This window comes from Bradyrhizobium sp. WBAH42 (assembly GCF_024585265.1).
Classification (GTDB): domain Bacteria; phylum Pseudomonadota; class Alphaproteobacteria; order Rhizobiales; family Xanthobacteraceae; genus Bradyrhizobium.
In genome coordinates this window covers 5322468-5377813 of the sequence record NZ_CP036533.1, presented here as the reverse complement: position 1 = coordinate 5377813, position 55346 = coordinate 5322468, and the positions used below count along the sequence as shown (strand labels likewise).

Here is a 55346-nt window from a genome sequence, read left to right as displayed (position 1 = left end):
GGCTCCGGTCGCGGCCGCACCGGTGGCCGGAACGCTCCAGCCCGTCGCGGCAGCTCCGGCGCCCACGACCAAAATGGCCACTGCCGCCGCGCCCGTGCAGAGCGCGCGTCTCGCCCAGGCCACGAGCAATGTCGAAGAGAAGCCCGCTGAGACGCCGGCGAAGGCTGCGGAGGCCACCGGCGCGCTGCCGACCTTCCGCTGGCCCGTCCGCGGCAAGGTGGTCACGACCTATGGCGCCAAGACCAATGGCAAATCCAATGACGGCATCAATCTCGCGGTGCCCGAGGGGACGCCGGTCAAGGCAGCCGAAGACGGCGTCGTCGCCTATTCCGGCAACGAGCTGAAGGGTTACGGCAATCTGGTTCTGGTTCGGCACTCCAACGGCTACGTCACCGCATATGCCCATGCGAGTGAGCTGTTGGTGAAGCGCGGCGATACCATCAAGCGCGGCCAGGTCATTGCCAAGTCGGGTCAATCCGGGGAAGTGGCGTCGCCGCAGCTCCACTTCGAGATCCGCAAGGGGTCGAGCCCGGTTGACCCGCTTCAATTCCTGAACGGGGCGTGAGGCGCGGGCCCGGAGCAGGGCACGCGATCACCAGAAGCACACTGTCGTCGCCCGGCTTGACCGGGCGATCCAGTATTCCAGAGACAGCTATTGTTGAGCCGATTAGCTGCGGCGTACTGGATTCCCCGCCTGCGCGGGGAATGACAGTTGGGGTGAGGGCGACACTGTTCGCTACTGCGCCGTCAGCTTCACACCGAGCCGTCCCGCCAGCTCCTGCACGAACTGCCAGGCGACGCGACCCGAGCGGGAGCCGCGCGTCGTCGACCATTCCAGCGCTTCGCGCTCCAGCGCCTCGTCGTCGATCTTGATGCCGAAATGGCTGCAATAGCCGCGCACCATGGCGAGATATTCGTCCTGGCTGCAGCGGTGAAAGCCGAGCCAGAGGCCGAAACGATCCGACAGCGACACCTTCTCCTCGACCGCTTCGCCCGGATTGATCGCGGTCGAGCGCTCGTTCTCGATCATGTCGCGTGCCAGCAGATGGCGGCGGTTGGAGGTGGCATAGAGGATGACGTTCTCGGGCCGGCCTTCGATCCCCCCTTCGAGCACCGCCTTGAGCGACTTGTAGGAGGCATCGTTGCCGTCGAAGGAGAGGTCGTCGCAGAACACGATGAAGCGGAAGGCGGAGGCGCGCAGCTGCTCCATCAGGGCCGGCAGGGTCTCGATGTCCTCACGGTGGATCTCGATCAGCTTGAGCTTGTCGACCGGTTTGCGCTCCGCGTTGATGCTGGCATGCGTCGCCTTCACCAGCGACGACTTGCCCATGCCGCGTGCGCCCCAGAGCAGGGCGTTGTTGGCCGGCAGGCCGTTGGCGAAGCGCTCGGTGTTCTCCATCAGGATGTCGCGCATCCGGTCGACGCCCTTGAGCAGGAACAGCTCGACGCGACTGACTCGCGGCACCGCCGAGAGGCGTCCGTCAGGGTGCCAGACATAGGCATCGGCCCGCTTGAACGACTCGGGCTCGACGGCCGGCGTGCCCCGGGCGGAAAGGTGCGCCGCAATGGTCTCCAGGGCGCGGACGATGCGCTCCTGGGCAAGGTTGGGGCCTGTCTCGGCGATCGCCGCCGTGGGGCGTTTTGCCGCGACGCGGGCGGGCTTGTTGGCAGGGGTGCGGGGGCCTTTGCCGGCCGGGCTTTTGTCTGGTTTCTTGGGCATGTCCGAAGTTCCTGAGAACGCAGCCTTATCGGGCCTCAGGGGCCGCCGCAAGGTGGCCCAAAAGGGCGGTCTGCCAGCGTTGCAATTGGGGCAATGGCCGCTATAGTCCGCGCGAATTTGACCGAACCGGTCGCCCTTGAGGGCCCGACCGGCTTTCCCCCGTTCTCACGAGGATCGTCCGAATGCTGATTACCCCTGCGTATGCCCAGGCCGCGGGCGCCGGCGACACCAACAGCATGTTGATGTCGCTGCTGCCGTTCGCCCTGATCTTCGTGATCATGTACTTCCTGATTCTGCGCCCGCAGCAGAAGAAGGTCCGCGACCACGCCGAGCTCGTGAAGAACATCCGCCGCGGCGACACCGTCGTGACCTCGGGCGGCCTCGTCGGCAAGGTCACCAAGGTGGTCGACGACGACCAGATCGAGTTCGAGATTTCCGACGGCGTGCGCGTGCGGCAGATGCGCCAGATGATCTCGGGCGTTCGCGCCAAGGGCGAGCCGGCCAAGGAAAGCAAGGAAACCGCCAAGGACGACGCCGCGTCGAAGTGAGCGCTTCCGCGAGCATCTCAAGTCTCCTGATCTGACAGGTCCAGTCGATGTTGTATTTCACGCGGTGGAAGGCGCTCGGGATCATCCTGACGGCGCTGATCGTGTGCCTCTGCGCGGTCCCGAACTTCTTCCCCGAGGCGCAGGTCAAGACGTGGCCGGCCTGGGCGCAGCGCCGGCTCGTGCTCGGCCTCGACCTCCAGGGCGGCTCTTATCTCCTGCTCGAGGTCGATTCCAACTACGTGAAGAAGGAGCGGCTGGACCAGATCCGCGACGACGTTCGCCGGACGCTGCGCGACGCCAAGATCGGCTTTACCGGCGGCGTCACGGTGCGCAACGACGCGGTTGAGGTTCGCATCACCAAGGAAACCGACGTGCAGCCGGCACTCGCCAAGCTGCGCGAGCTGTCCCAGCCGCTGGGCGGCCTCATGGGATCCAGCGGTCAACGTGACCTCGAGGTGGCTGATGCCGGCGGCGGTGTGATCCGCCTCAGCGTCCCGCAGGCCGCGATGCTCGACCGCATGCGCAAGACCATCGAGCAGTCGATCCAGATCGTCGAACGCCGCGTCAACGAGCTCGGCACCGTCGAGCCAGTGATCCAGCGCCAGGGCAACGACCGCATCCTGGTGCAGGTCCCCGGTCTCCAGGATCCCACCCGCCTGAAAGAGCTGCTGGGCAAGACCGCAAAGATGGAATTCCGCATGGTCGACACCTCCGTGCCGCCGGATCAGGCGCAAGCGGGCAGGTTGCCGCCGGAATCCGAGCTGCTGACGAGCGCATCGCCGCCGCCCACGCCCTACGTGGTCAAGAAGCAGGTGCTGGTCGCCGGCGGCGACCTGACCGACGCCCAGGCGAGCTTCGACCAGCGCACGGGCGAACCGGTCGTCAGCTTCAAGTTCAACACCTCGGGCGCCCGCAAGTTCTCGCAGGCTACCACCGAGAACGTCGGACTGCCGTTTGCGATCGTGCTCGACAACAAGGTGATCTCGGCGCCGGTCATTCGCGAGCCCATCACCGGCGGCCAGGGCCAGATCTCCGGCAATTTCACCGTGCAATCGGCCAACGATCTCGCGATTCTCCTGCGCGCCGGCGCGCTACCGGCGCCGCTCACGGTCGTCGAGGAGCGCACCGTCGGCCCGGGCCTCGGCCAGGACTCGATCGAGAAGGGCGAGCTCGCCGCCTATGTCGGCTCGATCCTCGTTATCATCTTCATGCTCGTGACCTACCGGCTGTTCGGCGTGTTCGCCAACATCGCGGTGGCCATCAACGTCGCCATGATCTTCGGCCTGCTGTCGCTGCTCAATGCCACGCTGACGCTGCCCGGCATCGCCGGCATCGTGCTCACCGTCGGCATCGCGGTCGACTCCAACGTGCTGATCTACGAGCGCATCCGCGAGGAGCTGCGCGGCGGCCGCAACGCGATCTCGGCGATCGATGCCGGGTTCAAGCGGGCGCTCGCGACCATCCTCGATTCCAACATCACCACCTTCATTGCCGCCGCGGTGCTGTTCTACATCGGCACCGGCCCGGTGCGCGGCTTCGCCGTGACGCTCGGCATCGGCATCATCACCACGGTGTTCACCGCCTTTACCCTGACCCGACTGATCGTGGCATGGTGGGTGCGGTGGAAGCGGCCGCAGAGCGTGCCGATCTAGGAGCCTGATCGTGACTTACACCGTTCTCATCGGGCTCGGCGTCCTCATTGCCATCCTCACCGTGGTCGCGGCCCTCGGCCTGTTGCCGTCGCTGCGCATCGTTCCGGACGAGACGCATTTCGACTTCACGCGCTTCCGCCGCATCAGTTTCCCGATCTCGGCCGCGCTGTCGATCGTCGCGATCACGCTGTTCTTCACCCACGGCCTGAACCTCGGTATCGACTTCAAGGGCGGCACGCTGCTGGAGGTGAAGGCGAAGTCCGGCACCGCCGACATCGCGGCGATGCGCACCTCGCTCGACGCCCTGGGCCTTGGCGAGGTCCAGCTGCAGCAGTTCGGCGGTCCCGAGAACGTGCTGATCCGGGTTGCGGAGCAGCCGGGCGGCGACGCCGCCCAGCAGGCAGCCTTGCAGAAGCTTCGCGGCGCGCTCGGCAACAGCGTCGACATTCAGCGCACCGAGGTGCTCGGTCCTCGCGTCGCCGGCGAGCTCCTGGCCTACGGCATGCTCGGCCTGATGCTCGCGATCATCGCGATCCTGATCTATCTCTGGTTCCGCTTCGAATGGCAGTTCGCGCTGGGCGCCATGATCGCCAACGTGCACGACATCGTGCTGACGATCGGCTTCATGTCGATCAGCCAGGTCGATTTCGACCTGACCAGCATCGCGGCGCTGCTGACGATTCTCGGCTATTCGCTCAACGATACCGTCGTCATCTACGACCGCATCCGTGAAATGCTGCGGCGCTACAAGAAGATGCCGATGCCGCAGCTGCTCAACGAGTCCATCAACTCGACGCTGTCGCGCTCGATCATCACCCACGTCACCGTGACGCTGGCACTGCTCGCGCTGCTGCTGTTCGGCGGCCATGCCATCCACAGCTTCACCGCGGTGATGATGTTCGGCGTGGTGCTGGTCGGCACCTACACATCGATCTTCATTGCGGCGCCGATCCTGATCTATCTCGGCGTCGGCGAGCATCGCGAAGATGCGCCCGATACGGCGACGCCGGCGAAGAAAAGCAAGGCATGATCCGAACCTCATGCCCTCGCTGGCGTTTGCGAGGGCAGTAAGCCCATTCGGACGAAGCTCATGGCCGGCGATCCCAACGCTCCGCATTTCCCGCGCTCGGCGCCGATCGATGCCTACGGCAAGGGCGGCTTCGCCTTTGCCGGCATGTCGCATCGGGGCTCGCTGCTCTGCCTCCCCGACGCGATCTGGGCCTGGGACGTGACCGACCCCGCGAAGATCGACCGCTATTCGCTGGATCGGGTGTTCGTGGCGGCCAACAGCATCGACACGCTGCTGGTCGGCACCGGAACCGGGCTGTGGCTGCCGCCGCCCGAGCTGCGTCAGGCGCTCAAGGCGGTGAGGGTGGTGCTGGACACGATGCAGACCGGCCCGGCCGTGCGCACCTACAACATCATGATCGGTGAACGGCGGCGGGTTGCCGCCGCGCTGATCGCCGTGCCATGAGCACCCCCCCGCCGCCGCCCGACTCAGTTGTCTTTTGCGCCGATCTCGTGCGCAGCCATGACTTTCCGCGCTACGCTGCAACCCTGTTCGCGCCAGCCGCCGAGCGCCGCGCGTTGCTGGCACTCTACGCCTTCAACGTCGAGATCGTCCGCGTTCGCGACCAGGTGAGCCAGCCCTTGCCCGGCGAGATCCGCCTGCAGTGGTGGACCGACATGCTGTCGGGCCAGGTCCACGGCAGCGCCGAGGGCAATCCGGTGGCGGCCGAGCTGCTCCGCGCGATCCGCGATTTCGACCTGCCGGTCGAGCCGCTGTCGCTGCTTGCGGAGGAACACCAGTTCGATCTCTACAACGACCCGATGCCGACCATGGCCGCGCTGGAAGGTTACCTGGCGGCGACCTCATCGGCGCTGTTCGCCCTCGCAGCGCAGGTGTTGGGACCGCCGTCGGAGGCGGCCGAGCATCTCGCCCGCCATGCCGGGCTGGCGCAGGGGATCGTGCAGGTCATCGCCAATCTGCCGCGCGATGCCGCGCACCGGCAATTGTTCGTGCCGCAGCAGGTGCTGGAGAAGCACAATTGCAGCATGGAGGATGTGTTCGCCGGCAAGGAGACACCCAATCTCCATGCGGTGCTGGAGCAACTAGCGGGTGAAGCCCGGCAGCATATGACCGCGGCTTCATCGCTGCTGGCGCAGCTGGCGCCGCCGGTGCGGCCGGCATTTCTGCTGCTGCGGCAGGCGCAGGCCGATCTCGCGCGCCTGTCGCGCCCGGGACGCAATCCGTTTACATTGCAGCCGACCTCGCGGTTGCGCACGCTCTGGACGCTGTGGCGCGCCTCGCGATCGCGTGAATTTACCAAATAAGCGCCGGCTTATCGCCTGGCCCGGCCAAATGCTCTATGCTGTCCTATGGGTGACATGTCCCAAAGCACGTCCGATCTCAGCGGCCTTCCGGTCGCACCGGAAGACATTCACGCCGCCGCCAAGACCATCCAAGGCGCCGTCGTCGAGACGCCCTGCAGCTACAGCCGCACGCTGAGCAGCATCTGCGGCTGCGACATCTGGCTGAAATTCGAGAACCTCCAGTTCACCTCCTCGTTCAAGGAGCGCGGCGCGCTCAACCGGCTCACCGCGCTGACGCCGGAAGAGCGCGTGCGGGGCGTGATCGCGATGTCCGCGGGCAACCACGCGCAAGGCGTTGCCTACCACGCCAAGCGGCTCGGCATTCCCGCCACCATCGTGATGCCGATCGGCACGCCCATGGTGAAGATCGAGAACACCAGGCATCACGGCGCCGAGGTGGTGGTCACGGGCGCGACGCTGGAAGAGGCGGCCGCTTTTGCGCGAAGCCACGGTGAAGCGCACGGCATGGTCTTCGTCCATCCTTACGACGATCCGCTCGTCATCGCCGGGCAGGGCACGATCGGACTGGAAGTGCTGAAGGCGGTCCCGGAGCTCGACACGCTCGTCGTCCCGATCGGCGGCGGCGGTCTGATCAGCGGGATTGCCATTGCCGCGAAGTCGATCAAGCCGTCGCTGCGGATATTGGGCGTCGAGGCCTGGCTGTATCCCTCGATGTACAACGCCATCCATGACGGCAATCTGCCGGCGCGCGGCGATACGCTCGCCGAGGGCATTGCGGTGAAATCACCGGGCAGGATCACCACCGAAATCGTCCGCCGCCTCGTCGACGACATTGCCCTCGTCAACGAAGCCGAGCTGGAGCGTGCGGTCGCGACCCTGATCTCGATCGAGAAGACCGTGGTCGAGGGCGCCGGCGCCGCCGGCCTCGCCGCCCTGATGTCCGATCCGTCTCGCTTTGCCGGCGAGAAGGTCGGCCTCGTGCTGAGCGGAGGCAATATCGACACGCGGCTGATCGCTTCCGTACTCACCCGCGAGCTGGCGCGCGAGGGGCGGCTGACGCAATTGTCGCTCGATATCCCCGACAGGCCGGGGCAGCTCGCCGCGGTGGCGGGGCTGCTGGCCGAGGCCGGTGCCAACATCATCGAGGTCTCGCACCAGCGGACCTTCTCCGATCTGCCGGCCAAGGCGACGCTGCTGCAGCTCGTCATCGAGACCCGCGATGCCGCGCATCTCGACGAGGTCATGGCCAGGCTCAGCGCATCCGGGCTGAGCGCGCGCTGCACGTGAGCGCCACGCGAGGCCGAGCCGAGCGCTACTCGGGAAGGCCTGCAGCGCGGAGGGCGTCGCCCAGCGAAGAGGCCAGCGCCGGCGCGCAGTTGACGCCCTGAAATTGACGGCCATAGCGGAAGGTCGGGTGTAGCTCCAGCACCCGCGCGGCCGCGGCTTTCGCCTCCTGCAATCGTCCCAGCTTTGCCAGCGCTGCGGCCAATTGCACGTAGGTGATGCTGTGGCGAGGGTTGGCCTGAACCGAGCGGTAAGCGGCGCGGCACGCCTCCTCATATCGGCCGCGATGGAAGTGCCCAAGCGCCTGGGCGTCGAATGCGGCGAAAGCCCAGGAATCGAACGGGCTGAGCCGCAGGCCTTGCTCGCTCCACGCGATGGCGCGGTCGGAATCTCCGCCCCAGCCGAGCACGACACTGCCGAGAATGTAGGTCAGCGCCGATGATGGGCTGATGGCGAGCGCGGCCTCGAACGCGGTGAAGGCCGCGGAGCGATCGTGCCCGTCCATGCCGATCGAAAAACCCGCGAGCGTGAGCGCAAGCGCGTCATCCTGGCCCTGGGCGATGGCCGAGCGCGCGTGGTGGATCGAAGCCTCGCGATTGGCTTCCTGCAAGCCGGCCCGGAGAAACAAGCAATGATGGCACATCGCCGCATTGCCATGCGCGAGCGCATACGCAGGTTCGAGCGCGATCGCACGTTCGAGCAGCACGAGCGCCTGGGTCACCTGGGCGGGCATGCCGGAATCGACGTCCGGCTGGGCGCGCAGGACGAGATCATAGGCATCCAGGCTGTGCGGCCGCTTTCGCTTGACCCTGTTGATCTCGGCACGCCGCAGGCTGGGTGCGATGGCACCGACGGTCGACAAAGCGATGTCATCTTGGAGCGCGAAGACGTCTTCGGACCGGCGGTCAAATCGCTCGGCCCATACGTGCATTCCGCTCGCCGCATCGATCAACTGGCCGGTGATGCGGACCAGCGTGCCTGTTCTGCGGACGCTGCCTTCCAGGACGTAGCGTACACCAAGCTCGCGGCCGACCTGCTTCACGTCCACCGCGCGGCCCTTGTAGGCGAACGTGGAATTCCGCGCGATCACGAACAGCCAGTTGATGCGTGAGAGCCCGGTGATGATGTCATCGACCATCCCATCGGCAAAATAGTCCTCGTCCGCATCACCGCTCAAGTTCGTGAAAGGCAACACTGCGATCGACGGCCTGTCGGGCAATGCCAGCGGCGGCGCTTGCGGCGTCGCCTGAGCGTGATCCGGATCGGACGGCGTCACGGTGGGGCCGACATAGCGATAGCCGCGGCGCGGCAGCGTTTCGATCCAATGCGTCTCGCCGGAAATGTCTGCCAGCGTGCGCCGCACCGCCGCGATCTGGACGGTCAGATTGCTGTCCTCAACGGCCTGGGCGGGCCAGGCCGCCTCGATCAAGGCATCTTTCGAAACCGGCGCTCCAGCTTTCCGGACGAGAAGGGCGAGGAGCAGCACGGCGCGCCGGCCGAGTCCGGTCGGCTCGGCACCGTGGAACAGGATCCCCGCCTCGTCATCGAGCCGAAAGGGACCAAATTCAAGGATCGCGGCCATGCCGAAGAAGGGCACATTTCGCAGGTTTTTTGCAACGTTTTCCGAACGGCTTCACCACTTTCGGGCTCGCCTGGATCACTATCGCTCCAGCCGTGAGGAGCGCTGCAACAAGCGATGGAGGGATACATGACCGCGAAACACGTGATCCGCAGGCCCGGCGAGACCGAAGGGGCCGTGCTGCGCGGCCAACCGATGGGCTTCCTGGTGACCGGCGAGGACACCAGGCACACGAGCATGTTCGACTGGACAATTCCGGCAGGATTCGCCACGGGCCGGCACGTGCATCGTGTTCAGGAAGAGACGTTCTACATGCTCGAAGGCGAGTGTGAATGGCACGTTGGGGATGAGGTCGTCCGCGCAACCCCCGGGACCTTTCTCTTCATTCCTCCGGGCGTAGCTCACAACATCACAAATGTGAGCGAGAAGCCCGCGCGCGTGCTCATGACCGTCTCCCCACCGGGACACGAGCATTATTTCGAGGAGCTGGCCAAGCTGACGGCGAGTGGGCCGCCGGATGCGAAAGCCATCAGCGCCTTACGCGCCCGCTTCGATACCGACCAACTCTCGGCATTGACGACAAGAGCTTGATGTCAGGCCGGTGCGATGGTGGAGCGACCTCACGGTCGGCCCGGTCGCGCCGCCTCCTCTTGCTATCGTGTCAGGTCCGCCAGATGCGCGAGCAGCCGATCGACCTCGGCTTCCGTGTTGTAGTAATGCGGTGACGCCCGCACGAGATGCGGCAGCGAGCGAAGCTCGGCATCGATGCGCGTGCTCGATGGGTCCGAAGCACCGATCGTGATGCCGGCTGCAGCGGCGCTGGCGACAATGTCGTCCGCCTCGTGCCCGTCCATCGTGAAGCTGACGATCGCACCCGGCGCACGCCCGAGGTCGCGAATGGTGATGCCAGGAAGGGCGGCGAGGCCGCCGCGCAGGCGGCCGGCGAGCGGGCGGCAGCGCTGCTCGATCCGATCGATGCCGATCTCGAGGGCATAATCGACAGCCGCGCCCAGCCCAAGCCGGGCCGCGTAATTATTCTCCCATGTCTCGAAACGGCGGGCATCGTCGCGGAGCCGATATTCATCGCGCGAGACCCAGGGCGCTGCAAAATGGTCGATCATCGGCGGCTCGAGCTGCTGCAGCAGCGCGCGGCGGATGTAGAGAAAGCCAGTGCCGCGGGGGCCGCGCAGGAATTTGCGGCCCGTGGCCGACAACATGTCGCAGCCGATGGCTTCGACATCAACTGTCATCTGCCCGACCGCCTGGCAGGCGTCGAGCAGATAGGGAATGCCATGCGCCCGCGCGATCCTGCCGACTGCCTCTGCCGGATTGACCAGCCCGCCATTGGTCGGAACCCAGGTGATGGCGATCAGTTTCACCCGCTTTTCGATCATCCGTTCGAGCGCGTGGAGGTCGAGCTCACCGCTGGCATCGCTCGGCACCACGTCGATGACCGCGCCGGTTCGCTTGGCGACCTGAAGGAAGGCGACATAATTCGCCGCGTATTCCGCTTCGGCGGTCAGGATCCGGTCGCCCTTCCGAAACGGAAGCGAATAGAACGCCATCTGCCACGCAACCGTCGCATTCTCCACGAGCGCGATCTCGTCGGGCGCGGCATTCAGCAGGCGCGCGACCGAGCCGTAGACCGCATCTAACCGCGGGGCTTCGCGGTCAGCGGCGGCATAGCCTCCGATCTCGCTTTCGAGGTCGAGATGCTGCTTCATTGCGGCGACAACGGGGGTCGGCATGAGCGCCGCGCCGGCGTTGTGGAGATAGGCGAGCCGGCTGGTGGCTGGGGTATCGGCACGTATTCGGTCGAGGTCGATCACTCACGCCCTCCGCTTCTTGCGATCCCATGAATTAGGCGCGTTGCCGCGCGCGAGCAAGATGGGCTGGCGCGCCTCAGATGCAGAGGCCGAGCAGCTTGACGTGACAATTGCTGGGCTTTGGCTTGCTGGCCGGAGCGACCTCGCGCTTCACGGCAACGACGGGCTCCTTGTCCTTTTTCTTGCCTTTGCCCTTCGGCTCGTAATCGCCGGCGATGACCATGGCCCAATAGATGCGCTTGCCACTCGCATTCTTGGCGCTGGCAATGCCGACGCGGGAGGCGTTGTGCAGCAACAGGTTCTTGCGGTGCCCGGACGAGTCGATCCACTGGCCCAGCGTCTTCTCGAAATTGTCGTAGCCGTAGGCGATGTTCTCGGCGGCGCGGCCCGCACCGGCCGGTGCGACCCGGCGATTGAACGGGCCGAGCGCGTCGTGGCTGAGGTCGTCCTTCGCTGCCATCGCGCGGGCCTGATCCATGGCGATGCGATCGAGGGTGGCGTCGCGGACGACGCGGGCCTCACCATGCTTGAGACGGAAGCTGGAGATCAGCTCGGCCGGAGAGTCCGCCAGCGCGGGCGCGCCCGCCAGCAGCACAAGACCAGCGATGATCCCGCCAACCACACGATGCATCATCGTCCCCCGACCGCCCATGATCTCTGCGAGCCCTGCGTGATCCAAGCGCTTCTCAGTCGCCATTGTGGAGGCTTCAAGGCGCAGATTCCGCTTAGCTCGTTGGGAGCTTCGCTTCGAAATTGAAGCGGTCGCGCAGGTTCTTGCGCTGCTCCAGGATGTCCTTGAGGAAGGCGCGGTCCTGCTCGTTCTTCATCATCGGCTCGATCAGGTCGAGCTGGTTCATGGCGACCAGCTGCAAGACCTCGGTGCGCGGCTTGCCGCTGCTGTTGCGTGGCAGGGCGTGCACGACCTGGATGTGCTCGGGCGGCTTCGGCCCCTTGGCGGCGGCAAGCTCGCTGCGGAGCTGGCCTTCGAGCGCGGCGTGATCGGCCTCGACGAAGGCGTAAAGTCCGACGCCGGAGCGGCGGTCGGCAAAGGCGACGATGGCGGCGTCGCGCACGGCGGGATTGCGGCGGATCAGCTCGGCCAGCACCGGCGCGTCGTTGACGAGCCGGCGGCCGCCGCCCTCGCGGTCAGTGAAATTGAACAGGCCGCGGGTGATGGCGCGATAGACCTTCTTGCCGGTGGCGAGCCACAGGCTCGCGGCGAACGACTTCCTCGCCAGGATCTTTCGCTCGCGCGGCGTCAGCGCCTCCGGCGCGTAGGAGCGCTTGTGCTTGAGCAGATGCCGGAGGTCTTCATAGGCGAGGATGCGATAGAGCCGGCCGCGGCGCTTGAAGCACGCGGCGAGCTGGAAGTCGGTCACATAGGCGCGGCCGTCGCGGCCGACCAGCCAGTTCTGCTCCTTGGCGAGATCGTTGTGGCAGATGCCGGCGCGGCGCAGCCGGCGCAGTGCGGCCTTGGCCGAGCGGAAATAGGCGAGATCGCCATGGGGCTTTGCCAGATGCAGCGCGACGCCGTCGACGAAGCCGCGCACCAGAGCGCGGCGCCCGGCCCATAGCAGCTCGGGACCGACGTCGAGGCCTTTGGCGCGCACCAGGGCATGCTTCTCGCGGGCGAACAGGTGGCGTGCCAGCAGGAACGACCACCAGGGCACCTCGTCCAGCCGGCGCAATACCGCATCGATCTCGCCGCTCTCGCTGCGGAAGCGGCCGCGCTCGACGGTCGAGAACACGTCGCGCTTGAGCAGCACGCCTTCGGTCCAGCGCGCCGACAGCTCTGCGGCGTCGTCTTTGGGCAGGCTCATCGCAAACTCACGCGGCGGCGGCAATGCGCAGGTGATCGGCGATCCAGCGATCGAGATCGGCGAGCGCCCGTGCGCTCAGCGCCTGCTTCTTGGCCACCGTCTTCTCGTTGCTGCGCAGCCGTGTGCCGTCGGGCTTCTTGGTCGGCACGGTCGCGAGCGGCGGGAATAGGCCGAAATTGATGTTCATCGGCTGGAACGAGCGCGTGCCCGGCTCGATGGTTTCGATATGGCCGCCAGTGATGTGGCCGAGCAGTGACCCGAGCGCGGTCGCGCCCGGCGGGCTGACAAGCGCCTCGCCACGTGCGTCCGCGGCTGCGTAGAGACCAGCGATCAAGCCGACGCTGGCGGATTCCACATAGCCCTCGCAGCCGGTCATCTGGCCGGCGAAACGCAGCCGCGGCTGCGCACGCAGGCGCAACTGGCCGTCGAGCAGCTTTGGCGAGTTCAGGAAGGTGTTGCGATGCAGGCCGCCGAGGCGGGCGAATTCGGCGTTCTCCAGCCCCGGAATGGTGCGGAAGATGCGTTGTTGCTCGCCGTATTTCAGCTTCGTCTGGAACCCGACGATGTTGTAGAGCGTGCCGAGCTTGTTGTCCTGACGCAGCTGCACGATTGCGTAGGCCTTGGTCGTGGGATCGTGCGGATTGGTGAGGCCGACCGGCTTCATCGGACCGTGGCGCAGCGTCTCGGGGCCGCGCTCCGCCATCACCTCGATCGGCAGGCAGCCGTCGAAATAGGGCGTGTTGGTCTCCCACTCCTTGAACTCGGTCTTCTCGCCGGCGATGAGGGCGGCGACGAAGCCGTCATACTGCTCCTTGGTCATCGGGCAGTTGATGTAGTCGGCGCCGTTGCCGCCGGGGCCGACCTTGTCGTAGCGCGACTGGAACCAGGCCACCGACATGTCGATGGATTCGCGGTGCACGATCGGCGCGATCGCGTCGAAGAAGGCTAGCGCGCTCTCATCCGTGAGCTCGCGGATGGCGTCAGCCAGTGGCGCGGAGGTGAGGGGGCCGGTGGCAACGATGACATTGCTCCACTCGGCCGGCGGCAGGCCTGAAACCTCGCCACGGGCGATCTCGATCAGGGGATGGTCGTTGAGCGCCTTGGTGACGGCAGCGGAGAAGCCGTCGCGATCGACTGCGAGTGCGCCGCCGGCGGGCACCTGGTTGGCATCGGCGGCGCGCATGATCAGCGAGTCGAGCCGCCGCATTTCCGCATGCAGCAAGCCAACGGCGTTGTTGGCGGCGTCATCCGAGCGAAACGAGTTGGAGCAGACCAACTCGGCGAGCCCGTCGGTGCGGTGCGCCTCGGTCATGCGGGTCGGCCGCATCTCGTGCAGCACCACGGGCACGCCGGACTTCGCAACCTGCCAGGCGGCTTCGGAACCGGCGAGGCCGGCACCGATCACGTGCACGATGTTGGATTGGGGTCCTGTCATGGGGCGGACAGGTAGCGCTTTTCGGCGGAGAGTGGAATCGCCGAGATCGAGTTTTCTGCCATCAGAAACGACAACGCCCGCACGAGGCGGGCGCTATCGGTCCGTTCCGGTGAAGGGCTGAACGATATCAGCCCTGGTACTGACCGGCGGCAACGCGCGGGATGTCCGAGCGATCGAGGCCGATGTCGGCCAGTTCGCGGTCGCTGAGCTGGGACAGCTCGGCAACATTGCGCTGATAGTCCCGGAAGGCCTGGATCATGCGGATGAGCGAGAGCAGCATTGGTAGTCTCCTGTAGTTCGATTCAGCTCTTGCTTCGAGCCTCATCGTTGAAATGAATATAGGTGAGAGTGGTGCAGTGCGAAAGTTCCGATGTTGCGATGCAGCTAAGCGAAGAGCGCATAGCACCGGTAAGAAGCGATTAACCTCTTGGCACTCCCGCCCAACAGCTGGGCGGGAGTAATCGCTTTTCACAGCAAACGTCCGTGAAATCACGGGCTTATGTTTGGATTTGCGGTGCCGACGGGGGTCGAAGTATGTCGCGTTCCCGTGATCCGCAACCAGGATGGGATAGCGTCTGGGCCCAAGTCTCGCATGCGCGAATCGCATGATCTGCCCGGATAAAAAGTGAATCTAGATTCATGTATCGAGAGGTCGAAATTGGATCGCCTTTGATCCTGAGGCTCTCTGTTGCGCAGTTGGTGCCGCGTACACACGCGCTGCGTTAGGGCCTCCATTACGAAGTTGTAATGAAAATCAGAAATTTCGCATGCGGCTCTGCGCGGCGCGCAGCATCACGCAATTCTCGCGGGGAATTTATTGCGGCAAGTTGCCGCAACCGGAGGAAAGTCATGTCGCAGATTCCGGCAATGTCGCCGGTTCTGGCCCAAGAACAAGAGAAGGAAAGTAACATCATGACGAAGTTACTCGGGGTTATCGCAGTCGCCGCTGTTGCACTCGCCGTCGCGCCGGCCCAGGCCGCCAAGCACGCCATGGGCGGCTGCAGCGGGGCCAATCTGGAGAAAACGGAGACGGCGATCGAAAACATGGCCGACGGTGACAGCAAGTTTGTCGCGCAGAAGGAGATCGCTGCGGCTCAGGACTCCCTGCTCAACGGCAAGATGGGTGCGTGCGGCGCGCATCTGAACAAGGCAATGCTCGCCACCATGGGCAAGTAAACGCACCCAAGCGAGGGCCGGTCGCTCGCGATCGGCCCATGCATTTTGTCGCGTGTTATTTCAGGGAGCGCGTGCAAGCTGGGCGGCAAAATAGGCGACGGTCTTGGAGTAGACCTCGCTCTTGTTCCACTGCTTGAGCACCTCAAAGTTCGGACTGCCCGGCTGCCAATCCTTGCCCTTCTGCCAGCCATAGCCGGCCAGATAATTGGCGGTGGAGGCGAGTACGTCGGGCGCGTTATGCAGCAGATCGCGCTTGCCGTTGCCGTCGAAGTCGACGGCATATTTCATCCAGGATGACGGCATGAACTGGGTCTGGCCGAGCTCGCCGGCCCAGGCGCCTTTCATGTCGGCAGGCGCAAGATCGCCGCGCTGGACGATGCGCAGCGCATCCAGCAGCTCGGCGCGAAACTGCTCGGAGCGACGGCAATCGTAAGCGAGCGTTGCAAGCGAGCGGATCGTTGCGAACTTGCCCGTGTTGACGCCGAAATCGGTCTCCAGACCCCAGATCGCGACCAGGACCTCGCCGGGCACGCCATAGGCCTGCTCGATGCGCGACAGCACCGAGCCGTATTGCTTCATCCTGTTGGCGCCGCGCTCCAAGCGCGGCGGCACCATGCGGCCGGAGAACTCCTCGAAGGTCTGGGTGAAGACCTTTTGCGAGCGGTCGCGGTTGACCACGCTCGGATCGAGCGTGACGCCGGCAAGCCCGGCGGTGATGGCCTGCTGCGAGATGCCTTTCGCCGCAGCGTCGGTTTTGAAATCAGCCAGCCAGGCGTCGAAATTGCCCGAGCCGCAGGCAACCGCGGCGGGCGCTGGCTGGACTGAGAGAAGGGACGCGGAGACGATGAAGGCTGCGAGAGCAAGACGAGAAATCGTCGGAGTCATCAGATGAAATGGATTTCCGTGAATTGATCTGACCGGCAGCATAATCTCGGCTGTAACCGCGGCCAAAGCAAGGCGTGCGGCCCTGTCCGAAACGGGGCAGGGCCGCACGTCACGAGATTGTCAGGCGTCCGTCCGATTCCGCCACGGGAAGAGGTTTGCCGGGAAGTCGGCGGCCGGCTTGCGCGGCCGATGGGGCGGAGGCGGCACAGGGCGTGCGCCCGGATCCGACACGATCACCTTGCGATAGAGGTGCCACGTGGCGTGCCCAAGCAGGGGGACCACAACGGCAAGGCCGAGGAAGGCCGGGATCGTGCCGAGCGCGAGCAGCACCGCCACGATCAGGCCCCAGGCCGCCATCGGCACCGGGTTTCTCGCGACCACGCGCAGCGAAGTGCTCATCGCCTCGAACGCACCGGCATGGCGGTCCAGCATCAAGGGGAACGACACGGCACTGAGACAGAGTGCGGCGAGCGCGAACAGGAAGCCGGTGCCGCAGCCCACCATTATCAGCCACCAGCCTTGCTGCGTCGTCAGCACGCGCCTGATGAAATCCGAGAATCCGGTGACGCCCTCGTAGCCGAACGCCGCGACGTAAATCGCTTGTGCGGTTGCCACCCAGGTGACGAACAGGGCGAGCAGCAACGTGCCGAGACCGAGCATCGCACCGAACGAAGGCGAGCGCAGCACCTCCATGGCATCCCAGGCGCTGGCCTCCTCGTAGCGTTCACGTCGGCTGGAGAGTTCGTAGAGGCCGAGGGCTGCGAACGGGCCGATCAGGGCGAAGCCCGCGGCCAGCGGAAACAGCAGCGGCAATACGGAATAGCCCATCACCACGCGGGCGAGCACGAGGCCCAGCACGGGATAGATGACGCAAAGGATGATGGCGTGGCTCGGAACCGCCTTGAAATCCTCCCAGCCGCGCCGGAGCGCCTCGTGCAGATCAGACAGTTGGATGGTTCGGATCACAGGTCCAGCCGCATCCGCGGGCTGGGCCATCGTGGGTACATTGCCCTGGTAGAGTGTCGCCATGGTCGCTAGCTCCCTTGCCGGGCAGCCGCACTCGGCGCCGGCAAACGGCGCAAGCGGCCGCTCTTCTCTGAGTTTCGCGATTCCAACCAGACGCGAATTCCGGACGGGATCGCGAGTTGAACGTAAAGGCTACTCCCAATTCCGAGTCCTGTCCCTCACGCCTGGGTAAAATTCGATGCCGCAGTGCAACCTCGATGATGTCATTCGGTCGTCATTTCGCCGCAGATAAGCTCATGCTGCTTGGTGGTTCGCAGAACTCCGCGGGCGCAACGCAGTGACTTCGTCTATAAGGGGCCACTCAAGGCCCTTCCAATGGATCCTTTTCGGGGAAGCAGACATGAGCATTTTCGGGAAAATCATGAGCGCGATCTTCGGCAGCCAGCCGGCTTCCGCCGCGCCGGCCGGTGGCGCAGCGCCGGGCAGTGCCCCCGCTGGGACCACGGGCGCATCGGCGCCGGCATCAGCGCCCATGGCGGCCGTCGACGTCGCTGCCATCGTCGACAAGGCCGTCGCCGCGCACAAGGGCGAGAAGCTGGAATGGCGTACCTCGATCGTCGACCTCATGAAGGCACTCGACATCGATTCCAGCCTGGCCGCGCGCAAGGACCTCGCCAAGGAGCTCGGCTATAGCGGGGACATGAACGACTCCGCCAGCATGAACGTCTGGCTGCACAAGCAGGTGATGTCCAAGCTTGCCGCCAATGGCGGCAAGCTGCCGCCTGAGATCAAGCACTGACCCGGCGTCGGTCGTGCCGAAAGGGCCCGCGATCGCGCGGGCCCTTTTGCGTTCAGGCGACGAGGTCCGCATCCTCCGGATGCCGGTCGAGATAGTCGACGACGAAGCCGCAGCCGGCGATCACCTTCTTGCCGTCGCGCCGGATCAGCTCGAGCGCGCCCTTGACCAGCTCGGAGCCGATGCCGCGCCCGCGCAGCGCGCGCGGCGTTTCGGTGTGGGTGATGATCACGGCCGATGGCGTCAGCCGGTAATTGGCGAAGGCCATGTCGTTGCCGACATCGAGCTCGAAGCGCCTCCTGTCCTTGTTGTCGCGTACCGAAGCCGCCATGCGGGATCCTTCCAAGCTGCAGATTGCTTCCTGATCTAGGAGCCGGACACGGCCCTTGCCAAGATGAGACCAAGGGAGATCGGCGCAGAGGAGATATCTGCAAATGCGCGCCGCCGTCACCGCATTGCAGTATGGACCTGGCGCGCCGCGAGCACGGTCCCGCGACCCCGCAAAAAAATCCCTGATGCCGCTCTTGCAAGCCGCATTTCGGTTCCCACGTCCTGGAAAGGACATACGCCCGAATGCGGCCGGCAGGGTCGCTAGACATTCGGAGTGTCATGATCGCCAGCCGCAGACGTATGCCTCTTTTGCAGGGAGGGTACGATGTCGGACTCTGGTTTCTTTAATACTCATCGAACGTGGGAAGACTGGTGCGGGATGCTGCTGGGTGCGGTGATCGTGGCCTCGCCGTGGTTTCCGATCCAGGATCAGGCGATCGCCGGTCACCAGACGGCGATCCTGAACACGGTTGCGATCGGCCTGGTCGTGTTTGGCATCAGCCAGCTCGAATACGTCGCTTTGCAGCGCTGGCAAGAGGTGACGACAATCCTGGTCGGACTGTGGCTCATCGCCTCGCCATACGCGCTCGGCTATTCCGGCGAGGGCTTCCTCCGCATCTATCACACGAGCCTTGGTGCGGTGGTGGTGCTGCTCGGCGTTCTCCAGCTGTGGCAGGACTGGGATATGAACGACCAGGACTTGCTCAAGCACGGACAATAGGGCCGTAAGTCAACGACAGGCCTGCCGGCCACTGGCGGCGGGCCTGTGCACTCACCGTGTCACGAGATCCGCATAGTCCGGGTGCTTGTCGATCCATGCCTTCACGAACGGGCATTGCGGGATCAGCTTCAATCCGTTCGCCCGGACCTGGTCGAGCGCGCCTTGCACCAGTTTCGAGCCGATGCCCTTGCCGCCAAGCTCCTTCGGCACGTCGGTATGCTCGAAGGTGATGACATCGCCGTCGAGCCTGTAGTGCTCGGTCGCAAGGTGACCTTCCACCTCGAGCTCGTAGCGGTGATGGGCCTTGTTGTTGATGACGTCACTCATATCGTTGCCTTGCAGCTGCCGGCCCCGCGCACGAGATCGTAACGCGCGGTCCGGCCGGCGGTTTCCGATCCGAAGCCGTTCGGTTCAATCGGTCGCTTTGGCCAGCCTGGACTCTTCGGCCTGTGGCGGCGGGCGAAGGCAGCCCTGGCAGATGACCAGGGAGCGGTTGACCCTTACGTCCTGTTCGGCCTCGATGCCGTCCTGCGCCTCGGCTTGCGCCCTGTTGCGCTCGGAGCGGACGGCAGTCCGGGTTGGCTGTGAGGCGGCGCGCGGCCGATTGGGATCCTCGCCGGCGCCATCCCAGGCATAGCGCGCAGGCTTGAAGGCGGGATCGGACGCAAGATGCGCTTGCGGAGAAGCGGCACATCCGGCGAGCGCCAGCGACAACAGGAGGAGGGCGGGCGCTTTGACCATGATGGGGCACTCTGTACGCGATATTCGATGAACGTTGCGCCGATCATGTTTAAAATTCCCTGAACGATAGTTGCTGCGCTGGCGACAAACGCGCATGCGCTATCTCATCCTCATGCTCGCTCTGTTCGCCTCGGCTGCGCGCGCCGACGACGCAAAGCCGTTCAATCCGGCCGACTATCCGCCAGGTGTGCAGAAGGCGCTGCGCTACGCCAATGAGGAATGCGAGAGCCAGGAGGGTGGCGCGGTGACCTTCGCGCCCAACACCGTGCGCAAGATCGACCTGACCGGCGATGGTCGCGAGGACTACATCGTCGATTTCCAGGACACTAAATGCGGCGATCGCGAGACGACCTATTGCGGAACCGGCGGCTGCGTCATGAAGATCCTGGTGACGCTGCCGGACGGCAGCGTGCGCGAGGTGTTCGACGGCTACGTCCTCCGCTACAAGGTCATGGCCCCACCGGTAAAGCGCGGCGCCGCGCGCACCATCCGCTTCGATCTGCATGGCAGCTTCTGCGGCGGCTTTGGTGCGCAGGCCTGCTGGAAGACCAGGACCATCACGGCGACGCCATTTGCATTCAAGCAGCCGTAGGGCAGGTCCGCGGCCGCCGGCCTTGCAGGGCCGCCGGCGTTGGCGATAAATGGGCTGCAATGAACGGACGGCTCGCGTGCCGCCCGTCGCCGAAGAGGAAGCCCGATGCAGCCCCTGCGCATGTCCCGCCGCGTCATGAATCTCGCCTATATGCTGACCCAGAATGCGCGGCGGCATGGTGCGCGTCCTGGTTTCGTCTGGGGTGAAAAATCCTGGACCTGGCGCGAGATCGATGCGCAGGTCTCGGCCCTGGCCACGGCGCTCGCCGCGCGAGGCATTGCCAAGGGGGACCGCATCCTCGTCCATTCCAAGAATGGCGACGAGATGTTCTTTTCGATGTTCGCCGCGTTCCGGCTCGGTGCGGTCTGGGTGCCCACCAATTTCCGCCTGATGCCGGATGAGGTCAGTTATCTCGCGCAAGCCTCCGGCGCAAAGGCGTTTCTGTGTCACGTCGATTTCCCCGAGCACGCCGCGGCCGTGAAGGGCGGCGCAATCGAATTCACCTGGAGCATCGACGGCAAGGCCGCGTTCGGCGAGCGCTCGGTCGCCGATGCCATCGCCTCGCAGGCCGGCGCGAACGTCGCGAATGTCGCGGTCGAGCACGACGATCCCTGCTGGTTCTTTTTCACCTCCGGCACCACCGGACGCTCCAAGGCGGCGGTGCTGACCCACGGCCAGATGGGCTTCGTCGTCACCAATCACCTCGCCGATCTGACGCCCGGGACGACCGAGCAGGATGCCTCGCTGGTGGTGGCGCCGTTGTCGCACGGCGCCGGCGTGCACCAATTGATGCAGACCGCGCGCGGCGCGCGCACTGTGCTGCTGCCGACCGAGAAATTCGACATCAACGAGGCGTTCCGCCTGATCGAGGCGCATCGTGTCAGCAATCTCTTCACCGTGCCCACCATCCTGAAGATGATGGTCGAGCATCCCGCCGCCGACAAATACGACCGTTCCTCGCTGCGCTACGTCATCTATGCGGGCGCGCCGATGTATCGCGAGGACCAGAAGGCGGCGCTGAAGAAGCTCGGCAAGGTCATCGTGCAGTATTTCGGCCTTGGCGAAGTCACCGGCAACATCACCGTGCTGCCGGCGGCGTTGCACGATCCGGAGGACGGCCCGCACGCCAAGATCGGCACCTGCGGCTTCGAGCGCACCGGCATGCAGGTCTCGATTCAGGACGACGAGGGCCGCGAGCTCAAGGCCAACCAGAGCGGCGAGATCTGCGTGATCGGGCCTGCGGTGTTCGCCGGCTATTACGACAACCCCGAAGCCAATGCGAAGGGGTTCCGCAACGGCTGGTTCCGCACCGGCGACCTCGGCCACATGGACGAGGAGGGTTTTGTGTACATCACGGGACGTGCCTCCGACATGTACATCTCCGGCGGCTCCAATATCTATCCGCGCGAGATCGAGGAGAAGATCCTGACCCATCCTGGGATCGGCGAGGTCGCCGTGCTCGGCGTGCCCGACGCGACCTGGGGCGAGGTCGGCGTTGCCGTCTGCGTCGCCCGCGAAGGCGCGAAGGCGGTGAGCGAAGCGGAGATGGCGGCATTCCTGTCGCCGAAGGTGCCGCGCTACAAGATGCCGAAGCGCTTCTTCTTCTGGGATGCGCTGCCGAAATCCGGCTACGGCAAGGTGCCGAAGCGCATGGTGCGCGACGAGCTCGAGGCGCGCGGGCTGCTCGACCTCGACAAGAAGACGGGCTGAGCGCACCGGATGCGGAGCATCAAGCAGCCGGGCCCGCCGCCTTCCGAACGCATCCAATGGGTGGAGGCGAGGGGGCGCGCCTTTTCCTTCACGCTTGAAGCCGGTCTGCCGCTGCTGGAGGCCGCGCGGCGCGGCTTTGCCGCGGAGGGCTTTGCCGGCGGCGTGCTGAATTTTCGCCGCGGCGCGCTGGGGCCGTTCGCCTATGTCATGCCGGCGCTGTCGAAGACCGACGAGAACGCGGCGTTCTACAGCGACACGTTCCGGCCTGACGGCGCGACGCGCCCAAGGCTCGGCAGCATGACGCTCGGCACGCGCGACGGTGCGCCGTTCTTTCATTGCCACGGCCTGTGGACCGAGGCCGACGGCAAGACGAGCGGGGGCCACATGCTGCCGGACGAGACCGTCGTTGCCGAGCCGTTCGAGGTCGAGGCCTTCGGTCTCGACGGTGCGATATTCACTGCCGAGCCCGATCCCGAGACCAATTTCAAGCTGTTCGGACCGGTCGCGGCCGCGCGCACCGGCGCGCAGACGACGAGCCGCGCCTTCGCGCTCCGCCTGCGCCCGAACCAGGATTTTGCGGGCTGCCTCGAAGAATTCTGCCGCGCGCACGGCATTGCCCGCGCGAAGATTCATGGCGGCGTCGGCTCGACCATCGGCGCGCGCTTCACCCATGGCGGCGTGACCGAGCCGTTTGCGACGGAGCTGGCGATCACAGCAGGGACAATCGCGCCCAGCACGTCCGGCGCGCTGGAAGTTGCGCTCGATGTCGCGCTGATCGACTACACTGGCGGCGTTGCGGAGGGCCGTCTGATCCGTGGCGACAATCCCGTGCTGATGACGATGGAGCTGGTGCTGGAGGTGCTGGGCTAGTCGCGGCGAGCGCTCAATGAGCGCGCAGCTTGGCAATGGCCAGGAACGTCGATTGGCTTATCCCTGAGCTCGATCCCTGGAAGAGGTCGAGCAAGGGGGATTGAGCCTGACCGGTGCTCTGGCTGTTCTTGACGTCATACATGGCGGAGAAACGGCCCAGCAGCTTTTCAACCTTCGCGGGATCGGACAGATCCTTGATCTTCATGAAGCGGTCCACGAACTTGGCTTGCTGATCGATCGGCATCGCAGCCATCGAATCAGGCAGGTTGAACGTGGTCCTGAACACCTCCGACAGCGCCTTGTCGGCAAGGATGTCGTATGCGGACGTGATTTCCCCCGCCTTGCGCTGGAAATAGAGGGCAAGGCGGACGCCGGGGTTCGTGTCGCCTTGCTGCTGCTCCAGGCTTTGCCTGATATAGCTGGCCTGGGTTTCGCGGAATTGATCTTGCTTCTGAGGACCCATCAGCGACAAGCGCGCGACGTTGCCCTTGCTGTCGAAATTGAACGAGGCCGCGATTTCAGCAAAGCGCGGATCGCTCTCCGTGTTCGCGAAGCTCTTGGGATCGTTCAGATCTGACGCGAAGATCTCCTTCAGATGGTCGGTGCTGACCTTCTTGGGGTCCAAACCCTTGGCGACGAGAATGAAATCGACCATCTTCCGGTTCGCAAGCAGGTCGGAAACGCTGTCGATGTCTGCGACGGCTTCCCGATAGGATGTCGCGTCTTTCGCGGCTTGTGCCCGAACCGCAGCTTGCTCCTGAGGGCTTGCCTGCTTGATCATTGCGGTGACATAGTCCTTCGCAATCTGCAGGACCTCGCTCGGGTCCTGGGCTACCAGCGGTGTGGTCAGATTGCCCTTTGCGTCGAAGTTGAAGGCACGCGCGAGCTGAACGTAGCGATCGTCCTTGAGGGTATAGACGAAGCTCTTGGGGTTGCTGAGATCGCTTTCGAGAACGGCCTTGATGGTGGCCTGCGAGACGTCCTTGGGATCGAGGCCAACGGCACCCAGCGCGAAATTGTACACGTCCGGCTTCGATATGAACGCCTCGAGCGAATCGACGGTGAGGACAGCCGTTCTGAACTGCCTGATTGCAAAGGCTTCGTTCAGCGGGCTCGCCGCCGCATAGACGGCGGACTTGCTGTCGTCGAACCGCTTTGCGGTGAGCGCGACGTTTGCAGCAGTCTGCGCAGGCACGCCCGCCGGAAGCGACCCGTCAGGCGCAAACTCGAATGCGCCGGCCAAATCTACAAATTCGCCGATCGTGCCTATCTGGTCATTGAGGCTGGAAATGCTCTTCGTGTACGACTCCAGGTGATATTTTTCGATCAGGATCTGGACCTTCAACTGGGTCACGTCAGCGCCTGGTTGCGAGAGTTGAGCCGTGTAGTCGGCGATCTTTGTATTGGTGGCGCTCACATCCGATTTGGCTTGAGCGAGCTGGGCGTTCAGGCCGGTCAACTGGGACGCGAAGGTGGCGTTGACGTAGCTGTTTGGATCGGATGGATCGCTGCGCAGGACCTGGCTTATGGTGTCGCGCGGCCATTTGCTCTGATCGATCCCGAATGCCGAATAGACGTAGTTGCGGAGACGATCGTTGTTCAGGAGCTGGTCAGCACTGGTGATGTTGCCGATCTGGGCGCTGTAATAATTGGTGTCGTCGGCAAGTGCGTCGACCTGGCTCTTCTTGGTCGCCGTGTACAGGCCGATCATCTCGTCGGTCTGGTCCGCCGATTGCGCAACAGGCGTTGCGCTGCCGTTGAACGAGAATGCCGCGGCAAACTCCCGGTAGCGCTTGTCGACCAGCTTGTTGACGAAGCTGTTGGCGTCGGAGAGGTCGCTCTCCAGGACCTTTCTCATGAACGCCTTGGCATAGGCCATGTCTTCCAGGCCGTATGCCTTCATGGCAAAGTGGTACAGGCGATAATCCTTCATGAGATCGTCGACCGTCTTCACCTTGCCGATGTTGGCTTTGTAATGGGCGGCCTCTCGCGAGACGTCGGGCTGCTGTTCGACCCGCGTCAGGGACTGCTTGAGATGGCGCGAAATGTAATTGTAGCTGAAATACGTTGATACCATCGCGCATTCCTCGCGGCTTGGCGGTCCCGGACCTCCGTCAATCATTGCGGGGTCGCGAGGTAGGTGCTGGCCTCATGTCAGCAAACTGTCTCAAGCTGTGGTCCCGAGCGGATTCCGTGACACAGCTTTAAGTGGTAGGCCTTATCGTAGTTTCGCAAGGCGCTTGTATTTCTATTTGTGTCTGAACGTGTCTCAAATGCAGCTTTCGCGAGGGTTGTGTTCCTGGTATGTTCCGATTGCGTGAATGGATCGGAATGGGGGCAGCTGGGCATGAGCCGAAGGGGCAGTCGAACGGTCAACCTGCCGGCGCCATATCTGAAGCGGGTTTGGCTCGACTTCTCGCGCGTGCACGATCGAGAGGTCTATCCGTTTTGCCTGCCGATCTTTCCGGATGATTTCGAGCTCAATTTCGACGCGCCCATCACGATCATCGTGGGAGAGAATGGCACCGGCAAATCGACGATTCTCGAGGGGATCGCGGCGCTCGCCGGCTATGACGACGCCGGTGGTGGGAAGGGGTACATGCCTGTCGACCACACCGAAGCGCGGGAGAAGATGGGGGGACAGCTTTCCAGCGCGTTGCGCGCGAGCTGGCTGCCGAAGATCACCAATGGCTGGTTCTTCCGCGCCGAAAGCTTTTTCTCGGTTGCGCGGTATCTCGACAAGGCCGCACGCGACGCCGGTCAGGTCGGCCCGGACTTCCTGTCCCACTCCCATGGTGAGGGCTTCCTGCGCTTCTTCGAGGAGCGGTGCCAGCGCCAGGGCATCTTCATATTCGACGAGCCGGAATCGGCCCTGTCGCCGGCGCGCCAGATCGAATTCCTCAAGTTGCTGCGACGCATGGACGAGTCCAGCATATGCCAAATCATCATGGCGACCCATTCGCCGATGCTGATGGCCTATCCCAACGCGCAGCTGCTGCGGCTCGGGAAGTACGGGCTGGAGCCTGTTACGGTGGAGCAGACCGATCACTACCGGCTCATGCGCGAGTTCTGCGAGGATCCGCGCGGGTTCGTGGAGGCGACATTGGGGGAGTAGGTAAAGGGGCCCGCTCTCTCATCGTCATTGCGAGGAGCTCTTGCGACGAAGCAATCCAGAGTCTTTCCGCGTAATGAGTCTGGATTGCTTCGCTACGCTCGCAATGACGGAGAGGAGGGGCCTGCATCGAACTCAAAATCGTCTTTATACCGGACACAGGCTCGCATCCTCGCGGCAGATTCCGCCCGAGCTTTGTTCATTCACCACCCTCAAGAGTGCCGAGGGCGCAGGGAAGGCCGGGTGCCGGCTGGCACCCGCGGTCCACTGTGCGAAGCGTGTGCTTGAAAAAGCTGCACAGCGGCATACAGGTGAAGCCAAACATCCGGCCTTCCCTGCGCAGTGGGTTGACGGCTTATGTCGTGCTCTCCCCGGGGAGCGATGCACTATTGCCCCCGTCGCCTTGCGGATGACTGACGGTGCGAGCCCGGTCGGGCCGCAACGTCACCGCAAACCTTGGCGCACAGACCCCGGGCGCCAGGACCACACGATTTTGCCGTACGCAGACTGCGCCCGTCGTGTGCGTGCATCGCCTGCTCACGGAGTGACCCGCCCTGCAAACCGCCAGCGCGCGACGCTGCCTGCGTCCACCGCCTCCCATCCCGCGTTCGTGACGATCGCGATGCGCCCCTCGGCCCGGATTGGGGTGGCCCCAACATGCGATAATTCCGAATTCGCGTAAAGCGAATTATTTCGGCGTGGCCGGGTTGACCCCGGTCTGGTGTTTTGTCCGCCCGGCAGCTCAATCAATGGTGTGCATTGCCTTTGCCACTGCCGTGCCACGAACGGGTCTCCCCATGGCCCAAAAATGCGCTAGCATGACCTCAGCGCGCGTTCCAAGTCGCGCAGGTTGAGAAACGAGGAAACGACATGAGGATGAGAAGCGGACCGGCGCTCGCCGGGGTGGCGGCGCTGGCGGTGGCTGGCATGGCTCTGATGACCGCCTTCGAGCCGGTCCGGGCCCATGGACCGACGCGGCAGAAGGTGCGGGAATCCATCGAGATCAACGCGGCCCCGGCCAAGGTGTGGGCGGTGATCGGCAATTTCCAGGACATGAGCTGGCTCCAGCCGGTCACCAAGACCGAAGGCGAGAAGGGCAACGAGATCGGCGCGACGCGGAAACTCACCTTGACGGGCGGCGCCACGGTCGAGGAGGAGCTCTACAAATACGAGCCCGACATGCAGAGCTATTCCTATCGGATCACCAGGGTGGACGTGAAGGTGCTGCCGGTGACCAATTATTCCTCGACCCTGACGGTCTCGCCCGCGCCGGACGGCAAGGCGAAGCTGGAATGGGCCGCCGCGTTCTATCGCGGCTATCCCAACAACGACCCGCCGCCGGAGTTGAGCGACGAGGCCGCGATCAAGGCCGTGAGCGGGCTGTACAAGGCCGGGCTCGAGGCGCTCAAGAAGAAGATCGAGAGCGGCAGCTGATCGTGCGGGCGCTGGTTCTGGCGGCGCTCGCCGCCAGCCTTTGTCATGCGAGCCTCGGCAGCGCATCCGCCGAGGAGGCGTTCGTCACCAACCAGCTCAGCGACGATCTGATGGTCGTGGACCTCGCTGGCGCGCGCAGCGTCGCGACCATCCCGATCGGCGGCAAGCCGGCAGGTATCGCCGTCAGCGCGGATGGGCGCTTTGCCTATGTCACGAGCCCGGATGCCAAGGCGGTCACGGTGGTCGACGCGGCGACGCGGCAGGTCGCCGGCCGCGTCGAGGTCGGCGGCGGGCCGCTCGGCATTGCGGTCGCGCCCGACGGCAAGACGGTCTATGTCGCCGATTGGTACGCCGCCGCGGTGCGGGTGATCGATACGGCCTCGCGCAGCGTTGTCGCCAGCATCGCGGTCGGCGCCTCGCCGTCGGGTCTTGCGGTGACGCCCGACGGAAAGCTGCTGCTCTCGGCCGACCGCGACGACGACAGCGTCTCCGTGGTGGACACGGCGACGCGCCAGCGCAAGGCGGTGATCAAGGTCGGCACCCGCCCGTTCGGCGTCACCATCGATGCCGAGGGCAAGCGCGCTTACACGGCAAATGTCGGCTCCGACGATGTCTCCGTGATCGATATCGCAGAGGCTCGAGAGATCGGCCGCGTGCCGGCCGGCATGCGCCCGTATGCGGTGGCGCTGACGCCGGGGCGCGGTTTCGTCAGCGACCAATATGGCGGCACCGTCAGCGTGTTCGATCTGGCGAGCCTCAAGCCGTTCAAGCGCATCAATGTCGGCGATTATCCCGAAGGCATCGCGGCAACCGCCGACGGCAAGCGCGTCATCGTCGCCTGCTGGGAGAGCAACACCTTAAGCATCATCGATGCGGCCGAGCTGAAGGTGATCGGCGAGATCAGGACCGGCGACGGCCCGCGCGCGTTCGGGGCGTTCTTGCGCAGGACGGAGTAGGTGTGGTCGCGTAGGGTGGGTTAGCGTCAGCGTAACCCACCTCTTTGGTGTCCGCGGTGACCGAAGTGGTGGTTACGCCAAGCGGTGTGCGCTTCGCGCAGTCCGCAAGGCTAACCCACCCTACGGATCCGGCACAACACATCCGCAATCTCATCCATCCGGTCGAACACATGATCCGGCCCCAGCGCCCGCAATGCCGCCGGTGCCGCATAGCCCCAGCACACGGCGCCGCAGGCAATTCCCACGGCGCGCGCCGCCTCGATGTCGCGAACCTCGTCGCCGATCGAAATCACCTTGCTGGGCTCGACACCCGCACGGCGGATGACGCGGCGGAATTTCGCAGCCTTGCCGAACAGCGATGCAGAGCAGTCGAAATGCGCGAACAACGCCGCGGCAGGCCCAAGCTTCTCGCGGGCATTGGCCTCGCTGTCGGAAGTCACCAGCGCCAATTGCACGCCGTTCTCGGCCAGCGTCCGCAGCATCGTCTCGACGCCCGAAAACAGCGAGATCTCGGAAGCGGCCTCCGCCTTCAGCCGCCGCGCATGCCGCGCGATCGCCGGCAGCTTCCACAAGGGCACTTCGAGCCGGGCGAGGATCTCGCGGCTCGATGCATGCCGCAGTTCCTCGACATCCTCATCCTTTACGCGGCGAAAGTCGAAGCGGTCGGCGACATCGTTGATGGTGCGCAGGAACCAGGGGAAGCTGTCGGCGAGCGTGCCGTCGAGGTCGAAGATGGCGAGGGAATAGGGCACGTGAAAGGGATGCCGTTCGATCATCCAGTTATTGAACTAGGATTTCCACACAGTGCTTTCGGTCCAACCAAGTTCGGCGAATTCGCTGGCGCGGAGCGATGCTTCTCCCTCTGCAAAGAACTCGTCAAGCTGAGGCGGTGCGACGCTTGTTTCGGACAGCATGGCATGCGCCTGTCCGCGATGATGAATTTGATGCTGGAAGAGATGCATGAGCAGCCGGTCGCGGCGTTCGGCCTGCACGGTCGTGTCGCGGTTGATACTCACGACGGTATTGAGACTCTCGGGCGTCAGTGCATCGCAGACAGCAATCAAGCGCTCGTCGACTGCGGCTTGCGCCGGCTTGAGCGTGACGAGGGAAGGGTACGGCACCTCGTTCTCCCAGGCTGCCGGGCCCAACCAACCGCCCTCCAGCGCATCGACATAGAAGAGATCAATGACATGGATGTGGTTTAGCGTGCGCTGAAGACTTGGAAAGAACCCGGTTCGCTCGGCCTCGAACTCAACCTGAGACAGAGCAGCGCAAGCCGTGAGCAGCCGATGGTTTGCCCAGGCATTGTTATGAGCGAACGCACGAAAGGTTTGCACAAGTCCGGCAGGCACAGTTCATTCTCCCTCGGACATGTGCGTCGTCACATTCCGGACGCGCAACCTACTCCGCCGCCTCGCTCGCCGCCCGTCTCCGCTTCGGCTTTCGCGCCTTCTCCAGCACCGGGGCCAGGAATTTCCCCGTATAGCTCCGCGGCGCCTTCGCAATATCTTCCGGCGGGCCCCAGGCGACGATCTCGCCGCCGCCGTCGCCGCCTTCGGGGCCCAAGTCGATGACCCAGTCGGCGGTCTTGATGACTTCGAGATTGTGCTCGATGACGACGACCGTGTTGCCCTGCGCGACCAGCTCGTGCAGCACCTCCAGGAGCTTCTTGACGTCGTGGAAGTGCAGGCCGGTGGTGGGCTCGTCCAGGATGTAGAGCGTGCGGCCGGTGGCGCGTTTTGACAATTCCTTTGCCAGCTTGACGCGCTGCGCTTCACCGCCCGAGAGGGTCGTCGCCTGCTGGCCGACATGGATGTAATCGAGCCCGACGCGGTGCAATGTCTGAAAAGTCTCGCGCACGCGCGGCACCGCCTTGAAGAACTCGGCGGCTTCCTCGACGGTCATGTCGAGCACGTCGGCGATGCTCTTGCCCTTGAACAGCACCTCCAGCGTCTCGCGGTTGTAGCGCTTGCCCTTGCAGACGTCGCAGGTGACGTAGACGTCGGGCAGGAAGTGCATCTCGATCTTGATGACGCCGTCGCCTTGGCAGGCTTCGCAGCGGCCGCCCTTGACGTTGAAGGAGAAGCGGCCGGGCTCGTAGCCGCGCGCCTTCGCTTCCGGCAAACCGGCGAACCATTCGCGGATCGGCGTGAAGGCGCCGGTGTAGGTCGCAGGATTCGAGCGCGGGGTGCGGCCGATCGGCGACTGGTCGATGTCGATGATCTTGTCGATGTGCTCGAGGCCCTCGATGCGGTCGTGCGGGGCAGCGCCCTCGCTGGCGTTGTTGAGCTTGCGGGCGATGGCGCGGTAGAGCGTATCGATCAGCAGCGTCGACTTGCCGCCGCCGGAGACGCCGGTGACGCAGGTGAACAGGCCGAGCGGAATCTCCGCCGTGACGTTCTTGAGGTTATTGCCGCGCGCGTTCACCACCTTGATGGTGCGGCGGTGGTTCGGCGGACGCCGCTCCGGCACCTCGACCTCGAGCTCGCCGGTGAGGTACTTGCCGGTCAGCGATTTCGGGTTGCGCATGATCTCGGCGGGCGTGCCTTCGGCGACGATGTTGCCGCCATGCATGCCGGCGCCGGGGCCGATGTCGAGCACGTAGTCGGCGAGCCGAATGGCGTCCTCGTCATGCTCGACCACGACCACGGTGTTGCCGAGGTCGCGCAGCCGCTTCAGCGTATCGAGCAGGCGGGCATTATCGCGCTGATGCAGGCCGATCGAGGGCTCGTCCAGCACGTAGAGCACGCCCGTGAGCCCCGAGCCGATCTGCGAGGCCAGGCGGATGCGCTGGCTTTCGCCGCCGGACAGCGTACCGGAGGAGCGGGATAGCGTCAGATAATTGAGGCCGACGTCGAGCAGGAAGGTGAGGCGCTCGCGGATCTCCTTCAGGATGCGGCCCGCGATCTCGTTCTGCTGCGCGTTCAGCGCCTCCGGCACGGTCTCGAACCATGCGCCGGCGCCCTTCACGGACAGCTCCGAGATTTCGCCGATATGCTTGCCGCCGACCTTGACGCAGAGCGCCTCGGGCTTGAGTCGAAAGCCTTTGCAACCCTCGCAGGGCACGTCGTGGAAATATTTCGCCAGCTCCTCGCGCGCCCACTCGCTTTCGGTCTCGCGGTAGCGGCGGTTGATGTTGGTGATGACGCCCTCGAACGGCTTCTTGGTGTCGTAGGAGCGCACCCCGTCCTCGTAGGAGAACTTGATCTCGTCCTCGCCCGAGCCGTAGAGGATCGCGTTTTGCGTCTTCTTCGGCAGGTCCTTCCACTTGGTGTCGAGTGTGAATTTGTAATGCTTGCCGAGCGCGGTCAGCGTCTGCACGTAATAGGGCGATGACGATTTGGCCCAGGGCGCGATCGCGCCCTTGCGCAGCGTCAGATCCTTCTCGGGGATGACGAGGTCCTCGTCGACATGCTGCTCGACGCCGAGGCCGCCGCAGGCGGGGCAGGCGCCGTAGGGATTGTTGAAGGAGAACAGGCGCGGCTCGATCTCGGGGATGGTGAAGCCGGAGACCGGGCAGGCGAACTTTTCCGAGAACAGAATGCGCTCGGGGCCGCTCTTGTCGTGGATCTTTGCGGTCTTCTTCTTCTCTTCTGCGGGGACGGCCGCCGCGGGAGCGTCGGCGAACTCGACGACGGCGAGGCCTTCGGCGAGCTTCAACGCGGTCTCAAAGCTCTCGGCGAGGCGCTGGCCGATATCGGCGCGCACCACGATGCGGTCGACGACGACATCGATGTCGTGCGGGAACTTCTTGTCGAGGTTAGGGGCTTCCGCCAGCTCATGGAAGGTGCCGTCGATCTTGACGCGCTGAAAGCCCTTCTTGAGCCACTCGGCGAGCTCCTTCTTGTACTCGCCCTTGCGGCCGCGCACGACGGGGGCGAGCAGATAGAGGCGGGTGCCCTCGGGCAGCGCCAGCACGCGGTCGACCATCTGCGAGACGGTCTGGCTCTCGATCGGCAGGCCCGTGGCCGGCGAATAGGGCACGCCGACGCGGGCCCAAAGCAGGCGCATGTAGTCGTAGATCTCGGTGACGGTGCCGACGGTGGAGCGCGGGTTCTTCGACGTCGTCTTCTGCTCGATGGAGATCGCAGGCGAGAGGCCGTCGATCTGGTCGACGTCGGGCTTCTGCATCATCTCCAGGAACTGGCGGGCATAGGCCGACAGCGATTCGACGTAGCGGCGCTGGCCCTCGGCATAGATGGTGTCGAAGGCTAGCGAGGATTTGCCGGAGCCGGATAGCCCGGTGAACACCACCAGCTTGTCGCGGGGAATCTCGACGTCGATATTCTTGAGGTTGTGCTCGCGCGCGCCGCGGATCGTAATTGCGCGCAGGCTGGAGCCCGCGTTCTGTTGTTGGCGCTTCGCCCTGATCACTTCGTCCATCCCAGAGGTCCTCGAGGAATCCAAAGACGCGCGATCGCGCCAATGCAAAAGGCGCGCTTCGCCCGGAACCGGGATCGGCGCCGATGGGTATGGCAGCGAACGTAGGAAGAACGGCGGCGGATTTCCAGTGGGACTTGCGAATCGTCAACGGATTGTTGGCGCGCTGGCGGCATCTGGCAGCAGGAGCGCGCGGAACCGCTCGGAACAGCCCGCCCAAAGCAAAAGGCCGGCGCGAGGCCGGCCTTTCGTGACGATGTGACTTCGGCAGGGAAGATCAGTACTTCGCGACCACCGGGCCGCCGAAGGTGTAGTTGAGGCGAACGGTGCCCATGTCGACATCCTGCTTGATGCGGTCGGTCCGGTCGTTGATGCCAAGCACCGTGAAATTGACGTTGCGGCCGCCCATGAACAAGTGGTCGTATTCGATCGCAACGGACCAGTTCGGTGCGAAACCGAATTCGATGCCGGTGCCGACTGCGCCGCCCCAGCGCGTCTCGCTCGCGCTATCGAAGACCACGCCGCCGAGAAGGCCGTCATACTTGGCGTGCGTGACCGCGGCGCCGCCCTTCACGTACCAGAGCACGTTATTCCAGGCGTAGCCGACCTGGCCGGTGAACAGGCCGAGGGCATCGATTCTGGTCTGATTGACCACGGGTGCGAAAGCGGCGAGCGGGCTCGCGTTCGATCCCTTCAGGTTGGCCCAGTCGCCTTGGGCTTCAAGGCCGAACACCCAGTTAGCCGACTGCCAACGATAACCGACCTGGCCGCCGACGAGACCGCCGGTCGCGTTGTGACAGCCTTCGGACACGACCGGGATTGCCACACCGAGCACGGCATTGAGATCCCAGCAATTGCGGCTCGATGCACCGCCGCCGTTGATGCCGAGGTAGAAGCCGCTCCAGTTGTACACCGCGATCGGCGCCACCGGAGCCTTGGCGTAGGGGCGGGCCGCCAAATCGGCCGCCGAGGCCGGTGCCAACGCGCTGAGTGCGAACAAACTGGCCGAAGCCAGCAAAAGCTTCTTCATATCCATTCCCCACTTCCGTTTCTCATTCCGGTCTTCCGGAGAGCGGAAGAGCAGCGGACCTCATGACTCAAGTAACGTCATTGCTTTACACCATTGAAGCCAAAAGTTGTGTCACCCGGCCGCCACATCCGTCCGAAAACGCGAACGAACGGGGCGGCCGCAACAAATACAAAAAGGCCGGCGCGAGGCCGGCCTTTCGTAACGCGGGTGCGTCAGAGACGAAGCTTAGTACTTCGCGACGACCGGGCCACCGAAGTGATAGTTCACGCCGACCTGCACGGTGTGAAGGTTGAGCGTGCCGGTGTTCACCGGAGCGCCGATACCCGAGAAGTAGGTCTCGCCGCCCAGGCTGCGATAGAGATACTCGCCCTTGACTGACCACTGCGGCGCGAAGAATGCCTCGACGCCAGCGCCGACCGTCCAACCGGAATGCCACTTGCTGTCCGAGACGCTTGCGAAGGGCGAGCTGACGGTGATCTTGTTGTCGATCCAGGCGTAGCCGCCCGTAGCGTAGAACAGCACGTTGTTGACGGCCCAACCGATACGGCCGCGCACAGTGCCGAGCGCATCAATGCGCGAGCTCGTGGTCACGGGAACGATAGCGCCGCCAAAGAGAACAGGGGTGGTCACCGAAGCATTGACATCAGCCCACGAGCCGTCGGCTTCCACGCCGAACACGACGTTGCCGGTCTGCCAGTTATAGCCGCCGGTGCCGCCGACGAAGCCACCCTTCATCCGCGGGTCGCCGGAACCGTTCTCCCAAGCGCCGCCGCCGACGATACCGAGGTAGAAGCCGGTCCAGTTATAGACCGAGGCCACAGCCACCGGAGCCTTGGTGTAGGGGCGGGCTGCCAGATCAGCAGCCGAAGCGGGGGCCGCAAGAGCGAATACACAGGCCGAAGCCAACAAAACCTTTTTCATTTTCAACTTAATCCCAGTCCCAGTTTCTGTTGTTGCCTTCCGTCGCGGAAGGGCATCGGACTCAACGGCCCAACTGACGCCGTCTTTACACCACCAAAGCCGCAAGTTGTGTCTCCGAAAAGCCACAACAGTCGAAAAGGTGATGGTTGCTGACTCATCTACGTCCAGGCATCGTGCCGCAAAAAAGAAGGGCCGGCGCAGCGGGCCGGCCCTTGCATTCACTCACAAAATCAGAGGGATATCAGTACCTCGCGATCAGCGGGCCGCCGAAGCGATAATTCAACCGGACCAGGCCGATATCGACATCCTGGCTGATGCGATCGCTCCCGAACACGGCGCCCGCAGGCGTCGTGAAACCGATTGTGCGGTCGCCGAGGAAGATGTGGTTGTACTCGACGCCGAGCGTCCAGTTCGGAGCAAATCCGAATTCCAGGCCGGCGCCAACGGTGCCGCCCCAGCGGGTCTCGCGAGCCGACGCCAGCAGCGTGCCGGCGCCCGGCGTGCCGGCCGCGGCATAAACGTCGTACTTGTCCCCGACCACGGCGCCGCCGCCCTTCACATAGAACAAGACGTTGTTCCAGGCGTAACCGACCTGGCCGGTGATCAGGCCGAAAGCATCGATGCGCGAGCGGTTGCGGTCACCGGTGACCAAAGCGCTTCCAGGGAAGACGGTGCTGACGTTGTCGCCCGAGAAGTCAGCCCAGTTACCCTGGCCTTCGACGCCGAACACCCAACTGGCCGACTGCCAGCGATAGCCGATCTGGCCACCGACCGTGCCCCCGGTCGCGTTGTGGCATCCTTCACCGACGAAGGTACCGGGAACGCCGGTGACGACGCCGGTGGTGTCGAGGAAGTCCCAGCACTTGTGGCTCGTGCCGCCGCCGCCGTTGATGCCGATGTAGAAGCCGCTCCAGTCGTAAATCGCAGCGACCGCCGGAGCGGGAGCCTTGGTGTAGGGCCGCGCGGCAAGATCTGCCGCGCCTGCCGGAGCCGACAGCCCCAATGCCAGTACACTGATTGCGCCAAATAGAACCTTATTCATTGCAGTCTCCCCAGTTACGTCCGCTTCACGAAAGTCCCCGAAGCGGCTGATCAGGCGCGACGCCCATATGAACCAATTCCGAGGCAAAGGTAGCCTAAGGAAAGGGCAGAGTCCGTCTCCGGAATGCCACACTCGCGGCTCAACTGAGGTGGAACAACTTGATGAATGTTAAGCGGTTTTCGTCGTTCACGGGAACCCAAAAAAGTTCCATCGGAGCGCTGCTCTTTTCGTTGGCGACCGGCCGAATGTTTGCTCTACCGCTATAAAGAACAAATCTGGAACAAATCTGAGCGCGATGCTATATGTGGGGATAACCCTGGGGGTGGCAGGCTGAGCGGTGCCCGCAAGCGTATAGGGTCGCCTCGACGGGCGCAGAGAAACGCGGGCAGCGGGATTGGCCCCTTTTGAAATTCAGTGGCATTCGGAGTGGAGAGCGGCGATGGCGGGAAGCGTCAACAAGGTCATTCTAGTTGGAAATCTCGGCAAGGATCCCGAAATCCGCCGCACCCAGGACGGGCGGCCGATCGCGAATTTGAGCATCGCGACGTCGGAGACCTGGCGCGACAAGAACACCGGCGAGCGCAAGGAGAAGACCGAGTGGCATCGCGTCGTGATCTTCTCTGAGCCGCTTTGCAAGGTCGTCGAACAGTATCTGAAGAAGGGCGCGAAGGTTTACATCGAGGGCGCGCTGCAGACCCGCAAATGGACCGACCAGAGCGGCGTCGAGAAGTACTCGACGGAGGTCGTGCTCCAGGGCTTCAACTCGACGCTGACGATGCTGGATGGCCGCGGTGGCGGCGGCGGAGGCGGCAGCTTCGCCGACGAGCCGGGCGGCGATTTCGGCTCCTCCGGACCCGTGAGCAGCGCGCCGCGCCGTCCGGTTGCCGCTGGCGGCGGTCGCAACAGCGACATGGACGACGACATCCCGTTCTGAGCGGGCGGACCGCTCGGCCCGGTGAGGCGGCGATTTCGATCGCGCTTCCCGCATCGGGTCAGCAAACCTTACTAATTGGCTGGGCAGGCTCGGATTTTCCGGGCCCGCTTCATGTTTGGGGTGAGGTCCGTTGCGCAGCGGAAAGCTGGCTGACGGGGCGCCGCTTCCCTGGTGTTCAGGCCGGCGTTGCGGGTGGTTCTGGAGGGTCGATTCCGTGGCCGTCCAGGGCGCGGCTCTGAGGCCGTAAGTTATTGGAAAAATAAGCGGAAAAAGCGCTTTCCGAGCGGCTGCCAGGGTGGTTATCCGACCCCGGATGCGCTATATGATTCCCAGACAAAACCTCACCGGATTCCCCCTTGGCTGACGACGACAACAAGCCCGGCGACCAGCCGGCGCACCCCTCGGACATTCGCCCCGTTTCCATCTACGAGGAGATGAAGAAGTCCTACCTCGATTACGCCATGAGCGTGATCGTGGCGCGTGCGCTGCCCGATGCGCGCGACGGGTTGAAGCCGGTGCACCGCCGCATCCTGTTCGCGATGAACAATCGCGGCGACACCCCGGACAAGAAGCACAAGAAGTCCGCCGGTGCCGTCGGCGAGGTCATGGGTAAGTACCACCCCCATGGCGACCAGGCGATCTACGACGCCTTGGTGCGCATGGCGCAGGACTTCTCGATGCGCGCGCCCTTGATCGACGGCCAGGGCAATTTCGGCTCGGTCGACGGCGATCCGCCGGCGGCCATGCGCTACACCGAGTCCCGCCTGACCAAGATCGCGCTGAAGCTGCTCGAGGACATCGACGACGACACGGTCGACTTCCAGGACAATTACGACGGCTCCGAAAAGGAGCCGGTGGTTCTGCCGGCGCGGTTCCCGAACCTGCTGGTCAACGGCGCCGGCGGCATCGCGGTCGGCATGGCCACCAACATCCCGCCGCACAATCTCGGCGAGGTGATCGATGCCTGCGTCGCGCTGATCGACAATCCGGCTCTGACGATCGACGAGCTCAATGCCATCATCCCGGGCCCGGATTTCCCGACCGGCGGCATCATCCTCGGCCGCCAGGGCATCCGCAGCGCCTATCATCTCGGCCGCGGCTCCATCGTGATGCGCGGCAAGGTCACCTTCGAGACGATCCGGAAAGAGCGCGAGGCGATCGTCATCACCGAGATCCCGTATCAGGTGAACAAGGCGACGATGGTCGAGCGCATCGCCGAGCTCTACAAGGAAAAGAAGATCGAGGGCATCTCCGACCTGCGCGACGAGTCCGACCGCGACGGCTACCGCGTCGTCGTCGAGCTCAAGCGCGATGCGGTTCCCGATGTGGTGCTGAACCAGCTCTACAAGTTCACGCCGCTGCAGACGAGCTTCGGCGTCAACGCCGTCGCGCTCGATAGCGGCCGTCCGCAGACCATGAACCTGAAGGACATGCTGACGATCTTCGTCGGCTTCCGCGAGCAGGTGGTCACGCGCCGGACCAAATACAAGCTGCGCAAGGCGCGCGAGCGCGCGCACGAGCAGGTCGGCCTGGCCATCGCCGTCGCCAACATCGACGAGATCATCAAGGTGATCCGGCACTCGCCGACGCCGGCTGCGGCGCGCGAGACCCTGATGACGCGCGACTGGGCCGCGCGCGACGTCGAGGACATCATCACGCTGATCGACGATCCCCGTCACCGCATCAACGAAGACGGGACGATCCGCCTCTCGCTGGAGCAGGCGAGGGCGATCCTCGAGCTGCGCCTGGCGCGCCTCACGGCGCTCGGCCGCGACGAGATCGGCGAGGAGCTGTCCAAGCTCGCCGGCGAGATCAGCGATTATCTCGACATCCTGCGCTCGCGCGCGCGCATCCTCGACATCATCAAGACCGAGCTTGCCGAGGTGAAGGCGGAGTTCGCAACGCCGCGCCGCACCGTGATCATGGAGCAGGAGGGCGAGGTCGAGGACGAGGACCTGATCCAGCGCGAGGACATGGTCGTCACCGTCTCGCATGCCGGCTACGTCAAGCGCGTGCCGCTGTCGGCCTATCGCGCCCAGCGCCGCGGCGGCAAGGGCCGCTCCGGCATGCAGACCCGCGACGAGGACTTCGTCAGCCGGCTCTTTGTCGCGTCGACGCATACTCCGGTGCTGTTCTTCTCCTCGCGCGGCCAGGTCTACAAGGAAAAGGTCTGGCGGCTGCCGATGGCCGCGCCGAACGCGCGCGGCAAGGCCATGATCAACATCCTGCCGCTGGAGCAGGGCGAGCGCATCACCACCATCATGCCGCTGCCCGAGGATGAATCGACCTGGGGCCAGCTCGACGTGATGTTCGCGACCACGGGCGGCAACGTCCGGCGCAACAAGCTGTCCGACTTCGTCGACGTGCGCCGCTCCGGCATCATCGCGATGAAGCTCGACGACAACGAAGCGATCGTCGACGTGCAGATCTGCACCGAGCGCGACGACGTGCTGCTGACCGCTGCCGGCGGCCAGTGCATCCGCTTCCCCGTAACCGACGTGCGCGTGTTCACTGGGCGCACCTCGATGGGCGTGCGCGGCATCGCGCTCGGCGAAGGCGACAAGGTGATTTCGCTGGCGATCCTGCGCCACGTCGACACCACCTCGGACGAGCGCTCGGCCTATTTGAAGATGCGCCGCGCGGTCGCGGGCGAAGCCGCCGCGGACGAGGCGCCGGCCGATGCCGAGGCCGAGGAGACCTCGGGCAGCTTCCAGCTCCCGCAGGAACGCTATGTCGAGATGTCGGCGCAGGAGCAGGTCGTGCTGACCGTCTCCGTCAACGGCTACGGCAAGCGGACCTCGTCCTACGAGTACCGCACCACCGGCCGCGGCGGCAAAGGCATCGTCGCCATGAGCGTCAACAACCGCAACGGCAATCTCGTCGCCTCGTTCCCGGTGGAGGAGGCGGATCAAATCATGCTGGTCACCGACAAGGGCCAGCTGATCCGCTGTCCGGTCGAAGGCATCCGCATCGCCGGCCGCTCCACGCAAGGCGTGATCGTGTTCGACACCGCCGAGGACGAGCACGTCGTCTCGGTCGAGCACATCACGGAAGAGGCCGAGAGCGGCAACGGCGAGAACGGCAATGGGGCGTGACGCCCTGTTCTATGCAGCGCTCGCGAGCTCCTTGGTAAGATCGGCAAGCGCCTCGTGCTTGCCGATCTGTGCCATCCAGCACCATAGCTCCAGCGTGCAGTACATGCGGTAGAGACGAAGCGTCTCCTGCCAGTCGGGACGTTCGATCTTGCCATAGCCCGCGAGCAATCCTTCTCGCTTCGGCGCGTCCTTCGCTGTGAAATAATAGATCGCCTTCGCGATATCCATCAGCGGATCACCGGACGTCGCATTCTCGAAATCGACGATGCCGGACAGGTGCGGATCGCCCTGCGACGTCACCAGGATATTTCCGGCGTGGAAGTCGTAATGGCACAGGCGAGGGACAACTGCCGCCTTCAACAGATGCTGGCGAGCCACAACGCTATCCCGGAGCCGCTCGGCAAGCGCGGGATCACCGCCCCGCACGCAGAACACTTTCAGCTTCCTTTCGAGTTGCGCGGACATGTAGGCATGATTGCTCGGATATGCCGTCCACACCCCGTCGGGGCCGATATAGCCAAAACTGTCGAGGGCAATGTCATTGATCCTGCGGAGCGCCGCGCCCATCTCGGCGTAGATTTCGAACAGCTGTGCGTCTGTCAGCACCGCCTCTCGCCGGCCGAGCACCGTGCCGTCAAGCTTGGTCATCAGGACGTAGTTGAGGTCGATCACCGATCGCGTGTTGTCGGCGAACAGTACGCTGGGAACGGTTATGTCAAGGTCACGGAGAAGCCCAAGAACGTAGACTTCCTTTGCCATCTTCCACTGCAGCGATGCAGGGTAGGCCTTGAGGATGCAGGCTGGCGAATCCGCCAGCGCGACCTCAAGGACAGTACCGATCTCGCCGCCATGCAGTTCGGTGACGTCCAGCACCGACGCGTGCGGAGACATCCGACGGACGATTGACTGCACCTGATCGACCGAGATCGTCAGCCGAGGCTTCAGCTGCAGAGGCGGCTCGTTGAACATTTCGCACCTGTCTCATGCAGCCTGGCGAGCTTCCCTAAATCTCCAGCTCCGTCCCGAACTCCACCACCTGCTTGGTCGGCACGCCGAAGAACGCGGCCGAGCGTTCGGCGTTGCGCTGCAGGAAGGCGAACACGCCTTCGCGCCAGACCCACATGCCCGGGACGTCCTCGCGCGGGATGATGGTTTCGCGGCCGACGTAATAGGTGATCTCGGAGAGGTCGATGCCGGGCAGCTTGCCCTGCTGGCAAACGAGCTTCAGTCCATCGTAGATCGTCGGGTTCTGCATGAAGCCGTAATGCAGGATTGCGCGGGTGATGCCGGGAATGATCTCGATCACCTCGGCGCGTTCGTCGTCGGGAATGTGCGGGGATTCCTCGATCAGGACGGTGACCAGCAGCACGCGCTCGTGCAGCACGCGGTTGTGCTTGACGAACTGGGTGAGCGCGAGCGGCACGCCGCGCGGCGCCGAGGCTAGGAACACGGCGGTCCCGGGCAGCCTCGCATGGCACCTGTTGACCGCGGTCTCGATCAGATCCTCCTCGGGCTGGCGCAGCTGGCCGCGCGCGGCTTCGACCAGCCTCACGCCGGCGCGCCAGGTCAGCATCAGGAAGGCGACGAGGCCGGCGAGCAGCAATGGAAACCAGCCGCCCTCGAACAGCTTGATCGAATTGGCCGAGAAGAAGATCAGGTCGATGACGAAGAATGCCCCGTTCACGCCGGCCACCAGCCAGGGCGAATAACCCCACTGGATCGCCACCAGCGCGGCGAGCAGCGTCGTGATGGCCATCAGCAGCGACACGGCGATGCCATAGGCGCCGGCGAGCGCGTCCGAGGTGCCGAAGCTCAGCACCGCCCCGAGGGTTGCCGCAGCGAGCAGCCAGTTCACCAGCGGCACGTAGATCTGGCCGATCGCGTCGCTGGTGGTGTGGCGGATCTGCATGCGCGGCAGGAAGCCGAGCTGGATCGACTGCTGGGTCAGCGAGAACACGCCGGAGATGATCGCCTGCGAGGCGATCACGGTCGCGACCGCCGAGAAGGCGACCAGCGGATAGTGCAGGGCGTCCGGGCAAAGCTGGAAGAACGGATTCTCGATCATGGTGGGATCGGTGATCAAGAGCGCGGCCTGGCCGAAATAGTTCAGCACCAGCGCGGGCAGGCAGATCGCGAACCAGGCGAGCCGGATCGGCAAGCGGCCGAAATGGCCCATGTCGGCATACATGGCCTCGCCCCCGGTCACCGCGAGAAAGGCGGCGCCGAGGATGGCGAAGGAGACGTGAAAATCCTGGTGGATCAGGAAATTGAACGCATAAAACGGGCTGAGCGCGGCCAGCACCGCCGGCGCCTTGACGATGCCGTGGATGCCGAGCGCGGCGAGCACGACGAACCAGGCCAGCATCACCGGGCCGAAGATGCGGCCGATGAAGCCGGTGCCCTGCTTCTGCATCATGAACAGCCCGATCAGGATGGCGACGGTGACGGGCACGACCACCGGTGCGAGCGAGGGGGCATCGACCTTGAGGCCCTCGATGGCGCTGAGCACGGAGATCGCCGGTGTGATCGCGCCGTCGCCATAGAGCAGGGCCGCGCCGACGAGACCGACGACGAGGAGATGCGCACGCCAGGTGCCGGCTTGCGCGTTACGCGCGTGGAGCAGAGCCAGGAGGGCGACGATGCCGCCTTCGCCGCGGTTGTCCGCGCGCAGGATCAGCAGCGCATATTTCAGCGAGATGATCAGGAGCAGCGCCCACAGGATCAGCGAGGCAACCCCCAGGACAGCGTCGTGCGTGAGTGTACCGCCATGGGCAGCCGCCTTGGCGGCTTCCTTCAGGGCGTAGAGGGGACTGGTGCCGATATCGCCGTAGACCACGCCGAGGGCGCCCATGGTCATGGCAACCGGCAGTGCATCAGGGTGGTGGCCGGAGGCAACTGCAGGTGTGCTGGACAACGGCAAATCCCCCAATGGAATCGCGCCCGGCGGGCCATTCCGACGGGCGCGAGCATGACGCAGTCTGCGACGAGACGTCGCAAATAGCCATGGGATTTATCTTGGGGTTTATCTTGAGGGACCTTCCTGACGCGAAACTGACAGATCCGACTACGGCGTGCGGTCGGCGGTCACGAGGCGCGCCTCCCGGACATTGGCCTTGCTGCCGGCGCGGCGCAGGCAGGACGCCTCGAAATTCGGCCAGGCCTGCTGCGAGCAGTCACGGCCGACGGTGCGGATATCGAGCCGGTCGCTCTTGGCCAGCGGCTGCGGCACGCTGGCTTCGACCGTCGGGGCAAAGCCGGGCAGGAGGGTGAGGGCCGCGGCAACACACGCAGACAGAGCGATCGCTGAAAGAGCCTTGATCATTGACAGTCCCCTGTGATGCGGCCGCCTGCGCCCAGCATGCGACCCGTCGTTCGTTGGCCGGATTAGTAACCATGGCCAGTTTCCGGACGTCTTCGCGGGCGCCGGAAATGGTTTCGTTCGCGGTCCGTTTTGTTTCGTGGCTACCCGCAGGACGAAACAAACCGGCCGTTGCCGACGTCTGGGGAGACATCTACATGTGACTGGACCGGAAACGGACAAGGAACCCGCCCGGCTTGCCGGCCCGGGCGGGGCGCGGTAGGACGGGGCCATGCCTCGCATTGCCTTCTACCCAGGTTCCTTCGACCCCATCACCAACGGCCATCTGGACGTGGTCCGGCACAGCGTTTCCTTGTGCGACAGGCTTGTGGTCGCAATCGGGGTCCACCCCGGCAAGAAGCCGCTGTTCTCGACCGAGGAGCGGTTGAAGATGCTCGAGGACGTCTGCGGCCCGATCGCGGCCCAGGCCGGCTGCGTGCTCGAGGCGACGACGTTTGACGATCTGTCGGTCACCGCGGCGCGCAAGCACGGCGCAACCATCATGATCCGAGGCCTGCGCGATGGCAGCGACCTCGACTACGAAATGCAGCTCGCCGGCATGAACGAGGCCATGGCGCCCGAGGTGCATACGGTCTTCCTGCCGGCCTCTCCCATGGTCCGCCCGATCACCGCCACGTTGGTGCGCCAGATCGCCGGCATGGGCGGGGACGTCTCGGCCTTCGTCCCGCCGCAGGTCGCGGCACAGCTCAAGGCCAAATTCGCCGGATAACGGCGCGCTTCCTCTTTCTGATCCGGAGTTGTCATGATCCGAATTCTCGCAGTTCTTGCCGCGCTTCTGTTCGCGGTGCCGGCGGCGGCACAGCAATTGCCGGCAAATCTCGACAAGGCCAACGCCATCGTCATCGACAGCACCAAGGGCCGCATCGTCATCAAGCTCAGGACCGACATCGCGCCCCAGCATGCCGAGCGCATCAAGCAGCTCGCGCGCGAAGGCTTCTACAACAACGTGCCGTTCCACCGCGTCATGGATGGCTTCATGGCGCAGACGGGCGATGGCCAGAACGGCAACGGCACCGGCGGCTCGAAATATGCGAACCTGAAGCAGGAATTCTCCAAGGTGCATTTTGCCCGCGGCATCGTCGGCATGGCCCGGCGCGGCGACAGCGTCGACAGCGCCAACTCGCAGTTCTTCATCATGTTCGCCGACGGCGGCAGCCTCGACGGCCAGTACACCGTGATCGGCGAGGTCGTGCAGGGCATGGACGTCGTCGACAAGCTGAAGAAGGCGCCCCCCGGCTCGCCCGGCGGCTCCGTCACCGATCCCGACAAGATGGTGAAGGTGCAGGTCGCCTCCGACATCAAATAGGCGCGGCCATGGCGCGCCGCGGCGGAAAGCTCCTGCTGATTGCCGCGATGCTGCTGCTCGGCACCTCCCGTGCCGCCGTGGAGGCCGCTCAGGTCGACACGATCCAGGACATCTTCCGGCACCTGCGCACCTGCTGGAGACCGCCGTCGCCGGCCAGGGCGCGCCCCCTCGACATCACCGTCGTCGTGAGCTTTAACCGGGCCGGAAACATTCTGGGCCATCCGAGGATTACCTATGAATCCGCGGAGGCCCCCGACAATGACCGGCTGCAATACCGGATCGCGGTGATGGAGGCGTTGCAACGCTGCACGCCGGTGCCATTTACCGATGCAATGGCCGGCGCCGCCGCGGGACGACCATTCGCGATCCAGTTCCGCAGCCGCAAAACGTCACCCGACAAGACTTCACCCCCAACGCAAGAGAGACGAGCATGAGCGTCACCGAAAACACCCTGATCCTCGAGACCACGCAGGGCCCCGTCACCATCGAGATGCGGCCCGACCTCGCGCCGGGCCACGTCGCGCGCATCAAGGAGCTGGTCCGCGAGGGTTTTTACGACGGCATCGTGTTCCACCGCGTGATCGAGGGCTTCATGGCGCAGACCGGCTGCCCGCACGGCACCGGCACCGGCGGCTCGGGCAAGAAGCTGAAGGCCGAGTTCAACAAGGAGCCGCATGTGCGCGGCACCGCCTCGATGGCCCGCGCCGCCAATCCCGATTCCGGCGACAGCCAGTTCTTCATCTGCTTCGACGACGCCCGCTTCCTCGACAACCAGTACACGGTGTGGGGCAAGGTCACCGAGGGCATGGAGAACGTCGACAAGATCAAGCGCGGCGAGCCGGTGCAGAATCCCGACAAGATCGTCAAGGCGCGGATGGCCGCGGACAAGGAGTAAGCGCGGTCCTGTCATCGCCCGAGCAGGCGGGCGATCCAGTACTCACGATCGTTGTCGTAACTACCACTGGCGGTTACTGGATGCCCCGCCTTCGCGGGGCATGACACCGACCAAGCTCGCTCATGCGCACCGACCTCTTCGATTTCGACCTGCCCGCCGAGCGCATCGCCTTGCGCCCGGCGAGCCCGCGCGATTCCGCGAAGATGCTGGTCGTCGAGAACGGCGCGCTGCGCGATCAGACCATCGCCGACCTGCCGACATGGCTGAGGTCCGGCGACCAGCTCGTCGTCAACGACACCAAGGTGATTGCGGCGCAATTGAAGGGCCGCCGCATTGGCCGCGAGACCGAGCCGAAGATCGAGGCGACGCTGATCAAGCGGCTCGACGGCTCGCGCTGGCAGGCGCTGGTGAAGCCGGCGAAGAAGCTCGTCCCCGGCGATCGCATCCGCTTCGGCAACGAGGGCAAGGTCTGCCTGCTCGGCCATCTCGACGCAGAGGTGGAGGCCAAGGGCACCGAGGGCGAGGTGACGCTGTCGTTCTCGTTCCACGGCCCGGCGCTGGACCAGGCCATCGCCGATCTCGGCAGCCCGCCGCTGCCGCCCTACATCGCCTCCAAGCGCACGCCCGACGATCAGGATCTTGCGGATTACCAGACCATGTTCGCGGCCAATGAAGGCGCGGTTGCAGCGCCGACCGCGGGGTTGCATTTCACGCCGGCGCTTGAGCAAGCGCTGCGCGACCGCGACGTCGGCATCAACCGGGTGACGCTGCATGTCGGGGCGGGGACGTTCCTGCCGGTGAAGGTCGACGACACCGAAGCCCACAAGATGCATGCCGAATGGGGCACGATCTCGGCCGAGACGGCGGAGCGCCTCAACGCGGCGCGGAAGAGCGGCGGCCGCATCGTTGCGGTCGGCACCACGTCATTGCGGCTGCTGGAAAGCGCCGCGAGCGAGGACGGCACGATCCAGCCATTCGCCGCCGAGACGTCGATCTTCATCACGCCCGGCTATCGCTTCCGCGCGGTCGATGTCCTGATGACGAATTTCCATCTGCCGAAGTCGACCCTGTTCATGCTGGTGTCGGCCTTCTCCGGGCTCGCGACGATGAAGCAGGCCTATGCGCATGCGATCGCGCGCGGGTACCGGTTCTATTCGTATGGGGATGCGTGTTTGCTGTTTCGGGCTCGGGAGTGACCCGGCGGCATCCGTGTGGTATGCTGTTCACGCCGTTGCAAGGATCGATTGGCCGATGAACATCCGTTCCGCGAAAGTCGATGAGCTTGCCCAGCGCCTCGCCCGTCTGACGGGGGAAGACATCGAGACGGCGCTGGAGCGCGCTATTGAGGAGCGCTTGTCTCGTGTCGGCACGCCGACGACAGATAGAAGGGCCGCTCTGACCTCGTTCTTCGAGCGGACCGCTGGCTTGCCGGTTCTGGATTCCCGATCTGCTGACGAAATTCTGGGCTACGATCGTTTCGGGCTACCGTCCTGATGTTAGTGGATACGTCTGCGATCATCGCGACCGTAACCAATGAGCCGGATGGACAACTCTACCGGACAGCGATGCTGGATGCCGACATCCTGTCGATGTCGGCAGTCGCGGTCCTGGAAGCCAAGATCGTTCTCTCTGCTCGCTTCGGAGCAGCGGCTGTGGCGTTTTTCGACGAGTTACTGGAGACCGCGGGAATTGTCGTCGTGCCGTTCGACGCCGAGATGGCCAAAGCTGCGTTCGAAGCGTTTCAACGGTTTGGCGGGGTGGAGGACATTCGGCACAGCTCAATATCGTCGATTGTACGGTCTACGCTCTTGCCAAACTGCGTTCGGAACCGCTGCTCTTCAAAGGAGCCGATTTTGCCAAGACAGATATCGTGGCGGCGTTGAGCTGACGGCACGGTAAGCCGCCGCGACTTTGCCCGCGGTAGCTCGAAGAGCGAAGGCGGAAGCATGCCCACCGTCCTTTAAATGCCGGAGCGAAATGGTGGGCACGGCGCTTGCGCGCCTTTGCCCACCTGCACATCTCGCTGCTACGCCATCACCCGCTGCGGCAGGAGCTCGGCGATCTGCACTGCGTTCAGCGCGGCGCCCTTGAGCAGCTGATCCGCCGCCACGAACATCGAGATCGAATGGCCGCTAGCGTCGCTGAGATCCTTGCGGATGCGGCCCACCAGCACGTCGTCCTGGCCCGAAGCGTCGATCGGCATCGGGAAGTAGTTCTTGGCGCGGTCGTCGATCACCTTGACGCCGGGGGCCTGCGCCATGATGGCACGGACCTGGTCCTCGGTGATCGGCTTCTCGCATTCGAAGGTGATGGCTTCGCAATGGGCGCGCAGCACCGGCACGCGCACGCAGGTGACGCCGACGGCGATGCTCTCGTCCTCGAAGATCTTGCGGGTCTCCTTGATGACCTTGGTCTCTTCGTCGTTGTAGCCGGTCTCGGGGTCGATCGCGGTGTTGTGGTTGAACAGGTTGAAGGCGTAGGGGTGCGGCATCACCTTGGGCGTATAGACCTGCCCGTTGAGATTGGCGCGGGTGGATTCGACGAGCTCCTCCATCGCGGCGGCGCCGGCGCCGCTAGCCGCCTGATAGGTCGAGATGATCACGCGCTTGATGCGGTTCTTCTGGTGGATCGGCCAGAGCGGCACCAGGGCGGTGATCGCGGCGCAGTTCGGGTTGGCAATGATGCCCTTGTGGTCACGGATGCGGCTGGCGTTGATCTCGGGGATCACCAGCGGCACGTTGGGGTCCATGCGGAAGGCGGAGGAGTTGTCGACCACGACGGCACCGGCCTTGACCGCGATCGGCGCATACTTCCTGGAGATGCTGCCGCCGGCGGAGAACAGCGCGATGTCGACGCCGTCGAAAGAACGCTCGGTCAACTCCTCGATGACCACACTGTGCCCGCGGAACGACACCGTCTTGCCGGCCGAGCGTGCGCTCGCCAGTGCCTTGAGCTTGCCGACGCGGAAACCACGCTTGTCCATGGTGGCGATGAATTCGGCGCCCACCGCACCGGTGACGCCGACAATCGCGACGACGGGATCGTTACTCACTTTGTCCTCCATTGCGTTTTAGACAACAAAAAAGCCCCGGGCCATCGAGGGCGGGGCTTGCCGTAGAGCTGATGCGTTTAAGTCGACGACCTACGCGCGCACGCCTCCCCGGGCCCCTTCGGCCGTGGTGGTTTTGGTCGTGCGTTTGGTGGTCGTGAACATGGCGGCGACTTATGCGGGAGAGTCTTGCCCCCGTCAATGGCTTTTCGGCCCGGTCGATGCCTGGGGCGGCGTGCCGCTATTCGGCACCCGCTATTTAGCACCCGCTATTTCGCCTTGGCGCCCGGCGGCTCCAGGGTGACCTCCTTGAGATCGTCGCCGCTGACGACGACGATCGAGAAGTTCAGCCGGCCGCGTTCGCGGACCAGCCCGCCGCTGATCGCCTTGCCCGCAGCGGCGCGCTCGGCGACGCGCACGGCATCGGAGAGGCGGTGCCTGATCGCACCTAGCGCTGCGAGGTTGCTGCGGTCCTCGCGGTCGAGCTCGGTAAGGGGGAGGGCGGCTTCTCCGCCGACGAATTCGCCCGTCGCGGCATTGATGGTGTGGCGCCAGATCCGGTCGTTGTGCAGGGTCTTTACCCGGTAGACCGGCACGCCCGAGCCGCCGTCGAAGCTCACATCGGCGGTGGTGGCGCCGGCATGGCGGGCTTCGGCAATCGCCATGGCCTGGCTGATCGTGATCGACGAGCCGCGGAATCGCTCTATTTCGCGGCTGACTGCCTGGCGGTCCGCTTCGGCATCACCATCTGTGTCGCTGTGAAGCGCGGTCGGCGTGCTCGCGGTCACGACGGCCTGTACCGGCGCGGCGAAGAGCAGCGCGGGCATTGCGACCGCAAGCAGGTACGAGGTCCATCGTTTGGCAGTGGTCATGCTCGAAACCCTCGGCCAGCGAGTGTGCCGGATGATCGTAAAGAATTCGCGGCCGGCCTTGGGCATCGGCCGGCCGCCGAGCGCCGCGGCAGGCTGTACTGTACCCGCAATGGCGATCGAAGCGGTCCGGACCTCTTTGGGGCTGGTGAAAAAGCGGCCCGTACCGACTTATAATTAAACCATACCGTATCGTTTTGTTTCGGTCAATGACGCCACGCCATCCGCCTCGGGGAAAGTCCGCAAGCTCACGGAATTGTCAGCGGGCGGAGCGGCGCCGCGGCGTGAGTTTCGGGCCGCCCTGGACGCGGTCGGCAGGTCCCAGCGCGCCCGCCAGGAACAGCTTGATCGCCGCGCGCATGCGCTTCTCGGCGGACTTCATCTCGAGCGCCGTTCCGAACGTCGCCATGCGGTGGGTGTGGCCGACGACGACGTCGAGGAACACCTCGGCTGCGATGGTGGTGTCCTCGACATCGAGCGCGCCTTGCGCCACCAGATGGTCGAAGAAGCGCGCCGTGGTGGCGACGGCCTTGAGCCAGCCTTCCTCCTTGCCGAGCTTGGCGACGTCGGGAAAGTTGATGGCCTGCGCCGTCATCATGCGGCTGAAGGCGACGGCATCGGGGCCGCAGGTGAAGGTCAGCATCTCGCGCCCGATCTCGACCAGCCGCTGCTCGACCGGAATGTTCGAGGCGCTGGAGAGCTGCGTCTCCGCCGCCGCCGACAGCGGCGCAAGCCAGCGCTCGATCTCGCGCCTCAGCACGGCGGCGAACAGGCCGCGCTTGTCGCCATAGCGGGAATAGACGGTGGGCTTGCTGACCCGCGCCGCTTCCGCGACCGCATCGAGCGAGGTCGCATCGAAGCCGCGGTCCAGGAACAGGCGGGTGGCGACCTCGATCAGCCGCTGATCGCGCTCGATCGCGGCGGTCTTGGTCGGCCGGCCGCCGCGCGATTTCGGCACCTCGCGCCGTGGCGCTGCCGGTCTTGCCTTGGTCGCAGTCAATCCCATGCCCAATGATTCCTGCGCGTTTCTGACGGTCGTCTTTGCTCTATAACGCGCAGCAACCGGGGCGTCATCGCGAATCTGGCCGAAATGGCCGTATCGTCAACGGTCTCGATAGGGCCTCGTTCCCTCGTGCCGGCCTACGGCAGCGTCGAGGTCCAGGCCTGGCCGGATGCAGCCTTCTCGTATCCGTACTGATACAGCGCCCGCATATAGGCGGTATCGAACCCTTCCGACGGCGGGGCGGGATAGTCGCGCGCGATATAGGAGAGATGGAAGCCGAGGCGGTTGCGCTTGGCGAAATCGTAGGTCGAGAAGATGATCGAGCGGGTCTGCGATTGGGTGATCGCCGACAGGCTGCGTGAGGCGACGTCGATGGTCCCGTTGGACACCAGCTCGAAATTGCGTTCGATCTTCTTGTTGACGAGGATGTAGATGTCCATCTTCGCATTGCCCGGCAAACGGCCGCTCTGGAACAGCAGAGCTTCCGGCAGGGTCAGCACCGGCGCCGTCACGCCGCCGTCGACATGCATCTCCTGAAACTTGCGGCCCTGGCCTTCGGCATCGATCATGATGGGCGGAAACACCAGGGGAATGCTGGCGGAGGCCGCCATCACGTCGCGAAACAGCTTGAGCGCCTCGGGCGTTCCGACCGCGGCGATCTTGCCCATGTCCCAGATCGCGGTGCGCTGCGTGTCGAGGTCGGTCGTCACCACGAGCAGCTTGCGGCCCTTGGCGTGCTCGCGCGCGACCTGCGCCATGATCTCGGGCCCCACGTAGCGCGCGACGAGCTCGCGCAGCCTGGTGTTGCCGAACAGGCCGGATCCGAACAGCACGCGCACGATGCTGGGGTCGTTCAGGAGGCTCTCCGCGATGCCGCTGGTGTAGACCTCCTTCAGCGTGTCGTCATATTGCGGTCCGAGAAACGCAAACGGCGCGATCAGGCCGCCGGTGCTGACGCCCGAGACGACCGAGAAGGTGGGGCGGGTTCTCGCTGCGGTCCAGCCGTTGAGCACGCCGACGCCATAGGCGCCGTCAGCGCCGCCGCCGGAGAGGGCGAGATAGGTTCTCGTCGCGGTGCTGTAGTCCTTCTCGAAGCTGAACCTGGTAACCGGCTCGTCGGCGTAGCGCCTGAGCCCGTCGATATTCAGCACGCGCGAGACGCTGGCCTCAGTGGCCGTGTAGGGCGTGCGAGGCAGGGAGGTGCAGGCGCCGAGTGACAGGCTGCAGATCAGGACCACCAATCCGATCAGGCCGAAGCCAATCTGCCTGATCCGGTCACGCGAGGAGGCGGATGCGTCGGTCGAACACGAAGGGTACGGCATTGTCGGTGGCTGGCGATCACGCATCTACCGCCGCCGGCGGGTTACGCCGCGGCATCTCGTCCAGCCACCAAGGACAAAACTACACTGTATCGTTTTGTTTGACAAGTGTGCGGAACACGGTCCGTGCGTTGGACGGTGTCCCAGTCTGAAGCACCAACCGGGCTTTAGCGCCGCTTGGCGGGTTGATCGGCTTCCTCCGACACGCAATAAGCACCGCCATGAATCCCGACAATGACCTTCCCAATCACTTTGAGTTGCTCGCCACCGACGGGGCCGCACGCACCGGGCGGCTGACCACTCCGCATGGCGTGGTGCGCACCCCGGCCTTCATGCCGGTCGGCACCGCCGGTGCCATGAAGGGCATGCACTGGCGCGAGGTGCGCGATGCCGGCGCCGACATCGTGCTCGGCAACACCTATCATCTGATGCTGCGTCCGAGCGCCGAGCGGATCGCGGCGCTCGGGGGCCTGCAGAAGTTCACCGGGTGGAACGGACCGATGCTGACCGATTCCGGCGGCTTCCAGGTGATGTCGCTGGCGGATTTGCGCAAGGTCAGCGAGCACGCCGTCACCTTCCGCTCGCATATCGATGGCGCCAAGGTCGAGCTGTCGCCGGAGCGCTCGATCGAGGTGCAGCGTTTGCTCGGCTCCGACATCGCCATGCAGATGGATGAATGCGTGCGGCTGCCCGCCGAGCCCGCCGACATCGAGCGCGCGATGCAATTGTCGCTGCGCTGGGCCGAGAGAAGCAAGCGCGCCTTCGAGACCGCCCCGGACGGCTACATGCTGTTCGGCATCGTGCAGGGCGGCGACGTGCCCGAGCTTCGTCATGCGAGCGCGAGAGGCCTGGTCGGGATTGGCTTCCATGGCTATGCGATCGGCGGGCTTGCCGTCGGCGAGCCGCAGGCGGTGATGCTGGCGATGATCGACGAGACCGCGCCGCTGCTGCCGAAGGAGCGGCCGCGCTATCTGATGGGCGTCGGCACGCCCGACGACATCCTCGAAGCGGTGAAGCGCGGCATCGACATGTTCGATTGCGTGATGCCGACGCGCAATGGCCGGCACGGCGTCGCGTTCACGCGCTACGGCCAGGTGAATTTGCGCAATGCGCGCCATGCCGACGATCCGCGCCCGCTCGATGAAGAGAGCTCATGGCCGTCGACGCGCAACTGCGCGCGCGCCTATCTCCATCATCTCGTCAAGGCGGGCGAGACGCTGGGGGCGATGCTGCTGTCCGAGATCAATGTCGCATACTACCAGTTCCTGATGCAGGGCATCAGGGACGCGATCGCACGCGGAAATTTCGAGGAGTTCTATCAGCGCACGCGCACGGACTGGGCGAGGGGCGATATCGCCCCGCGCTAGATCAACGGTCCAAACTCAGTTGCACACGATCCGCCGCTTCACGGCATGCTTGGTCACGAAGCCGTAGCCGCAATTGTCGCAAGTCCAGAGATAGCTGATCATGTGGTCCGAGACGTAGGCAGATGCTTCAGCGGCGACCATGGAGTCGGCGCAGACGGGACAGGTCGGCAACTCACTGCAACGCGGATCACGCCTTAGCGTTACGGTCGACATCACTTCAGCAACTGCTGACATCGTGCTGACCTCCCTGTTTTAAGACCTAAGTCTAACATAAGCAGAATCAGTTGACGAGGTCGCAACACAAATGCGTTGGTTTTCTGCTAATTAGAGCTCACGTGATTTTGCGATGCAGCGTATTTAACATGTGCTGCATTGCCGCTTGCGTGTCGCCGCAAGCTGTCCGTAACTGCGCAAGGCCGCGACAGACGTGCAGATCGTCGCCTCAGGGAGTTCATCATGGACGCATCGTCCAACACGGGTGCAGCGCACCAACCCGGCCGTGGCCGGATCTACGACTCGATCGTCGATGCCTTCGGCAACACGCCGATCGTGCGCTTGCGCCGGCTGCCCGGCATGCACGGCGTGAACGCGACCATTTTGGCAAAACTTGAATATTTCAATCCTGCCGCGAGCGTGAAGGACCGCATCGGTGCGGCCATGATCATCGCGATGGAGAAGGCGGGCATCGTCAAGCCCGACACCGTGCTGATCGAGCCGACCTCCGGCAATACCGGCATTGCGCTCGCCTTCGTGGCGGCCTCGCGCGGCTACCGGCTCAAGCTGGTGATGCCGGAATCGATGTCGATCGAGCGACGCAAGATGCTGGCCTTTCTCGGCGCCGAGCTGGTGCTGACGCCGGCGGCGCAAGGCATGAAGGGCGCGATCGCGGCGGCCGAGGAGCTCTTGAGGACGACGCCGAACTCGGTGATGCCGCAGCAGTTCAAGAACCTCGCCAATCCCGAGGTGCACCGCCGTACCACCGCGGAGGAGATCTGGAACGACACCGGCGGCAGCATCGACTTCTTCGTGGCCGGCGTCGGCACCGGCGGCACGATCACCGGCGTCGGCCAGGTGCTCAAGCCGCGCAAGCCCGGCTTGCGTGTTGTCGCGGTCGAGCCGGAGGAGAGCCCGATTCTGTCGGGAGGACAGCATACCCCGCACAAGATCCAGGGCATCGGCGCCGGCTTCGTCCCCGACATCCTCGACCGCGCCGTGATCGACGAGATCGTGAAGATCAACTCGACCACGGCCATCGAGACCTCGCGCGCGCTGGCGCGGCATGAGGGCATTCCGGGCGGTATCTCCTCGGGCGCCGCGATCGCCGCCGCGCTCGAGATCGGCAAGCGGCCGGAAGCTGCAGGAAAAACCATCCTCGCCATCGTGCCGTCCTTCTCCGAGCGGTATCTTTCAACGGCTCTGTTTGAGGGGATCTGAGACATGGCAGATCAACCGAGGCGGCCGCGCACGCTTGGCGATGCCAGAACGGAAGCCGAGGCGGCGTTCAAGAAAGTGACGGCGAAGGTCGCCGCGCCGCCGCCCAAGCAAAACGCCGTTCCCGGCATCAAGGAGCAGGTCACGCTGCGGATCGACCAGGACGTGCTGGAGTTCTTCCAGGAGGGCGGTCCCGGCTGGCAGGACCGCATCAACGAGGCGCTGCGCAAGGCGGCGGGGAAATAGGCTCCGACCCGGCATGTCGGACCAGCGGCGTCTCTCCGCGGACTGTGACATCCGCTTGGCGCGCATCCCTATCCTCGTCATTGCGAGGAGCTCTTGCGACGAAGCAATCCAGACTTGTTCCGCGGAAAGATTCTGGATTGCTTCGCTGCGCTCGCAATGACGGAATATGCTGCAACACCGTCCATACCAACGAAAAAGCCCGGCGCGAGCCGGGCTTTTGTCTTCTGAGATCGGCGTCCGTCTCAGCGGCGGAACATGCCGCCCATCATGCCGCCGACGACGCCGCCGACGAAGGCCGCGCCGGCCGCATCGCCGGGATTGCTGCGTGGCTGGGGAGCCGGTGCGGGCGCGCTGCTCTGAGCCGGGGCGGTAGCGGCGCGGCGGGCGGCCTTCTGGCTGGTGTCGCTCGCCGTCGCCGGGGCAGCCACGACTTCCGAGAGCAGAGCTTTATGCTGAAGCTTGTTGAGGTAACCCGATGAGGGATAGCCGCGCGCCGTCTGCCAACGCTTGAGCACCGACCGGGTCTCGTCGTTGAATGTGCCGGTCTGGTTGATGTCGAAGCCGAGCGCCGTGAGCCGACGCTGCACGTCGCG

At 64.6% G+C, this 55346-nt stretch carries 57 protein-coding genes (2 of these 57 cut by a window edge); 29 read left to right on the top strand and 28 right to left on the bottom strand.

The genetic code is table 11. The features are described from left to right. Positions 1-565 carry the 3' portion of a peptidoglycan DD-metalloendopeptidase family protein gene (locus DCG74_RS25165; protein ID WP_172783673.1) on the top strand. The gene continues 821 nt to the left of window position 1, outside the view, so the window shows 565 of its 1386 coding nt (coding positions 822-1386); its start codon lies off the left edge, out of view; the stop codon is at positions 563-565. Positions 566-736: 171 nt separating this feature from the next. Here the strand turns inward: DCG74_RS25165 and DCG74_RS25160 are convergent, their stop codons facing one another. Next, a complete protein-coding gene (locus DCG74_RS25160; protein WP_172783674.1) occupies positions 737-1720 on the bottom strand; it encodes an ATP-binding protein in 984 nt (327 codons plus the stop codon). Positions 1721-1902: 182 nt separating this feature from the next. On the opposite strand from DCG74_RS25160, the gene yajC reads away from it, so the two are divergent. The 6 genes from yajC to DCG74_RS25130 are packed head-to-tail and all read left to right on the top strand — an operon-like array spanning position 1903 to position 7541. Next, positions 1903-2268, top strand: coding sequence for a preprotein translocase subunit YajC (gene yajC, locus DCG74_RS25155; RefSeq protein WP_172783675.1), 366 nt, complete (start codon positions 1903-1905; stop codon positions 2266-2268). A 47-nt stretch (positions 2269-2315) separates the two neighbouring features. Beyond that, entirely contained in the window at positions 2316-3920 is a 1605-nt protein-coding gene (gene secD / locus DCG74_RS25150; protein ID WP_172783676.1) for a protein translocase subunit SecD, read from the top strand. 10 nt (positions 3921-3930) lie between these two features. Then, positions 3931-4950 (top strand): protein translocase subunit SecF, encoded by a 1020-nt coding sequence (gene secF / locus DCG74_RS25145; RefSeq protein ID WP_172783677.1) that lies wholly within the window; start codon positions 3931-3933, stop codon positions 4948-4950. Between the two features lie 60 nt (positions 4951-5010). Beyond that, positions 5011-5394 (top strand): Mth938-like domain-containing protein, encoded by a 384-nt coding sequence (locus tag DCG74_RS25140; RefSeq protein ID WP_172783678.1) that lies wholly within the window; start codon positions 5011-5013, stop codon positions 5392-5394. After that, complete coding sequence (locus DCG74_RS25135; RefSeq protein WP_172783679.1) at positions 5391-6254, top strand: phytoene/squalene synthase family protein; 864 nt, start codon at positions 5391-5393, stop codon at positions 6252-6254. The genes DCG74_RS25140 and DCG74_RS25135 overlap by 4 nt, the downstream gene beginning before the upstream one ends. A 45-nt stretch (positions 6255-6299) precedes the next feature. Beyond that, entirely contained in the window at positions 6300-7541 is a 1242-nt protein-coding gene (locus DCG74_RS25130; RefSeq protein ID WP_172783680.1) for a threonine ammonia-lyase, read from the top strand. Between the two features lie 25 nt (positions 7542-7566). Here DCG74_RS25130 and DCG74_RS25125 read toward each other — a convergent pair whose 3' ends face one another. After that, a complete protein-coding gene (locus DCG74_RS25125; RefSeq protein ID WP_172783681.1) occupies positions 7567-9120 on the bottom strand; it encodes a winged helix-turn-helix domain-containing protein in 1554 nt (517 codons plus the stop codon). Between the two features lie 126 nt (positions 9121-9246). Between DCG74_RS25125 and DCG74_RS25120 the strand changes: the two genes are divergently transcribed. Further along, positions 9247-9708 (top strand): cupin domain-containing protein, encoded by a 462-nt coding sequence (locus tag DCG74_RS25120; RefSeq protein ID WP_172783682.1) that lies wholly within the window; start codon positions 9247-9249, stop codon positions 9706-9708. A gap of 62 nt (positions 9709-9770) precedes the next feature. Here DCG74_RS25120 and DCG74_RS25115 read toward each other — a convergent pair whose 3' ends face one another. The 5 genes from DCG74_RS25115 to DCG74_RS25095 form a co-directional block, all read right to left on the bottom strand. After that, entirely contained in the window at positions 9771-10946 is a 1176-nt protein-coding gene (locus DCG74_RS25115) for an aminotransferase class V-fold PLP-dependent enzyme (RefSeq protein ID WP_172783683.1), read from the bottom strand. 73 nt (positions 10947-11019) lie between these two features. Continuing rightward, positions 11020-11574 carry a CAP domain-containing protein gene (locus DCG74_RS25110; RefSeq protein WP_172783684.1) on the bottom strand — a complete coding sequence of 185 codons (555 nt, stop codon included), beginning with the start codon at positions 11572-11574 and terminating at the stop codon, positions 11020-11022. Between the two features lie 94 nt (positions 11575-11668). Continuing rightward, the gene (locus DCG74_RS25105; RefSeq protein ID WP_172783685.1) at positions 11669-12763 is read right to left on the bottom strand and encodes a serine/threonine protein kinase; all 1095 of its coding nucleotides are present in this window, start codon (positions 12761-12763) and stop codon (positions 11669-11671) included. Positions 12764-12770: 7 nt separating this feature from the next. Beyond that, positions 12771-14198 carry a methylenetetrahydrofolate--tRNA-(uracil(54)-C(5))-methyltransferase (FADH(2)-oxidizing) TrmFO gene (gene trmFO / locus DCG74_RS25100; RefSeq protein ID WP_172783686.1) on the bottom strand — a complete coding sequence of 476 codons (1428 nt, stop codon included), beginning with the start codon at positions 14196-14198 and terminating at the stop codon, positions 12771-12773. Between the two features lie 127 nt (positions 14199-14325). Then, complete coding sequence (locus DCG74_RS25095) at positions 14326-14478, bottom strand: DUF1127 domain-containing protein (RefSeq protein WP_007590701.1); 153 nt, start codon at positions 14476-14478, stop codon at positions 14326-14328. 569 nt (positions 14479-15047) lie between these two features. On the opposite strand from DCG74_RS25095, the gene DCG74_RS25090 reads away from it, so the two are divergent. Next, positions 15048-15374 (top strand): hypothetical protein, encoded by a 327-nt coding sequence (locus tag DCG74_RS25090; protein ID WP_172783687.1) that lies wholly within the window; start codon positions 15048-15050, stop codon positions 15372-15374. A gap of 60 nt (positions 15375-15434) precedes the next feature. Here the strand turns inward: DCG74_RS25090 and DCG74_RS25085 are convergent, their stop codons facing one another. After that, the gene (locus tag DCG74_RS25085; RefSeq protein WP_172783688.1) at positions 15435-16259 is read right to left on the bottom strand and encodes a lytic transglycosylase domain-containing protein; all 825 of its coding nucleotides are present in this window, start codon (positions 16257-16259) and stop codon (positions 15435-15437) included. A gap of 120 nt (positions 16260-16379) precedes the next feature. Continuing rightward, the gene (locus DCG74_RS25080) at positions 16380-17288 is read right to left on the bottom strand and encodes a DUF2189 domain-containing protein (RefSeq protein ID WP_172783689.1); all 909 of its coding nucleotides are present in this window, start codon (positions 17286-17288) and stop codon (positions 16380-16382) included. A 337-nt stretch (positions 17289-17625) separates the two neighbouring features. On the opposite strand from DCG74_RS25080, the gene DCG74_RS25075 reads away from it, so the two are divergent. Continuing rightward, positions 17626-18024: a DUF3597 domain-containing protein gene (locus DCG74_RS25075; protein ID WP_172783690.1), complete on the top strand. Its 399-nt coding sequence runs from the start codon at positions 17626-17628 to the stop codon at positions 18022-18024. Positions 18025-18076: 52 nt separating this feature from the next. Here DCG74_RS25075 and DCG74_RS25070 read toward each other — a convergent pair whose 3' ends face one another. Next, positions 18077-18352 (bottom strand): GNAT family N-acetyltransferase, encoded by a 276-nt coding sequence (locus tag DCG74_RS25070; protein WP_172783691.1) that lies wholly within the window; start codon positions 18350-18352, stop codon positions 18077-18079. A 378-nt stretch (positions 18353-18730) separates the two neighbouring features. Here DCG74_RS25070 and DCG74_RS25065 point away from each other — a divergent pair, with 378 nt between their 5' ends. Further along, entirely contained in the window at positions 18731-19072 is a 342-nt protein-coding gene (locus DCG74_RS25065; RefSeq protein ID WP_306557886.1) for an SPW repeat protein, read from the top strand. A gap of 51 nt (positions 19073-19123) precedes the next feature. On the opposite strand, the gene DCG74_RS25060 is transcribed toward DCG74_RS25065, so the two are convergent. Next, positions 19124-19399, bottom strand: a complete 276-nt coding sequence (locus DCG74_RS25060; RefSeq protein ID WP_172783693.1) for a GNAT family N-acetyltransferase — start codon at positions 19397-19399, stop codon at positions 19124-19126. An 84-nt stretch (positions 19400-19483) separates the two neighbouring features. Next, a complete protein-coding gene (locus tag DCG74_RS25055) occupies positions 19484-19813 on the bottom strand; it encodes a hypothetical protein (protein ID WP_172783694.1) in 330 nt (109 codons plus the stop codon). A 94-nt stretch (positions 19814-19907) separates the two neighbouring features. On the opposite strand from DCG74_RS25055, the gene DCG74_RS25050 reads away from it, so the two are divergent. The 3 genes from DCG74_RS25050 to DCG74_RS25040 all read left to right on the top strand — a co-directional run bounded on the left by DCG74_RS25050 (position 19908) and on the right by DCG74_RS25040 (position 22985). Continuing rightward, positions 19908-20405, top strand: a complete 498-nt coding sequence (locus DCG74_RS25050) for a hypothetical protein (protein WP_172783695.1) — start codon at positions 19908-19910, stop codon at positions 20403-20405. A gap of 105 nt (positions 20406-20510) precedes the next feature. After that, positions 20511-22115 (top strand): acyl-CoA synthetase, encoded by a 1605-nt coding sequence (locus tag DCG74_RS25045; protein WP_172783696.1) that lies wholly within the window; start codon positions 20511-20513, stop codon positions 22113-22115. A gap of 9 nt (positions 22116-22124) precedes the next feature. After that, positions 22125-22985, top strand: a complete 861-nt coding sequence (locus DCG74_RS25040) for a PCC domain-containing protein (protein ID WP_172783697.1) — start codon at positions 22125-22127, stop codon at positions 22983-22985. 13 nt (positions 22986-22998) lie between these two features. On the opposite strand, the gene DCG74_RS25035 is transcribed toward DCG74_RS25040, so the two are convergent. Next, positions 22999-25062 carry a DUF1217 domain-containing protein gene (locus DCG74_RS25035; RefSeq protein WP_172783698.1) on the bottom strand — a complete coding sequence of 688 codons (2064 nt, stop codon included), beginning with the start codon at positions 25060-25062 and terminating at the stop codon, positions 22999-23001. A gap of 270 nt (positions 25063-25332) precedes the next feature. Here DCG74_RS25035 and DCG74_RS25030 point away from each other — a divergent pair, with 270 nt between their 5' ends. The 3 genes from DCG74_RS25030 to DCG74_RS25020 all read left to right on the top strand — a co-directional run bounded on the left by DCG74_RS25030 (position 25333) and on the right by DCG74_RS25020 (position 28487). Then, positions 25333-26100, top strand: a complete 768-nt coding sequence (locus tag DCG74_RS25030; RefSeq protein ID WP_172783699.1) for an AAA family ATPase — start codon at positions 25333-25335, stop codon at positions 26098-26100. Positions 26101-26967: 867 nt separating this feature from the next. Continuing rightward, entirely contained in the window at positions 26968-27531 is a 564-nt protein-coding gene (locus DCG74_RS25025; protein WP_172783700.1) for an SRPBCC family protein, read from the top strand. A 2-nt stretch (positions 27532-27533) separates the two neighbouring features. Continuing rightward, entirely contained in the window at positions 27534-28487 is a 954-nt protein-coding gene (locus DCG74_RS25020) for a cytochrome D1 domain-containing protein (protein ID WP_172783701.1), read from the top strand. A 110-nt stretch (positions 28488-28597) separates the two neighbouring features. Here the strand turns inward: DCG74_RS25020 and DCG74_RS25015 are convergent, their stop codons facing one another. The 6 genes from DCG74_RS25015 to DCG74_RS24990 all read right to left on the bottom strand — a co-directional run bounded on the left by DCG74_RS25015 (position 28598) and on the right by DCG74_RS24990 (position 35860). Then, positions 28598-29239 carry an HAD-IA family hydrolase gene (locus DCG74_RS25015; RefSeq protein ID WP_172783822.1) on the bottom strand — a complete coding sequence of 214 codons (642 nt, stop codon included), beginning with the start codon at positions 29237-29239 and terminating at the stop codon, positions 28598-28600. 36 nt (positions 29240-29275) lie between these two features. Then, positions 29276-29839: a DinB family protein gene (locus DCG74_RS25010; RefSeq protein WP_172783702.1), complete on the bottom strand. Its 564-nt coding sequence runs from the start codon at positions 29837-29839 to the stop codon at positions 29276-29278. 49 nt (positions 29840-29888) lie between these two features. Further along, entirely contained in the window at positions 29889-32870 is a 2982-nt protein-coding gene (uvrA, locus tag DCG74_RS25005) for an excinuclease ABC subunit UvrA (RefSeq protein WP_172783703.1), read from the bottom strand. Positions 32871-33144: 274 nt separating this feature from the next. After that, the gene (locus DCG74_RS25000) at positions 33145-33897 is read right to left on the bottom strand and encodes an outer membrane protein (RefSeq protein ID WP_172783704.1); all 753 of its coding nucleotides are present in this window, start codon (positions 33895-33897) and stop codon (positions 33145-33147) included. 225 nt (positions 33898-34122) lie between these two features. Continuing rightward, a complete protein-coding gene (locus tag DCG74_RS24995) occupies positions 34123-34818 on the bottom strand; it encodes an outer membrane protein (protein ID WP_172783705.1) in 696 nt (231 codons plus the stop codon). 241 nt (positions 34819-35059) lie between these two features. Further along, positions 35060-35860, bottom strand: a complete 801-nt coding sequence (locus DCG74_RS24990; protein WP_172783706.1) for an outer membrane protein — start codon at positions 35858-35860, stop codon at positions 35060-35062. A 439-nt stretch (positions 35861-36299) separates the two neighbouring features. Here DCG74_RS24990 and DCG74_RS24985 point away from each other — a divergent pair, with 439 nt between their 5' ends. Beyond that, a complete protein-coding gene (locus tag DCG74_RS24985; RefSeq protein WP_172783707.1) occupies positions 36300-36794 on the top strand; it encodes a single-stranded DNA-binding protein in 495 nt (164 codons plus the stop codon). Between the two features lie 356 nt (positions 36795-37150). After that, positions 37151-39889, top strand: coding sequence for a DNA gyrase subunit A (gene gyrA, locus DCG74_RS24980; protein ID WP_172783708.1), 2739 nt, complete (start codon positions 37151-37153; stop codon positions 39887-39889). A gap of 9 nt (positions 39890-39898) precedes the next feature. Here gyrA and DCG74_RS24975 read toward each other — a convergent pair whose 3' ends face one another. The 3 genes from DCG74_RS24975 to DCG74_RS24965 all read right to left on the bottom strand — a co-directional run bounded on the left by DCG74_RS24975 (position 39899) and on the right by DCG74_RS24965 (position 43211). After that, complete coding sequence (locus DCG74_RS24975) at positions 39899-40858, bottom strand: phosphotransferase family protein (protein WP_172783709.1); 960 nt, start codon at positions 40856-40858, stop codon at positions 39899-39901. 34 nt (positions 40859-40892) lie between these two features. After that, positions 40893-42746 (bottom strand): potassium transporter Kup, encoded by a 1854-nt coding sequence (locus DCG74_RS24970; protein ID WP_172783823.1) that lies wholly within the window; start codon positions 42744-42746, stop codon positions 40893-40895. A gap of 207 nt (positions 42747-42953) precedes the next feature. After that, positions 42954-43211, bottom strand: a complete 258-nt coding sequence (locus tag DCG74_RS24965; RefSeq protein ID WP_172783710.1) for a hypothetical protein — start codon at positions 43209-43211, stop codon at positions 42954-42956. A gap of 268 nt (positions 43212-43479) precedes the next feature. On the opposite strand from DCG74_RS24965, the gene coaD reads away from it, so the two are divergent. From coaD to DCG74_RS24930, 7 genes are all read left to right on the top strand, one after another. Beyond that, positions 43480-43977 (top strand): pantetheine-phosphate adenylyltransferase, encoded by a 498-nt coding sequence (gene coaD / locus DCG74_RS24960; RefSeq protein ID WP_172783711.1) that lies wholly within the window; start codon positions 43480-43482, stop codon positions 43975-43977. A gap of 33 nt (positions 43978-44010) precedes the next feature. Next, positions 44011-44574 (top strand): peptidylprolyl isomerase, encoded by a 564-nt coding sequence (locus DCG74_RS24955; protein ID WP_172783712.1) that lies wholly within the window; start codon positions 44011-44013, stop codon positions 44572-44574. 8 nt (positions 44575-44582) lie between these two features. Next, positions 44583-45008: a hypothetical protein gene (locus tag DCG74_RS24950; protein ID WP_172783713.1), complete on the top strand. Its 426-nt coding sequence runs from the start codon at positions 44583-44585 to the stop codon at positions 45006-45008. Further along, positions 45005-45469 carry a peptidylprolyl isomerase gene (locus tag DCG74_RS24945; protein WP_018642141.1) on the top strand — a complete coding sequence of 155 codons (465 nt, stop codon included), beginning with the start codon at positions 45005-45007 and terminating at the stop codon, positions 45467-45469. Before DCG74_RS24950 ends, DCG74_RS24945 begins: the two co-directional genes overlap by 4 nt. 122 nt (positions 45470-45591) lie before the next feature. Next, entirely contained in the window at positions 45592-46665 is a 1074-nt protein-coding gene (gene queA / locus DCG74_RS24940; protein WP_172783714.1) for a tRNA preQ1(34) S-adenosylmethionine ribosyltransferase-isomerase QueA, read from the top strand. A gap of 55 nt (positions 46666-46720) precedes the next feature. After that, positions 46721-46963 carry a type II toxin-antitoxin system VapB family antitoxin gene (locus tag DCG74_RS24935; RefSeq protein WP_172783715.1) on the top strand — a complete coding sequence of 81 codons (243 nt, stop codon included), beginning with the start codon at positions 46721-46723 and terminating at the stop codon, positions 46961-46963. Further along, the gene (locus tag DCG74_RS24930; RefSeq protein WP_246708708.1) at positions 46963-47352 is read left to right on the top strand and encodes a type II toxin-antitoxin system VapC family toxin; all 390 of its coding nucleotides are present in this window, start codon (positions 46963-46965) and stop codon (positions 47350-47352) included. The genes DCG74_RS24935 and DCG74_RS24930 overlap by 1 nt, the downstream gene beginning before the upstream one ends. A gap of 143 nt (positions 47353-47495) precedes the next feature. Here the strand turns inward: DCG74_RS24930 and DCG74_RS24925 are convergent, their stop codons facing one another. The 4 genes from DCG74_RS24925 to DCG74_RS24910 form a co-directional block, all read right to left on the bottom strand. Next, complete coding sequence (locus DCG74_RS24925) at positions 47496-48533, bottom strand: aspartate-semialdehyde dehydrogenase (RefSeq protein ID WP_172783716.1); 1038 nt, start codon at positions 48531-48533, stop codon at positions 47496-47498. A 254-nt stretch (positions 48534-48787) separates the two neighbouring features. Beyond that, positions 48788-49390, bottom strand: coding sequence for a PepSY domain-containing protein (locus tag DCG74_RS24920; RefSeq protein ID WP_172783824.1), 603 nt, complete (start codon positions 49388-49390; stop codon positions 48788-48790). A gap of 256 nt (positions 49391-49646) precedes the next feature. Then, positions 49647-50393, bottom strand: coding sequence for a TetR/AcrR family transcriptional regulator (locus DCG74_RS24915; protein WP_172783717.1), 747 nt, complete (start codon positions 50391-50393; stop codon positions 49647-49649). 134 nt (positions 50394-50527) lie between these two features. Next, complete coding sequence (locus DCG74_RS24910) at positions 50528-51736, bottom strand: patatin-like phospholipase family protein (RefSeq protein ID WP_172783718.1); 1209 nt, start codon at positions 51734-51736, stop codon at positions 50528-50530. Between the two features lie 194 nt (positions 51737-51930). Here DCG74_RS24910 and tgt point away from each other — a divergent pair, with 194 nt between their 5' ends. After that, positions 51931-53076, top strand: coding sequence for a tRNA guanosine(34) transglycosylase Tgt (gene tgt / locus DCG74_RS24905; protein ID WP_172783719.1), 1146 nt, complete (start codon positions 51931-51933; stop codon positions 53074-53076). A gap of 15 nt (positions 53077-53091) precedes the next feature. On the opposite strand, the gene DCG74_RS24900 is transcribed toward tgt, so the two are convergent. Next, positions 53092-53310, bottom strand: coding sequence for a hypothetical protein (locus tag DCG74_RS24900; RefSeq protein ID WP_172783720.1), 219 nt, complete (start codon positions 53308-53310; stop codon positions 53092-53094). Between the two features lie 222 nt (positions 53311-53532). On the opposite strand from DCG74_RS24900, the gene cysK reads away from it, so the two are divergent. Together cysK and DCG74_RS24890 are read left to right on the top strand one after the other, a co-directional pair. Next, positions 53533-54510 carry a cysteine synthase A gene (gene cysK, locus DCG74_RS24895; protein WP_172783721.1) on the top strand — a complete coding sequence of 326 codons (978 nt, stop codon included), beginning with the start codon at positions 53533-53535 and terminating at the stop codon, positions 54508-54510. Positions 54511-54513: 3 nt separating this feature from the next. Next, positions 54514-54753: a BrnA antitoxin family protein gene (locus DCG74_RS24890; RefSeq protein WP_172783722.1), complete on the top strand. Its 240-nt coding sequence runs from the start codon at positions 54514-54516 to the stop codon at positions 54751-54753. 242 nt (positions 54754-54995) lie between these two features. Here the strand turns inward: DCG74_RS24890 and DCG74_RS24885 are convergent, their stop codons facing one another. Further along, positions 54996-55346, bottom strand: the final stretch of a protein-coding gene (locus DCG74_RS24885; RefSeq protein ID WP_172783723.1) for a caspase family protein. Its footprint extends 1083 nt past the window's final position; only the last 351 of its 1434 coding nucleotides appear in the window; the start codon falls outside the window, past its right edge; its stop codon occupies positions 54996-54998.

Coding starts and splice junctions, on each gene's coding strand:
- DCG74_RS25160 (WP_172783674.1), bottom strand. CDS start 1,720: ATGCCCAAGAAACCAGACAAAAGCCCGGCCGGCAAAGGCCCCCGCACC.
- yajC (WP_172783675.1), top strand. CDS start 1,903: ATGCTGATTACCCCTGCGTATGCCCAGGCCGCGGGCGCCGGCGACACC.
- secD (WP_172783676.1), top strand. CDS start 2,316: ATGTTGTATTTCACGCGGTGGAAGGCGCTCGGGATCATCCTGACGGCG.
- DCG74_RS25140 (WP_172783678.1), top strand. CDS start 5,011: ATGGCCGGCGATCCCAACGCTCCGCATTTCCCGCGCTCGGCGCCGATC.
- DCG74_RS25135 (WP_172783679.1), top strand. CDS start 5,391: ATGAGCACCCCCCCGCCGCCGCCCGACTCAGTTGTCTTTTGCGCCGAT.
- DCG74_RS25130 (WP_172783680.1), top strand. CDS start 6,300: ATGGGTGACATGTCCCAAAGCACGTCCGATCTCAGCGGCCTTCCGGTC.
- DCG74_RS25125 (WP_172783681.1), bottom strand. CDS start 9,120: ATGGCCGCGATCCTTGAATTTGGTCCCTTTCGGCTCGATGACGAGGCG.
- DCG74_RS25120 (WP_172783682.1), top strand. CDS start 9,247: ATGACCGCGAAACACGTGATCCGCAGGCCCGGCGAGACCGAAGGGGCC.
- DCG74_RS25110 (WP_172783684.1), bottom strand. CDS start 11,574: ATGCATCGTGTGGTTGGCGGGATCATCGCTGGTCTTGTGCTGCTGGCG.
- DCG74_RS25105 (WP_172783685.1), bottom strand. CDS start 12,763: ATGAGCCTGCCCAAAGACGACGCCGCAGAGCTGTCGGCGCGCTGGACC.
- trmFO (WP_172783686.1), bottom strand. CDS start 14,198: ATGACAGGACCCCAATCCAACATCGTGCACGTGATCGGTGCCGGCCTC.
- DCG74_RS25095 (WP_007590701.1), bottom strand. CDS start 14,478: ATGCTGCTCTCGCTCATCCGCATGATCCAGGCCTTCCGGGACTATCAG.
- DCG74_RS25090 (WP_172783687.1), top strand. CDS start 15,048: ATGTCGCAGATTCCGGCAATGTCGCCGGTTCTGGCCCAAGAACAAGAG.
- DCG74_RS25085 (WP_172783688.1), bottom strand. CDS start 16,259: ATGACTCCGACGATTTCTCGTCTTGCTCTCGCAGCCTTCATCGTCTCC.
- DCG74_RS25080 (WP_172783689.1), bottom strand. CDS start 17,288: ATGGCGACACTCTACCAGGGCAATGTACCCACGATGGCCCAGCCCGCG.
- DCG74_RS25075 (WP_172783690.1), top strand. CDS start 17,626: ATGAGCATTTTCGGGAAAATCATGAGCGCGATCTTCGGCAGCCAGCCG.
- DCG74_RS25070 (WP_172783691.1), bottom strand. CDS start 18,352: ATGGCGGCTTCGGTACGCGACAACAAGGACAGGAGGCGCTTCGAGCTC.
- DCG74_RS25065 (WP_306557886.1), top strand. CDS start 18,731: ATGCTGCTGGGTGCGGTGATCGTGGCCTCGCCGTGGTTTCCGATCCAG.
- DCG74_RS25060 (WP_172783693.1), bottom strand. CDS start 19,399: ATGAGTGACGTCATCAACAACAAGGCCCATCACCGCTACGAGCTCGAG.
- DCG74_RS25055 (WP_172783694.1), bottom strand. CDS start 19,813: ATGGTCAAAGCGCCCGCCCTCCTCCTGTTGTCGCTGGCGCTCGCCGGA.
- DCG74_RS25050 (WP_172783695.1), top strand. CDS start 19,908: ATGCGCTATCTCATCCTCATGCTCGCTCTGTTCGCCTCGGCTGCGCGC.
- DCG74_RS25045 (WP_172783696.1), top strand. CDS start 20,511: ATGCAGCCCCTGCGCATGTCCCGCCGCGTCATGAATCTCGCCTATATG.
- DCG74_RS25040 (WP_172783697.1), top strand. CDS start 22,125: ATGCGGAGCATCAAGCAGCCGGGCCCGCCGCCTTCCGAACGCATCCAA.
- DCG74_RS25035 (WP_172783698.1), bottom strand. CDS start 25,062: ATGGTATCAACGTATTTCAGCTACAATTACATTTCGCGCCATCTCAAG.
- DCG74_RS25030 (WP_172783699.1), top strand. CDS start 25,333: ATGAGCCGAAGGGGCAGTCGAACGGTCAACCTGCCGGCGCCATATCTG.
- DCG74_RS25025 (WP_172783700.1), top strand. CDS start 26,968: ATGAGGATGAGAAGCGGACCGGCGCTCGCCGGGGTGGCGGCGCTGGCG.
- uvrA (WP_172783703.1), bottom strand. CDS start 32,870: ATGGACGAAGTGATCAGGGCGAAGCGCCAACAACAGAACGCGGGCTCC.
- DCG74_RS25000 (WP_172783704.1), bottom strand. CDS start 33,897: ATGAAGAAGCTTTTGCTGGCTTCGGCCAGTTTGTTCGCACTCAGCGCG.
- DCG74_RS24995 (WP_172783705.1), bottom strand. CDS start 34,818: ATGAAAAAGGTTTTGTTGGCTTCGGCCTGTGTATTCGCTCTTGCGGCC.
- DCG74_RS24990 (WP_172783706.1), bottom strand. CDS start 35,860: ATGAATAAGGTTCTATTTGGCGCAATCAGTGTACTGGCATTGGGGCTG.
- DCG74_RS24985 (WP_172783707.1), top strand. CDS start 36,300: ATGGCGGGAAGCGTCAACAAGGTCATTCTAGTTGGAAATCTCGGCAAG.
- DCG74_RS24975 (WP_172783709.1), bottom strand. CDS start 40,858: ATGTTCAACGAGCCGCCTCTGCAGCTGAAGCCTCGGCTGACGATCTCG.
- DCG74_RS24970 (WP_172783823.1), bottom strand. CDS start 42,746: ATGACCATGGGCGCCCTCGGCGTGGTCTACGGCGATATCGGCACCAGT.
- DCG74_RS24965 (WP_172783710.1), bottom strand. CDS start 43,211: ATGATCAAGGCTCTTTCAGCGATCGCTCTGTCTGCGTGTGTTGCCGCG.
- coaD (WP_172783711.1), top strand. CDS start 43,480: ATGCCTCGCATTGCCTTCTACCCAGGTTCCTTCGACCCCATCACCAAC.
- DCG74_RS24955 (WP_172783712.1), top strand. CDS start 44,011: ATGATCCGAATTCTCGCAGTTCTTGCCGCGCTTCTGTTCGCGGTGCCG.
- DCG74_RS24950 (WP_172783713.1), top strand. CDS start 44,583: ATGGCGCGCCGCGGCGGAAAGCTCCTGCTGATTGCCGCGATGCTGCTG.
- DCG74_RS24945 (WP_018642141.1), top strand. CDS start 45,005: ATGAGCGTCACCGAAAACACCCTGATCCTCGAGACCACGCAGGGCCCC.
- queA (WP_172783714.1), top strand. CDS start 45,592: ATGCGCACCGACCTCTTCGATTTCGACCTGCCCGCCGAGCGCATCGCC.
- DCG74_RS24935 (WP_172783715.1), top strand. CDS start 46,721: ATGAACATCCGTTCCGCGAAAGTCGATGAGCTTGCCCAGCGCCTCGCC.
- DCG74_RS24930 (WP_246708708.1), top strand. CDS start 46,963: ATGTTAGTGGATACGTCTGCGATCATCGCGACCGTAACCAATGAGCCG.
- DCG74_RS24925 (WP_172783716.1), bottom strand. CDS start 48,533: ATGGAGGACAAAGTGAGTAACGATCCCGTCGTCGCGATTGTCGGCGTC.
- DCG74_RS24920 (WP_172783824.1), bottom strand. CDS start 49,390: ATGACCACTGCCAAACGATGGACCTCGTACCTGCTTGCGGTCGCAATG.
- DCG74_RS24915 (WP_172783717.1), bottom strand. CDS start 50,393: ATGGGATTGACTGCGACCAAGGCAAGACCGGCAGCGCCACGGCGCGAG.
- DCG74_RS24910 (WP_172783718.1), bottom strand. CDS start 51,736: ATGCGTGATCGCCAGCCACCGACAATGCCGTACCCTTCGTGTTCGACC.
- tgt (WP_172783719.1), top strand. CDS start 51,931: ATGAATCCCGACAATGACCTTCCCAATCACTTTGAGTTGCTCGCCACC.
- DCG74_RS24900 (WP_172783720.1), bottom strand. CDS start 53,310: ATGTCAGCAGTTGCTGAAGTGATGTCGACCGTAACGCTAAGGCGTGAT.
- cysK (WP_172783721.1), top strand. CDS start 53,533: ATGGACGCATCGTCCAACACGGGTGCAGCGCACCAACCCGGCCGTGGC.
- DCG74_RS24890 (WP_172783722.1), top strand. CDS start 54,514: ATGGCAGATCAACCGAGGCGGCCGCGCACGCTTGGCGATGCCAGAACG.